Below are 53863 nucleotides of genomic sequence, written 5' to 3' on the forward strand. Positions count from 1 at the left end.
CAAAAAGCTGGTTGAGGAAAATCCGAAGATTTTCCTCAACCAGCTTTCATTTTGGAGACTTATGTCACAGCCCCTTTAAAAGTTATCCATGATGCCCAGAGCAGGCATACTTGATCGTGCTATATCAATGATTAAAGCCGTGCAGTGCAAAAAAAGTGCAAACGTTTTTCTTTTTATAAATCCGTTTTATTCCCTCACCTAGTAAAAAATCCATTTCTAAGCATTCAAAATTATATATTTTCATTGATTAAGCGAACAAACGTTCGTATAATAAAAGCTGAGGTGATAGTTATGGAACAACAACCACTTAATGGAACCCTTGAAAGCGACCCCCGAACTATCAAGCTAAGCCCCCTGCTTCTTTATGTAAAGATACGTGACTCCAAGACAAACGAGCTAATCAATTGTTTGGTACATGCCCACGCTTTGGATTTTCTTTATCGTGCAGAGAAAGGATCAACGGCTGCGCTGTTTGGCCATTATAATAGTAGAAAGCAGTTTGTGATCACCAAATACGCATTCTGCGCTACAACTGTGGCTATAGCATAATGATGAGGTGACATTTAGTGATGCAAATAGAAAATGATGCAAAAGTTATTAATGAGAGAATTGACGCAAGCTTCAAACGGCTCATCAACACCCGTTATCAGATTGATGTGGTTTTTAACCACACCTACACTAGATTTATTGTTTAAAGTGATCGTCAGACTTACAATTAATTCAAAAAACATCTGCGGCTGGTAAAGTCTCCATTATCTAAAGCTGCACGAAAGTTATTCAAAAAATAGTTTTTAGTGTTATTATTGTAATTGTTAATCATTAAATTAAATTTCAACACATTATTGGAGGGACTTCATGTTGTCTTTTGATGAATTGTTAGATGAGACGTGGAAACTTAGAAAAATAACCAACAGAATATCTCGTATAGATAGCGAAAACTTCACCATTAGTATTATCCAATTTATGATGTTACACGAAATGATTTACTTTGAAGATTCCTTTATTACCAGAGATTTTTGCTCCAAATATGATATTAGTAAAACATTTGTCTCAATGCAGACTACTGATTTGCTTAAGAAAGACTTGATTAGCTCTGTTACTTCTAATAAAGATCATAGAATTCATTTTTTAAAACCTACCTTATTAGGGGAAAAAACATATCAAAGCATGATACCCTTTGTGGAATCAGAAATAAAAAGTATTAAGCACGATATAGAAAAACTAATTATTTAACGTTCCACCGCCTACTTTTAGCAATAGTGTAATTAATCTCGCTTTGGAAAATATCCACTATACTATCATATAATCTCAGTTAAAAGGGTACTATGATAGTTAACCTAATAAAATTATCATAAAAATCACTGTGATTTATTTTTAAAAATTGTCTTGAAGGGGTAGTTTTCTAATGAAAATTTGGAGACTTACAGTTATCTTAGAAACAGTGGTCTTTCTGATAGGTGTTATTTTTTTATGGTTTAGAAAAATTGATGGTTCAGGAATTACTAGTTCGAATGGGAACCGGGTTACTTCAATTGGAATTTGGATTTTCTTATTTCTAATTATGTACGTTGGAGATCTCATCTGGATGAACTTCATCAGAAAACAGCATTAAAAAATTCGCAAATTATAAGTTTCAAAATTAAAAACGAATGGCATAAAGGGCCGCTCACCTCAGTAGAGATGAGCGGCCTTAATGTCGATTTTCCTGTTTTACATCTTTCATGATTTTTTATAAACTGCGTAATTAATAAAAAAGACGCCCACCCCGCCAGGAGTGAGCGCCCTTTTCTATCAGATATCGGTCAGCTTCTTTACATATAAATGCAGGTGGTTGACAGATACATATGGAATACTTGGAACTTTATCCTCATCACTTTCTTTTAAAAGCAATTGGCTAAATCCATTGCTCGTGTAAAATTCACGAAGATATGGAATGTTTTTAGCTTCCAAATATAGCATTGTCCCACCAGATGCCATCCAAGCTTTTTTAATTTCTTCATATGATAATGCTAAAAGTTCATTTCCAGTTATAATATGGGAAGATTTGTACTTAAAGTTAACACCTAATTGTCCAAGTAGTATTGAAGAAACTTCGTAATTATCTTGTTCAGTTCTATATCCCATTGGCAATAATTTACGACGTACGCCATTACTTAACTTATTCCAATTCTTTTTAGAAATTGTTAATGGCTTACTAGAAATAGCAAAGTACCCGGCCAATTTCAAGTCGCCCTTAATACTAGTATAAACTAATGTTGTCCGTGATAATCCAACCTTTTCAAATTGAATTGCTTTTTTCTTTAAAAAGCTTTCAACGTCATCATTAATAGATGCAAAGTCATTTAACTGAGTAATGATTTCTCTAGTTTCATAATTATCAAGCAACTGTCTTAGCGAAACAACCTCAAATGACACTAGTGCTGATCATCCGATCTGAATAACGAATCAAATTTTTTATGAAGTTTGTCCTCATCCATTTTGTTGTATCGATTTACTGCTGATTCCACTACAATGTCTACCCGTCGTGAATGCTCAAGCGCGTTAGCTAATGCATGACCATTCTTTTTGTTAAAAGCAAAATCAGTTTGAAAGCTTTTAGTGGCCATACTCATCACCCCCAACAATTTTGAAATAGCTACGTAGTAAAAAATTATTTGTTACTTGACAAATTCAGTATATCATACAAGCATCAAAGATCCATATCTTTTGGTATAACTTAATTAAGTATTTGGATATTTTCCAATAATATTAAGCTATCCTCCTAGAATTGTATGATCACTTTAAAAGTATCAACCACCTTATTCATCATAACATAGTTCCAAAAAAGGCGCCCACCCCTGTTAGGAGTGAGCGCCTTTTCTAAATCAGTAACGTACAGGTACATCTTGTACTGTACTCTTATTTGACAAATTTGTTAATCTTTTTGTTTCCACTGATATAGTATCCGTTAGCCAACTGAATCCGAGTTGTATCTCTGTAATTGGCGATCTTAGCGACATCAAATTCAGTGCCGGCTGGCTGCCAGTCCACAACATGTTTGAGGGCCTTATCTTTGTACCGGTGAGTACCGCGTACAGACTTTACTCGCTTGACACCGCCATCAACAGAATAGTATAAGCGATTAACGTTGGCTTGGTTAGACGTGATGTAATAGCCGTTGGCCAACTGGAACCGGGTAATTTTGCCGTAGTTAATCACTTTGGCAATCGCAAATACTGTGCCGGCCGGGAAGTTGTCTACTTTGTGTTTGAAGGCAATGTCCTTGTAGCGATTAATCGGCGTCCGGGCATAGATCATCTTGGGATTGTATCGGTAGTAGATGGCCTTCTTAGGCTTGATCGTCTTAGTTGTGGTGCCATAGTAGAAGTTTGAGTACATTTGGGACACATCGAAACCACCATAACACCCAGGGAAGTGCATGCTTGACGTCCATTGCCAGCCATTATATCCGGTATAGAGTTTGAACCCTGACGGGTTATAAGGATAGTTAGCCACCCAACCACCACGGCCGGTTGTATTCAAAGGCACTGAATTAATCCAGCTGCCCATCGTATAAACGTCCGTCTTAGGATAGCCCATGCGATGGACTTCGTTGATCCAAGCCTTAACAATTTTAGAGTTCTGATTCCAACCAGAGTTGGTGGTTTCAAAATCAAGTACGATCACACTGTTCTTGCCCAATCCTGCCTTAAGCGCACTCCGCGCCGCCATTTGAGCTTCGGCCTTAGCCCCAGCCACTGTCGTAAATCCGGCAAAGTGATAACCGTTGACGTGTAGACCAGCAGTAATCGCGTTACGAATGCTTGGCTTGGCCGTTTGGTCAGTGAAGTACGTGCCTTCGGATAGCTTAGCTATCATGGCTTTGACGCCATATTTTTTCATTGAGCGCCAATTGGCAACGGTCATGATTCCATTGTTATTGGACGTATCCACAACATCATAATGCGGCATTACTTTGCATCTCCCTCCGTAGTGGCCGTCTTTTCGGGTACATCTAAGGGTGCTGGGTCAGCGGGCACTGTCGCAGCTTGCTTGTCCAGTTGTGCTTGCTTATCAGCGAACGCTTGCTCTGTGTCCGCCAGAGCGGCATTGTATTCAACCTGTTTTGCTTGGGCTTTCGTATCCGTTGTTGTCATCGACTGATATGCCTTTTCAATGGCTGCTGAAATAATTGCCGGTGCCAGACTATCATGACCAAATACTTTCATTTGGCCTGTTACATCAGCAATCGCCTGCTCACGCTTTTCTTCCCCTGGCATTTCATAATTAGTGGCCGCCTTGTTGACAGCACTGAAAGCCAGTGTGTCTAACAGTCCCAATACTTCGCGCTGAGTAGCGGACTTGTTCGCCGCAATCTTGGTCTTCAATGCCGGATTGATCCGGGTAAACCAGCCAACCAAGGCAAAAATTAAGACACCTAAGATACCGGTGTCGTTGAGCAATTTAATAATCTTCGTAAATTCAGACATGCGTTTTCCTCCTAAAGTTCACCGTACCGTTCCCGGTACGCTTGATTCTCACGTTCTAAAGCAGCATTACGTTTTCGTAAGGCTTCATTCTCACTAACCTTTAAGGCAATTTGCAGGTTAAGTTCTTGTTCCATGGCATCTTTCTTAGCCTTCAATCCATTCAGATCATTGTCAAATTGTTTTCGCACATCATCGAGCTCTTTACGAAGGCCATGGTTATCCTCTTTAATTTGCTTAACGATATACTCCTGTATCTCCTGATGATCATGATCAGCCTGGCGTAAATCGGAATGATAGCCATGAATAACAGCCCATACGGTCGTTACAAACGTTCCCAGCGCACCTAAAGCAACTGCCCAGGACTTAATATCCATGCGTGTCCCCCCTAATCAACGTACCGACTAGCAAAAACAGCATGAGTAAGGCGAACACCCACGTTAGGTTAAACCGCACATCAAACAAGCCCCGAACAATGAAAGCCACTGATCAGGCCCCCATTGCTGGTGATAGGGCAACTAGGCCACCATCACGTAACAACCGCCGATTGTGAAAGACGCCAACCAGAATAGCGATGCCACAGACAATTAACCACAATGAAAACCACCAGTCGTCAGCAAAGGCAAAGATTGCATGTTCAGCCGGTGAAGGTGGTGGCGGTGGTGTCACCCGTGGATCATCTAAATAACCTTGATGAAACCAAATATACAAACCGCCTATCATTGAAAATAAGCCAAAACAAAAATGATTCCAATGCGAAAAGGCCCGTTGAACCGGGCCATCTTTAATACGATGCAATTGCTTCACCCCTTTCCCACAAAAAATCCCATCAAAAAAGCACCAACGGCGATTGCTATGCTTGCGGCGTAGTATCGGCGGCGGTGCTGGTTGAGTTTCCCAGGACTTCTTTCACTTGGGGTTGCAGATAGGATGGTACTTCATCAATAGTCCGACCACCGTCCAGAACGTTTGCAGCATAGATAGCAGCTAAAGCTGAAAATTTGAAATTTAACATAATTGATTATCTCCTTATTTGTTTGATTGTAGTTGAGTCAAAGCCGCTTGGGTGTCAGACCGAAACGGGACTGGTACGGCTTCAATAGTCCGTGTGCCATCAATAATTGCTTGCGCATAAATCTGTGCCAATGCAGAGTATTCCATTTCCATCACCTCCTAAGATTCACTTGCTGCCGAACTAGCTGGGGCTGCTGAACTCGTTGCAGTTGAGTCAGCTCCAGTCGTGGTGCTAGCCGGTGATAGTTGTGAAGACAAGTAATCGACAGCTTCCATCAAGCCTTGCTGCGTTAACTCATTGGCTGACTTAAGGCTTTTGTTTTCAGTTTTCAATGACTCAATGTTTTTCGCCTGTTGTTCAATTTGCTTACCCTGCTGATCAATCAATCCTTGCAGGTAGTCGATATCCAAATTGGGTAAGTTACCCGGAGCTGTGACTTCTTGGGAGTCGTCACCCTTGAATGCATACATCCACCAGTATCGCGTGAAGTATTGAACCAAGGTAGTAGGGATATTCACCGCTCGTAAGCCATCTGCTGGATCAAGTACGGGCGCAGTGTCCTTGTCTGGAAACTTGTTATCTGAATCTGATTTTACGTAATAAATTGGCATTTCTTTTCCTCCTAACTTTGTGTATATGAGTTATTAAAAATTACGATACCATTAGTGGTCCAACTATCTGGAACGCTAGAAGTGGCAATCAAAGATGATTTACCAATTTTTAAATCTGCAGTCGTCGATCCGTTAGTATCGTTAAGCCCTACCGTCATATCATTTTTGATAGTCCATGCTTTATTTTGTAATTCTGTTGGAAGTTGCTTAACTATTGTCAGATTAGCATCTGTTTTACCATAATTTCCCCCTACGCGTGCATACCCAGATATATATAGTGTGCCGTCGACAAGTCGATAAAAAGCAGTAGTAGCATCACTATTTACCAATAGTTTCCAAGCACTTGCTTCAAGGCTTTTCAAATCGTCGCGGGTAGCGACTGATTTACCTCCGTTCACAGTGAGCTTGGTGAAGTCAGTAGGTGTAGAAACAACCCCAGTGTTAGGGTTGCGGGCAATCGTATTATTGGCAAGTGCGACATCTTGACCATTCTGCTGGAGTTTTGCGGTAAAGTTGGCATCTTGACCAGTCCGTGCTAAATCAGACGGTAAACTGCTTGCTAGTAGTAGCGGATTGTTGTTGACCGTTGGGGTGGTGTCAAAGTTGTTTGCTCCAGATAGGTGAGCTACTTTGGAATCATCCGCTGGTGTAATTGTTAGCTTATCTTGCTTGGCATTAACTTCCTCAATTCCTGCTACATCGCTAGCAGGTTTACGCATATCCGCCGTGTGCACAACCGTACTATCATTAGCTTTGCCACTAACTTTCGTGTCCGCGTACTCCTTTGCCGACTTGAGTGTTTCAGCGTCACCATCGGAAACATCCTTGGTGGTCGCAATGGCATTGCCTTCACCGTCCACCGCACCCTTTTCCAGCGTGACGGATTCCTTGAAATCCGCCGGCTTGCTACCATCGATGACGGTGGCAGGGATAAGGCTTTTTACATCGTCCGTTTTGACGTAATCGGCCAAGGTCACCTTCAACGCCTCGTTGGTCACTGCACCAGCTGGGTTGATTGATAGGTCGACGTTACTGGATTGACCCACTACAGTTTCCAGATCAATTCCTAAAGCCGACCCCATTGCATCTTGATGGATATAAACGGGATCTTTTAACACGGTGACACTGTACAGCACCTCCTTACCATCGCCATCGACAGCGAACAATCCAACCGAATTCATTTGATAATCATTTGGTGCTTTTGTTTGGTCGATTGCGATATTTACATCCACCGTGCTGTCATTGATGACTGTCACGGTATTAATGTCAGCCGTTTGCTGAACGTTATCCAGCGACGTTAGGACTTGTAGCTCGGTAACCGACTGATTAAAAAGATTAGTGGTACTGATTTCTGCCTTAGTAAATTTGGCCGTTGTTTTATTCGCGATAAGCCGTGCGGCTATTGACTGGGCGGCAGTCGTGAAGATGGTTGTTGCACTTCTTTGCTCATCATTACTTGCCACTATTACCCCTCCTTTGCCTTGATTATTTGTCTAATTTTGGTGACACTAGCTAAGCCAGCTTGTCCTTGCATCGAGATATGGCGGTCCTGCGCGACATTCATTGTTGTATGAATTGTTTGGTGAACCATAGTATAAGAGGCCATATAGAGATTACTTTTGACTGTCGTTTGGAACTGGATCGAAGCTACTCTGGTTGGAGCCGCAACGGATGCCCGGACCTGGTCAAGCAACATTGCTTCCTTCTCCTGTGAGTCAACATAGATTGCCGGAACATTCAAGACCTCAATGGCCATTGGTTCACCAGTTACGTTCCAAAGAGGGCGTACCAAAAATTCGTGTGGGTCCGCAGAGAGAATTGCCGAGACGACATCATAAATCTGGTTGATGGTCCCATCGGTATACCGACGGGCAAGGCGCGCATAAATCATTCGCCGATAGAAATCGTCATCCATCTGTCCTCGATAAACTCCAATGAGGTTGCCTATTCTGTCTAGGAATCCGCCCTCAGCGGTGTCTAGTGACCGCATTTTCAACAGCATATCCAATCGCTTCTCACCAGCACCTATCGGCTGTTCGACCAACTGCATCATCTTCCAATTGTTCGACCCAGTAGACCGATCAAAAGATGGCGGTAAGTCCTTAATTGTTGGATCAATTTGCATTAGTTACCACCTCGATATTGCCCGGAGCATAAGTTGCTGACTCAAAGGTCTCTAGCTGGATATCGGACGCTGCTAAAGTATCAGTTGTGCGCCCAATCTTGATCTCCGCATCAGTCACGCCGACCACTCCATACACTAAAGTGTAGAGATAAGTAAAACGCACCTTATCCCCCATTGTTAGAGAGTTAAGATACGTTTTGATGTTGGTTTTAATTTGGTCAATTCCATCTGTCTCAAATAAGGTACTATCAGTATCAAGCGTGACCGTCATAAAGATTGGCACGCCTGTTGGACGGTCAAAGTGAATCTCTTGCGGGTGCCCGCCACGGTCCAGCACCTTGAACACCGTTGCCCCTACTGTCTGAGTCCCACCAGCAAGAGTATCGCTAATAGCTTGAGCTACATCACCATCGATGCCACCTGCAGCATAGACGTGAATTGATTTTGGCGGGTCACTATTTTCGTCAACCTCATTAGTGTCATTGATGTTGACCTCTACTTGATCGACTCCGGCCACGTTAGCCACTGATGATCTGATTCCGTCACGAGTAGCTCCCGACAATGATTCTTCGAAGACTTTTACCCGGTTCTTAAAAGTCTCATCATCCTCGGTAGTCATACCACCAGTCGCTGCCACCGGATTAGTGACCGAAGTGATCTCTTCAACCGGCATGGTCTGCTTAGTAATCGTACCTGCTGCGACATTCGCATCAGCTGACTCATCCATTGAAACTGCAATGCCAGAGCCGTTGCCATCATCATCCAAAATAACGGCATCTTCGAGCATAAAGGTTTGTCCATCTTCTGTCTCGAACATTTCATCAGCATCAATCACTGTTCCTGCTTTTCCGGTGAAAGTTAAAGACACGTAGGCTGGTTGTGATTTATTTCGGGTTAGTCCTAATAAGGCAACAACCTTATCTAAGGTAATCCCTGTTGCGGTGTCGAAGAACCACGAGTCCCAGACGTTGCCGATGGTTTGCTCGTACTTAGCAAATCGGTGAGCCACGATACGGATAAAACTACCTAAGATAGACTTTTCAGCCGTCCCGATATTAGAACCCATCAGACTACCAGCAAGCTCAAATAGGTCAATTTGAATTGCATCCTCTGGCTCCGCTACATAACCTTGCGGCGTTAGTCCGTACTCAGCATCAGTTTCCGCCATCAATCGTCACCTCCTGTTCTATTTCCTCTTGATCATCTTCAATACCTGTTTGGTTCATATCAACGGTCATTTTCAAATTTACTGACAAAATTCGCGTTTTATGGTCCAAATTAAAAGTGGTATCTGTGATGGCTACCACTCGGGGTTCCTGCTCCAAAATTGCATCCTCAAAATCAGCTTGGGCAAAGGCTTCATTAAAGTCTTCACCGATAAGATTTTCATAGTCCATTCCCAAATCGGGTTCTAGTGGTGCGTCCCCCAGCTGATTACTGATGATGGTGCGAATTCCTTGAGCCAACTCCTCTTTACCAATAACTGTCTGCATCTCGCCATTTTCGATGACTAAATCGCCGTTCTCATCTTGTTTTAAATCTCGTAGTTCCATTAAAACACCGCCTCGATAAAAGCATCGTTCAAGCTATGCAAACGGTCTGAAGCGTTTGAAATATCCCCTGTATCGCCTACATCTGCTTCTGAAACGTCGCGATCAAAGAAGCCCACACTAACGCTGACATCCTTTTTGACATCGTCTCGAGCATGTTTAGGAATTCGTACACTCAGAATCATCCCTCGCTTATCGCCATCAGACGCAAGGTCTTGTGGTTGTACGGTGCAGGTATGATCCGACTCTACCGAAACCACTCGACAAAGTAGGTGGACATGTGTCTCACGCTTTACTTTTCGTGCAAAGAAACGAAAAAATTTTAGTTCTGGTCTTTTGTTTGCCATTACTTCAGCACCCCCGTTGTTAGGAAGGACGACCCATCATAAGCGTGTTCCCCATTATCGACGACCATCGTTCGATTCAAATTCCGGCTCTTAACTTTGATTACGGCGTCTGTCGTAATGCGATGCTGCAGCAGGCAACTAAAGCTCCATGATTCACCATCGTCATCTTCGCTGTAGCTTGGTTCCTCAGTCAGTCCAGTTGTGTTCGACAGCAATAATTCGGCTGGCTTGGTGGCCGTACTATTCTTCTTAGCCCCACCAGCCTTCCGTAAGGCCTTCTCCGCTTTATTCAAAAGCTTCTGTGCATTTTCCCAATCGTCCTTTGCATCTTTAACTTCCTGGGTCCGCTTGGCATAGGAAGCTACCGCGTTCTTGTGGGACTTCAATCCGCCAACCTCACTGATGCGTTGTTGCCAATGAGCTACGGACTTTTTGGCTGCGGCCTTACCGCTCTTGGTCTTGGCTTTATCCAAACGTCCCTGCGCGGCAGTTAAATTCTTCTTGTACTGAGCACGATCCTTTGAGATGGTCGCCGTCGTCGACGACCGATACTTGGCGGCCATCCCTTGCTGGCGCACCTTATTGGTGTAGTGGGTATGAGCCGACCGAACTGCCGCGCGCCGTGTTCGCACGATTTTCTGCAAGTCACTGGCACTGGTGTCATAGACTACACAGTATTTTCCACGCACAATTCGGAGAACAGAACCACACTTCTTAGCGATAGACTCAATCAGTTCCAACGGCTGACCATCAGCTGTATAGCCCTTTTTAAATTTCTTTGGAATCTGTAGCTTGATGGATTTCAGCGGAATACCTGACTTTTTGGCAATCGCCTTGATAACTTGTTCAGCGTCCGACTGTCGCTTAAAGGTGATTGAAACATCTTTCTTTTTTGAGTAGTCGGCGCCCTGGATGAAGGTAAAGCCGAACTGCGAGTCAACCCCGGACCATAGCAGAGGCGGAATTTTGTTGATGTTACCCTCCGTCAGAACTCCAACATCACCTTTATATCCTGCGTAAAGTGTGACGTGCTCTCCTTTTTTAAAAAGAGCCCGTGTCTTCTTAGATAGGTTCATGATGGTCACTGTCGCAACATCTGGTGTGGGCTCGCTAGAAAATGGCACACTAAACTGAATCTCTAGTAAGTGATTCAGCCGATTGATATTTTCAAGCGTCACTTTTTCCTTACCTGTATCCAGAACCAACTTGACTCGCCGATCCACTTGATACTTAGCTGCCATCATCATCACCCCCATCTTCGCCAATTCCAACATAGTCATCGCTACTAAGATCATCTGTTGGGTCAATATCATCGATCATCAAGAACACTGTCCGCCCAAAAGTCTCAGCATTGACGGCTGTGGCTTGTCCGGACTCATCCATTGGTACCAAGTCAACCGCTGGCAGCCGGTCATCATTGACATAGGCCCATAGTCGGTGATTCAACACCAATTTTTCACCCAAAATGATTGGGTTGAGGTCCTCGTCGTATAAATCGACCGTAAAAAAATCACCAACAGCGTTGTAGGACACTCCAAAGTTGAAGGTGATATCTGCTAATTCAATTTCAAAAATTTCCGGCAAATCATCAACATCTATCGGAATATAGTCGCGTTGCGACATCACCACTCACCTCACTTAACCCTAATCCGGACGCCAATTGGTATCTTGCGATCCGGGTACTTGTTCCACTTACGCAACGTTGCAATTGACGTCCCAAAGCTCTGATGGAAACCCCAGTAAGTATCACCGGCCTTAGTCTTACGATAAGTGCCCTTAGTCTGAGCAGACTTGGTACTACCAGTAGGTTTCTTATTACCGTTACTTTTTTTACCCTTCTTTTTGATTCGGGAAGTCTTAGCAAAATGTACAAACTTCAAGCTCATTGTTGCTTCAATTGTCGAAGTGTACTTTTCGCCATGACGGGTTAAGTCCTCAATTTGAAGGTGTTTGTAGTAGACAACAGCACCCTTAAAAACCACTTGTGTGCCATCGAACCGCCACTTATTCAACTTGGACCAAACCTTATTGGCCTTAGCCATCGTATCTTCTTGAATCAAGATTGAAAGGGTGATTGTCTTACTTGTTGGCCGCGAATGATCAGTGATAGGTTCGCCCTTCTCAATCGCATACTGAGTTACCTCTGAAGCAGAATCATCATCCTCAGTCTTAGCGTGAATGCCGATTCGTTGAGACACTTTATTCTTTCCGTATTCGTGCATATATGCACCAAAAAACTCGGAAGTCCCATCCCGAGTTCGCTTGTATACTGGTTTTACCATTACGCTCCTCCTAACAGGTCTTGTAGCTGTTCAAAGCTTTCGCCCATCGCTTCCTTGACCCACTTCATAACTTGTTGCTTCGTGACATTTCCGCTGGCGTCACCAGTTATATTGACATGGATCGTTGGGTGAAAATCAATCTTGGGTTTACTGCTGTGTCGTGAATTTGAAGGAATGGATTGGTTTGCAATCTGCTTCGATTTCTCGTGTGGATAAATGGTCCCAGCTGAGTCTGGCTTGAAGAGTTCTGGCCCCTTCTCACCAACAATTGACCACTCACCAACCTTCGGACGACCACCCTTGGCATACCAACCATGTACTTTTCTGAATGCTAATGCCTTATCAATGCCTCCGTATCGGCCATTAACGTAGCTCTTCATCCACTTCAATTGAGTAATTGGATTGGTCTTCCAATCAGACCCCGCAGATGCCATCTTTGAACCAGGTAGGGCTTGAGGAATACCGTAGGCAGAACTGCTTGGATTATGGATTGTCGGGTTCCATCCAGACTCTGGTGTAATAATTGAGTTGTAAGCAGCAAATTGGCTTGCCGGAATGCCAGCCTGTTCTAACCAATGTTTATGGCTCCCAGAAGGAGCCGCACTTGTTCCATCCGATCCTGAGTCATCATCGACGTGCAAACGTTTAGAAATCCAGGACAACGCTGACTTGCCAATCTCACGCTTGAAGAGCTTTTCAACGCCAGTATCCTTAGACTTACTCTTCTCCACACCAGAGCTCTTGCCATGCATCTTGGTGACATCGTACCAGCCACTAGTAGACAGCATGTTCTTCTTCAGCGGATTTCCTTTAGTAACACCGATATGAACGTGAGAACCAGAGCCTGTACCGACCAGCTTTCCTAGCGTCGCAATACGCTGTCCCGTTTTTATCGTGTCACCAACGCCAACTTTAATATTACCCATGCCACCGAATTCCTGATAAATTTCTTGGAATCCATCATCACTCTTTACAATGATGACTTTACCTAAATCAGAAATTCCAACGCCACCAATTCTCGAAACAGTTCCACCATGAATGGCTCTGATAGCTGATCCCAATGGTCCACTGAAATCAACACCATCATGAGCGGCACCAGCACCATAGTACTGGGCACGAGAGGTTCCAAACCCATCCTTCTTAGTGAGACCAGGTGAGTGGGCCCAGTTGCCACCAGCTCCACTGCCACCATTAATTGCATCATTGATGACATTCCAACCAGCCTTGTACCAATTAGGGCCAACAGAATCCGTTGCCCCCTTGGCCGTAGTGGCCAACCCACGTTTCAGGTCAGACCCCTTAGACTTAGTCGTCTTGTCATCAAAGTCACGTTTCCAAGCAGCGTCTGGGTTCTTATGATTCTTAGAAGCCAGACTGATCAGCTTGTCATCAGACGCACCAGTCCCCTTCTTGAAGTGTGGTAGGTATGGTTTAGCATTCTCAACCTGTGATCCGTTGAAGACTTCATCACCCTTTTTCAGGGGCGTAATGACATCCTTACCAATAGGCTTCAAAAGTTGACTGCCACGGGCCACTAGTTCTTGTCGAGGGCCACTCGTTGCGTCGTTAAGGACAGCCAATTGATCACTAGCGATTGGACCCTTAGACCCAGTTGCATAGTGAATTGGCTTCAAAACAGACTTGTTCCCACCAAACTGTGCCAATGTGGTATCAATGCTACTGATACCCGAATTCATTGATGAAATTGCACCGGCCATTCCGTCATGGGCTTGGCCTTTTAACTTGCCAAAAATGGACCCAAAATCGCTAACTAGGTCCGTTGTGACGCTGTTAAACTGCTTGTGCATTGACTTCAGTGAGGCAACCGTATCATCTTTGACGTCGTCAAACTTCTTGACCGCCTGCTTATGCAGTTTCGTGGTCTCAGATTCCGCATCAGTGCGAGTATCATGCCACAATGAGGCGTTCTTCTTGTTGAGCCGTTTCAGCGATGAAGCAGACTTCTTAGACATGTCACCATAGTTCTTGGTGACTGATTTCGACATCTTTTTAGATTCCGAAATTGAGTCCTTAGAGGTCTTCTTGCTCAGTCCCGGCATAGTGGACCAACTACCGGCTGCAAAGCTGGTTAACTGGGTCGTGCCAGCAGCAAAGTTAGGGAGTCGTTGCCCAAAGGAACCTCGCGACATCTTAGCAACGTCCGCGTGACTGTAGATACGATCACCTGACCGCACCTGCAGAAGCTGTGCACCTCGGTCCCCCACAACACTGAATTTCTTACCGCGTTGCAAGACTTCGGAGCCGTTTTCTCCAACCATTGCCATACCAGTCTTACGGATGGCACCACCAGTAGCTTTTCCAGGAAGTCCCTGATTGACTGTAATCCCGCTACCCATATAAGTTTTCCCAGCTGCCTTGGCTAACTTGTTTCCGGGATTGTAGTTATTCTTGATGGACTTCGTATTAGATACTGGTTTCTGGTGTTTAGCACCAGTAGCAGATGAGTTTTGATTAAGCATAGTTTCAAGATTATTGGACATAACGCCCATAATCCCGTTGATACCACCTGCGGCATCAGCAGCTGCTTGAACTACGGCATCGCGTTGCTTTTCTGCCCAGTGCACCGTTTTCTTGTACTGATCATGTGCCGCACTAGTGGTTTTGTCGTACTGCTTTTGAGCGTAGCCCTTGATTCGCTTATATTCGACAGAGTGGACACCATAAAGCTGCTTGGCTGACTTTAGAGTTTGATCATAACGGTCCTTTGCTGAAGAAACTTGCGCAGTATAAGCTTTTTTTGCGTTAGACTTCGTCAGACGATAGGACTTGGCCGATTGTCTGATTACTGAGTTATATTGTTTGGTTGTTAGCTTGATTGTCCGAGAGTTTAGACTTCTTAGTAGGGATTGTTGCTTCTGATTTCCTTTATCGGTTAGCTTGAGAATATCTGCATTCAGCTTCCGAACCAGTGCAACCCTGTTCTTACCACCGGTACGCTCATCACGTTCAATCGCCGTATAGTCGGCTTTGACAGCCGCCAAGTGCTTTTGATTGTATGACTTTTGTGAATTAAGTGCCTTTTGTGCTGAACCAGCACTAGTTGCACCAATCTTTTCCAAAAAGCTTGCGGCCTTAGTTGATTTAGAAGTCGACTTATCGACATATCCCGATAATGCTGAGTATGCCTTATTGTACTTAGCGCTATTAGACGTAAGCAGTGAAGACTCGTCCGCCTTAATCTTTTTGGTCTGCTTTAGGGAAAAATCAGCTGCAGCATTGGCCCAGTCCTTATTTGCCGAACTGACCAGCTGAGTCGCTGTCTGGGTGGCGGTTCGTGCATCCTTTGGCAAAGAGTCGAAGGGATTGTCCTTCTTAGATTCTTTTCCAGAAGACTTATGCGAGCTGCCACTAGACTTTCCGGAAGGAACATCTTTCCCCGTTAGAAAATTCCAAGCTGCTCCAACCTTGTTACCAATCCATTCATCAGTCCCAATGCCGCCAAGGAACTGGTTCTTAGCGTTTGAACTGATGCCTTTACCCTTAGCCGCTTCGGACATGCCTTTCGACTGCCCGGCGATAGCTGAAGGTAAGTGGTCCGCAATGATTGTGACACCAGCGGTTAAAAGACTAGCCTTGGCTAACCCGCCAACTAGACCCTTCCCCTTAGAAAGTAAGCCTCCACCAGCAGAGGCCCCAGAGGTGGCAGTACTTGCCGCTCCCTCAGATTCTGCTAATGCCGTTGATGACGCCGCTAATGCATCTTGGGAAACGGCTAAGCCTTTAATAAGTTTAGCCGTATTGATGGCAGCGCTCCCCAGCGTCGTGATGACACTAACGACCTTTGCCGCTGGTGCCAGCGCCGCCACCGTGATGGCTGTCCACGTCAACATGGTCTTTTGTGACTTATCGAGTTTGCCGAACTTCTCCAGCAAGCCCCCCATACCAATTGCCAGTTTAGTAATCGACGGAAGGACAGTTTGCGCAAAAGTGATAGCTAAACCCGAGGCTGCCTGTTTGAATTTGTTAATTTGGTTTTGAGCAGACTGCATGTTCTTGGCAGACAGCTTGCCGGTATAGTCATTATTAGCTGAATCCTTGACCTTCTCGTTTAACTTGCCAAGCTGATCAGCATTCTCAGCTAAAATGGCCCCGGCTTGTTGCCCCGTCGCCCCGAACAAATTATGAAATACGGAGGCCTTTTCAGTCGCTCCTAGCTTGGCACTATGCTTTTGAATCAGGCTAAACGTGTCAGCCATAGACTTCATATCACCATTTTTCTTGGTGAAATCTTTGGTTGAAAGTCCCAATTTATCAAGCGCACCTTGTGCTGCTTTTGAAGGCGACTGTAAACTGGTCAGCGTCTTACGTAACCCAGTCCCAGCTTTATCAGCTTCAAGACCGTTGTTAGATAAAATACCGATTGCGCTGGAAGTTTCGGACAGGCTTAATCCAGCTTGCTTAGCACTGACACCAGAATAACTAAGAGCAATCCCCATCGAATGGAAGTCCGTCGCCGTCAAATCGGCGGCATATGCCATCTCATTGGTGACCTTTTTAGTGTTTCGGATCATGCCAGAAGTTGAATTTGCCCGCATCCCAAAGGACTCTAAGGCTGCTGTTGAGTCATGCACAACGTCTGAGAAACTGTCCCCAGAAGCTACAGATGCCTTTAGCATGGACTTCATAGAACCAAGAGACTGCTCAGAGGTGTAACCACGCTTGGTTAGCTCTTGATACCCCTCAGCAATTGACTTTTGGGACTTGCCATACTGGATAGAGTATTTAGCACCATCAGCCTGCATTTGCTTAGTGGCCTTAAGTGAAGTTCTGGCACTCTCACCGCCGGTCGTCAGCAAGTTATTGGTGACCTTATACTCATGCTGAAGCTCAATGGCCTTCTTAGCTCCATAGACAAACGCTGCACCGACACCTAGACTCAATGCCTTGGTCTTATCATAAACACGGTTAGCAGACTCAGACGCCGTCTTCATGGACTTCTGTGCCCGATTGAATCCGTTGAGTTCGTTAGAAGTCTTAGCCATCTGTAGGCCCAGATCATTAACACGCTTTCGCTGTGCCTGATAGGCCTCTGAAGTTGAGCCACTAGCTGTCTTTACACGCTGAAGCTGAGTTACCTCTTTGCCGTACTGAGTCTGTAGGCTCGCGTATGTACCGCGCAGTGATCGAATATGGTCACTGTTGGCAGCATGTGCATGACCTTGGACCTTCAGCATCTCCGTATAGGAAGCGTCAGCCTTTTTGGTTAGCTCAATAGTACGTTGAGAGGATTTAAGAGCCGTCTCGTATTCCTTGACCTGCTCTTTAAGCTTGGCCCTATCTTGCGCAGACTCTCGATCCTGTCGTCCAGAATTGCGTTGGGCCTCGGTATAAGACTTGGTAGCTGATGTAGACTCTCGCTGAGCAGCTGCTGAAGCTCGTTGACTGGCTGAGAAACTGGCACTTGCCGTTGTTGCCGACTTAGTTGCCGTTTCTAGTGTTTTGACGCTACCTTCCGCAGACCGTAGTCCACTATCATCCACTTTCCAGTCGATATCGATTGTCGTGTGCTTGATTGCCATACTTTTTTACCTCGCTATTCTTCTGGGTCCATTCCTTGCATCAACTCAAATTTTTTATCGGCTTGATAGTTAAACATTTCTAGTTCATCAAAGGTCGCCAACTCAACCTCTTCGCGCGTAGCAATCCCCATCTCAACCGGCCACTCATACTGCCGATTATTCCGATAGGCAAGCTCCAATTGCATTCCTTTTCGATTACTTTTGCAACCATTTGCCAAGAAACCGATCAGCTTCGTCCATGACCTCACCATAGCCGTCATGTTCGTCCCAGTAATCCCAATCCGTCTTAGGTTCCACAATTACCGTTTTCATAAGGCCTTCATTGTACGTGGTATTATCAATAACTCCGTTCCCCAGGCGCGCAAAGTCTACGAGGTTATGGGCCTTCTTTAAACCAGGGAAAAAGAACGTGTAGTCTTTGGGGCCATCGTAATCATCAACCGTGATGGTTTCAGTCTTACCCATTCGCTTAAGCGGCATCCGTTCCACTTCATCACGCTTTTGCCGCGCCTTCGCAACCTCACTAGTTGCCTTGGTGTCTTGAGATACAGTCTTTTTTGCTACAGTCATTTGTAATCACCCTTTATATAAATTTTTGGTACAAAAAACGCTCAGGGAGTCGAACCCTAAGCGTCTAGTTTTATTCGTTCATTTCATCGTTGTAGTCAATGCACAAGATTACCCATGCTTTAACGCCGGTCTTGGTCCCCGCACCAAATGATGGTACCTTTTGGATTTTGGCCTGATTTGAGTAAACCCGTTCGTGTGGCGTCGTAACACTCAACGTAAATTCTTTATGAGCATTAGCGAGAGCCATCAACTTAAGGTTTGCTGGTGAACCAGCAGACAAGTTAATCGTGATAGTTCCATGAATATCATTATTTGTACTAAAAACACCCCAGCCTTGAGCATCAACATCATAATCTTCAGAGTTGTTGGCTCGTTCGCCTGAGACCATGTCTCCGGGCTGATATCCATACATGGGTTCACTATCAGCAATGACCTTGACATCAGTTGCATCGTAATTCCATTTAGCCATTATTTATCACCCCTTTAGTATGGAAAATCGAGAGTACCGCCGACCTTCATACCATGCACAGCATCGGCAGGCGTGTAAGACCAGTGAATCCCGTTATATTGACGGTTCTTGATATCCTCAACAGACAGGTCGGCATACTTATCAGCCGTAACTGAATAGTCCGCTGCCTTAGTTGTGGCATTGTAAGCAATAATCCCGTTGGCATAGGCCGTAGAGAGAACCTTCTCAACAACTGCTTGGAGTTGAGCAAATCCAAGATCGTCGAAAGTAATCTTATCTTGCGTGTTCAACAAATCTTGAAGAGATGATTCGATGTTGACCTTGACCCAATCACTGCCGTGTAAGACATCAATCCAGTCTCCTGAAGCTGTCCATCCGTTAGAGCTAACGGCCTTTTTCCCCTTGACTACATAGCAAATACCATGAGCCGCCTCAATTGCTGCATACTCGGGATAAGATAAGTCGTCAGTTTCAACGCCCACTAAATCGCCCTTACCTTTCCACGTCACAGAGCCGACTGTCTGGTTAGCTACTCGACCTAAAAAGGCCACTGGAAAGTTATCCGTCGTGGCCTTATGAATGAGGTTAATGGTCCGCTTATTGGTGTAAGCCTTCGCTGCGTCTGGCGTGGTGAACTCCGCAACTAAGAACTTAAAGTTCTGTTCTTCGATGTAGTTGCTCAGTTCCAACTGATCTGCGTCATTGTCACCGATAACAACGGCGAAATGCCAGACACTAAAGAAGTAAGCAGCAGCGGCCGCAGAAATCCCACCAGTCGTTGACTTCGTGTTAGCATCAGTCGTGGACGCTGTGTAGGTGATCACTTCAATCGTGGTTCCTGCATTTGGTTGTGCGTAGTATGCTGATGCCACCTTATAGATGTCAGTGCCTTCCGCGTAGTCAGCTGCTAAGGCGTCCAAGCTTGAATACACTTGGTCCTTCTGGGTATCACCTTTAATAAAAAGTCCCGGGACCCCTAAGCCAACAGGGATTACCGGGTGGTTGACATCGATCGTAACAGTGATGTCACCAATCTTCGTAGCTACAGTCATTTAGCTACCTCCTTAATTTGTATTGTCTAAGTTAATCTTATCGATGGTTGGAATATCTTCATGGAAGCCATCCACTACTCGAAGGTGTAAATCAAACCCAACGCGCCGTTCATAATTGACGGACTGAAAAACGCTTCGGTTGTCGAAAGAATCAACATCGGCAATGACGATATCGTGATCCGTTCGAAGTTTGCGACGCACGTTATCAGATTTGAGATTCTTAAAGAGCTTCATAGCGAGGTCTTGAGCCTTAATGCCGTTGTCACTACAGCAAGTCATTGAGACCGTCAAATCGAACATCTCGCCGTTATTCATTTGCTCCATGTCCTTGATGTAAGGCGTAGTGATCTTATAAGTGAAGAAAGGGTAAGCCCGCTGTGGGCCAGAAAAGTCATGCTCAACTAAGTCACATCCCACTAAAGACTTAACTTCATCTATTAGAACGTCGGCTAGTTCTCCATACTCAAAAGAACCGTCAGTCATGGTTACTTACCCCCTTCAGGTCGTACTCGTGCACGTCAGAGTAATCCGTATAATCCCGCTCGTGGTCAACAACGTATTTTCGACCGGTTCGCTTGTTTTCAACAACTGTTCCCTCAGGCGCCTCCATCGTTGAATACCAAACGGCATCATAAGACTGCGTTTCCCCACCCGCATTATGCTGAACCTCCATGCTGTACAGTGATGTCTTGGATGGCACCACCAGTGGCTCACTGACCTCAACTGGTGGCGTCTCAGAGTCCTTAACCCAAGTTCCATGCTCTAAGTGACCACCCTCACCATTGGCAGGTAGATACACTAGCAGTGGGATTCCAAATTCCACTAGCATGTCGGCAAACTCTTCATACATCAAACGTTCACCACCTTATATCTCACAGCATCAATAAGATGACCTGTATCTTCCAGTGGTGAGTTAGAACCTTTACGAGCAATAGTTATGGGAGAATTGGCAGGTGATTCAATGGAGCGTATTTTTTGCACGATACTCCGTTGAATGCGATTACCTAAAGATTCCATGATTTTTCTAGCTGTAATACCGCTATCACCCATTCCCAGCTCGATAACTTGATCAACAAGATACTCAACCCAATCATCAACATTTTCGTCAAAGGTAGACCGAATAAAGGATCGCTCTGGGATATGAACTTTCTTAGCCAGATAGAACATTGGGATAAGTCCACCTTTACCATCACTGACAGCAAGAATATTTTTATCCTTAGGTCGAAAAAGTCCCTCAATATCTCGTGCCTTGGCTCCCTTTGGCGCATTCTCGGTGGGAATCGTCAACCATTTGCCGTTTTTCGGTTCAATATCAGCGCCATACTCGTTGGCGGACGCAATCATTTGCATAAACGACCCGTCCTCACCAAATATCCCAACCTGCAACTGTAGATGACTTAACTCTGCCATCTCTCTTTCGACATCTGGGATTCTGTCAAAATCTTCCATCAAATCACCACAATTCTGAGGGGGCCACCATCACCGAACTGGCTCAACAAGTATTTGTACCGGTCGGCCCAAGCGTTGACACCCTTGAAATATTGCTTCTTCAAATCCCCAACTTGCTTCAGAGAAACACGATCATCCTCACGACTGATCAGACTCGCTGCTAGATAACGGCATGCTTGCTCCTGATACTGTGCGGGGAAGCCGCGGTTCTGAACCTCGGTCCAAGCGTCATCAATCGCGAGTTGAATAGTATCATCGCTTACCTTCGATAAATCCGACCGAATCAATCGAACATTCTGGATGGTGCTCTTATCCGCTTCATCCACTTAGACCACCTCTATTCATCTTCTGGGGTCTTCAATTCAGCAATCCGAGCCTTCAACGTGTCCACCATCTTCTTACGACCGGCACCGCGTTGTTCATCGGCTAACCACTTGGTCAGTGTCTCAACCGATACGGTGTCCGCAATCTCAGGCAGTGCTTGGTCAAGGGTCATGTCAGTAACGCTTTGCACGTCCTTGCCACCTTTACCTTCAACAGCAGATAAGGTGCCCTTTTCAATTAAAAAAGCATTCAACTTGTTCGACTTGATAGCCGCGTTGAATGCTTCGGATTGCTTCTTGGTGAGTTGGTTAGAACCGGGGACCAGTTGCACCCCACCAACGTTGTGAATGAATTTACCCTTATTTTTAACTAACATGGCGTCCTCCTTAAATTCCTGACAGCTTAACGATGGCGTACGGCGTCTTGATTACCAGGCCACCGGTCCGTTCATCATAAGGCACAATCGTGTTAGGATAGTGCGCTTCTTGTGGGAACTGCGTGACGTCACGAGGGAGCAAAAAACCGCCAGTCTGTGCCGTGGAATCAAAGATCATCGCACATTCTGAGTTATCCAACCCCTTACCAACTAAAGCAGAGGTTGTTTCGATGGAATTAAACCAGCCGGCGGCCTTGATGACTTCCAGAATGGTACGAGAGTCGTAGTCACTGTAGCGTGAGTTCAAGGACTCATACTGAGCTGGTGCTAAGACTAGCTTCAACCGTGCTTGATTGAACCCTGGAATTACAGTGATTAAGGACTTAGCCTTACGCAAAGTCTCTTGCATCTCTGCCCCAGTAGATTCTGAAAACTTCTTGTCAGCGTTCATTGCCTGAATACCTTCAAGGTTTGTCAGACCAGTGATACCAACCTTTGATTCCCCGTTGAAGATGATGTCATTTTCCTTTTCAGAGATTGCCCGGCGGACCGTTTCAGCTTTATCCGTTTGAAGCGGTTGTCCGGCCATTTGAGCGGCAAATACTTCCTGATACGTGAAGTGAATACCAGCGGCAATGGTGTAGATTGGCTGATAAGATCGCTTAACGTCTTCGTCGACCATTGGCAAATCATCGGCCCCGTTGGCAATAACCTTGGCAGCACCGTGCCGGGTCATCAGGCTGTACCCGTAGGTCTCTGCCCCGGGATTTACCCCCGGAATTGTCGGAAACAGTGACCGACCAATCAATTCTTCTTGTGGTGCCTTAAGCACCGTCTTTTCCATCGCGATTAAGTCGCGATTTTCAATCATCGCTAATTCTTGTGGCATCTACTGTCGCCTCCTTATGGCAAGTTAATTTGAAGTTGGGCCGTTGAGCCCGCAGTGGCGTCGTCGGCAACAAACTTACCCGCCGTCTTAAACGTCCCCACAATCGTGTCAGCGCCTGCGGCTGGCTTGAAGTTCCCAGTCGTTCCGTCAACAGCAGCTGGTTGACCTTCCGTAACATCGGCCGTGATGGCAACGTTGATGGTCCCCTTACGCAAAACAGGAACCATTTGCTTAGCCTTGTACTTAGACGTTTGTGGTGAATCATCCAAGTTATCGACGTAGTCCTTGGCTACTGCAACGCCATAGAACTTACCATCACTAACGGTCGTAACAGCCCCCGAACTCATTTGAACGGCGGCCCCGGCAGCTACTACTCCTGCAGCAACCGCTGAGTCAACTTCTGTATGCCGAATGTCGGCAATCTTGCCCAACCCAATGTTGGGGTCCATGTACATTTGTGGTCGTGGAATTAATCCCATGAGTTATCCCTCCTTTACTTGTAGGCGTTGGCTCGGTCGCCTTTGAGCTTATCTACCGAGTCAGTTTCGTTTTGATTCCCACCTTGGCCACCCAACGTGTGAGTGAACCCTTTCTTATCTGCCAAGGAAACCGCAGAATCGTAGAATGCATTGATATAGTCGTCGGACTTGTCCTTCTCATCGAAGGAATCATTGGTGGTCTTGATAGCAGCTACCTTAACTTCCCGGTCGGTCTTCCCCTTGAAGTCGAAGCTATCACCAACAAAACGAGCTGCGCTAGTCTGAAGTGCAAGCCGTGCGTCAATGCGCTTGTCTAAGGTGTCTTGGTCAAGTTGCTTATCTTGAGCATCCTTAAGCTGAGTCTTCAAGGCATCCCGTTCACCCTTGAGTGAGTCGGCTTCCTTCTTAGAGCTTGCTGCTTCATCATTCGCCCCATTCAATTGCTTCTTTAGCTTTGCAAGTTCAGCCTCTTTAGCGGCCACTTGCTTCTTTAAGTCGTCGTGGGCATCTGCAACATGCTGGTCCACTTCGAACTGTTGGCTATCGATGATTAAATTCGCCATGTGTTTTCCTCCTGTATTTGTATCGCTATCGCCCATAACAAAGGCCGCACTGTCATGGATTGAGATTCCATGACCTGCGCGGCCTCTATCTACGATAGCAATATGATTAATTTTGATATTGCGCTGAGCGGCGTCATACTGGGCTCCGCCGTACTCCCCGGACTCCGTGGGAACATCGGCATTGAAGCCAATAGAAAGTTCCCGCTTACCCGACTTAACCTGAGCAATCATGTCTGGGTCTGTAATGGTCGCCCCAACTACCAGCTTATTGTCCTCAACGTGGGCGTCACTGTCGGTCATCCCTACAGATAATGTCTTGAAGTTCCGCACATCGACACCCACGTTTGGGTGGTCATTAGTCAATGGCTTGTTGTTGGCAGATTCGATGGTCTCCTTAGAAAATACCTCATCCGGAAGCTTTGCCACTTGGGAGACACTTCCACCATTACGCATATACGGGAAGACTCCGGGACGCGTAATCGGAAACTCGCCGTGTAAATAACCTTCAGGCGTCTCAACATACTTGCCAAGCTCAGCACGATCATAAAATTTCATGCAATCACCTCCTATGGCAATTGCAGAACCTTACCGGGCTTAACCGAATAGTCCTTCAAGCCATTAATTTGTACAAGTGTGTCCAGTGAAATACCAGCATCAGTGGCAACCCGCCATAGCTTGTCGCCTTCTTTTAAGGTCACGGTCTTGACCGTACTCTTAGGCTCAGTTGCTGGTGCTGCTGGTGTCGTACTCGAAGCATACATGCTAGTAGCGATTTTAGAGCTAGGTGTTGCAGAGCTTGACGTACTTGCGGCACTAGATGAATTTGTATCTGCCATACTTTCACCTCCCTTCGTTTCGTTATTCTTCTGAGTCATCTAATTCGTCATCAAAAACCGGATCACCAGTACAACGGCACCCATAATCTTCTCCGGGTAGCAAGTCAGCCGTGTCGTAGTTGTAGATAATGCCTTCACGTGCCACATGACTGGCACGTTCACGCTCGTCCATCATTCCACGCCATTGAAAGTGGTTAATTCCAGCTGATTGGTGCCTAGTACGGGTCATCTGACTGTAGATGGTCCCGGACTGGTCCCGGGCAATGAAAGCGGCGCGATTGCGACTCATCTTGCCTTGGTGACGGATTGCTTCCGCCATCTCACCATAAGACTGCCCCTTTGTGACGCCACGGTAGATAATCTGCTCAATCTTCGTCGCATAATCATCGCGGATACCCTTGATGTAACTGGCATTTTCGGCAATCTTACCTTTGACGTAGCCGTCAAGCTGCGCATCCCCTGCGACTGGATTAATTGCCATGATTACCGGCTTACCACTAGGAAGCAACGTTGCATGCTTCACCAACTCGTGAGCCTGAATCTGTGACGACACGTTGGCACGATTACTGGTGTTGATAGCCGACATAAACCGCTCAACCATTTGCTTCGCGTCAGTATCTGTAAAAGAACCAAGAATAAGCTCCTTTAACCGGTCAATTAGGGATTCAACCCAGTCGATCATGTCGTCGTTGTAAAGCGAGTCGTTGACAGTTCCTCGGTCAATTACTGGCTTGACCTCTGACTTAAGCAACAGTAGTGTAGTGCTCTCAACTTGGCCTACAGCCTTACCGACAGTATGTGCGTATGATTTCTCAATTCTTAGTGGATAACGCGTGTGTGGCACTCTCATGGCTAATCACCGCCATGTTCTTTGCGATAAGCCTCAACTACCGCCCGGCGCTCGTCATCACTCATACTGTCCATATCAACGGAACCATCCGGGTCCATGCCACTGGAACCAAAACGTGCCTCTCGAACCTCTTCAGGTCCTTGTACGCCGTTCTGGATGTAAATTTGGTCGGCCTGAGCGTTTGCTAAGCGAATCTGCGAATCGGTTTGCGAATCAACCGACCATAGCGGGTTAAATTCGATGGACCAGTTAACGGTGTCGGGGTCTAGCGATCCGCCGCACTCATCACTGGCTCGCATAAGCAATTTGAGCAAATATTCCAGCTGTGGTCGCATCTTGTTCTCTTGGTCCGAAGCAATGCGGCTATAGTAGTTCATCACATCATACTGTGCCCCAGTCAGTGTCCCGGCCTCTTGGCCTTTAAGAACCGACTTAGGCATGCGGGCCGCGCCGCTAAGGTATTCCCACAAGAAATCAAGTAGGCTGTCAATGCCACCGACGTTGGTTGACTCCTTGGTCAACTCGTCCTTGTCACTAATTAATGCGGTGGACTCAGTTCTAAACTTGGACGAAGCAGCCGCCCCGACCTGCAACAGCTTATCGGGGCTCGTGTCGTCAACCGATGGAGACTTGAAGACTTTGAAAACGTAGTCGTAAAGAATCTCACCAACCGAGTAGAGCCCTGTATCCATCGTCATTAAGATGTCGTAAATGGTCTCCAATAGCGAGACACCTTCCGTTTCATCTTCGAACCGCAGTTCTTGTTGGCGAAGCAAACGCGACTTATCTACCTGCTGTACCCCATAATAATTTGACCCTTGCACGTCAGCGGTTCCGTTGTTGATCTGATAACTTAGAGCTTGCCCGTAAGTTGGTGAGAAGACGTCATCATCGAACTTGGTCTCGTTGACCTTCTTGGAGCTAAACGCCGTAAGAAATGGGATTCGCAACAGTCTGTCCGGGTTCAAAGGGTCCTCAAGTCCATAATTCCAGCTCTCGGTCGTACTGATAGCAATATACCCCGCTCGGTAAAGCCGTGAGTATCGGTAAAGGTCCTTGAATCGTTTCTGAGCATTCAGTTCATTTAATCGTGCCTCATACTTAGCTGCTAGGGCATTGTCGTCCATCTTGATATGCCAGCCATTACGGGTCATATCCTCAGCGGGAATGTCCACGATGTTTCGGGCCATCGAATTACCCCGATACAGTTGCTCCAACTCGTAGTTGCCCAAATGGTGTCCTATCCCCGGTTGCTGCATGCGGAAGGGGTCTGGGTGTCGTGTTCCTGTCGTTGGTGCCTGCTTGGTCTGCATAAAGTCCATAATCAACGGGTTACCATCAAGTCCCACAATATCTTTGCTCATTCACTCACCTCCTTGCTTATACAACGCCGAAGCGCTTCTCTAGTGATTCGTATTGAATAATGTACTTTTCTAGTCCGTATCTAAGTGCATCAATAAAGTGATTATTGGCGTCTACCGGCTTATTCAACCAGTTTCCGTCCTTATCACGGTCAAAAACGTACGTGTTAAACTCTTCAATCGCATGCACACAACTAGGCAGGATATGGATTCGATAGCCCTGCAAGAAGTTGATTCCATAGTCGATTGAATCAGGGCCTTTAATCGACGCATGCATACGCCGCACGCCTTTAGCCTGTAACTCATCAATCAAACGGGGTTCAGCGCAGTCAGCGCCAATGTCTGATTTCAGATAGTGGTTATCGTCCAACCAATCGAAGATGTCCTGTGTCGTCATGGCCTTCTGATACAGCTCTTTAAAAATCCAGATATCCTTGGTCTCACGATTAATAGCAGCTTCAGCAAAGGTCGTGGGGTCATAAGTGAACCCAAAGTCCATTCCATGCCCCACGCCATCCGACTCTGCTACTACCTTATTGACGTCAAAGTCTTCAACAACCCAGTTTTCAAATACAAGTCCCTCAGCAACTCCCCATTTGCCGTCACAGACAATCTGAGCCCGTCTAGGGTTAGTTCGATACAAGTCTAGGTATCTTTGCCTATCTTGCTTATCAAGCCACTCGTTGACCCTAAAGGTAGTCGTTCGAGCAAAGACATCTGGCTTACGTGTCTCCGGGTCAAAGAACATTGGTTTCAACCAATGCCGTTCCGACCAAGGGTTAAAGGTTAGCGTGATTTGCTTGAAGAACTCCTTCTTCCACTTCTCCCGCTTGATTAGCTCGTCAGCTGGGACGTACTGGTGCTCAGCGTAGGGATCATCTAAACTCCCACGGATTGACTCAACGACGGTTTCAAACTTGTCGCTGTTCTCTATCTCGTAGGCTTCTTCAAACCAAGCCCAGCTGAGAATTCCCGTATCCACATCCACTGAGGTGACCTTCAGTGGATCATCTAGTCCACGGAAAATAATCTTCTGGCCGGTAGGTAGGTACGTAATCTCTGGTTTTCCTTCGTTGCATTTGAAAAGGCGACTAACCCCAAGTCGGTTAATCGCCCATTTTAAAACTGTGTAAGTAGAATCGTGATTAGTATTGGAGTAACGGCGAACAACTAAGAGATTTGCCCAAGGGTACTTCATCAGCCTATAGATGAAGTTCAGTGCAGTCGTCCGAGACTTCTTAGATCCACGAGAACCTTTGACCACTCGATAAAAGTGCCGATCACGCCAAAATTCATTGTAGCCATGACCAATCAGGTACTTAATCTTTATCTTCGGCTGCTTAGCTGTCATTACCATCGGCATTCCCTCCAATCTCTTCATCATCTTCCGGTACGTCATCAACGAATGTCGGTAGTGGTAGGTTATCGCGGTCGCTGTCACGCTTAAGCTGAGCAACTTCTGCTTTAGCCTTGTCAACTTGGGCCTCCATCAACGTGATACGCTTGCGGCGGATGTCGTTTTCATCAGCAATCGCTACGAACTGCTTGATCAAATTGCCCAGCGTACCCATTGCCCGGGACTGTGCCGCCATAAAAGTAGCCTGTTTGTCCCATGCATACTGCACGTCATAGGTTGTTCCCATGCCTGAACCAGAAATCTCATCGCTTAGATCATTGTGATCGTTAACGTACATAATTTGCTGTGCCCTGATAATTGCCGTGTACTGCAGCGTGATGTTTTGCCAGATAATATCTGCCGGCGATTGTTGCTCCACAACCTGCAGAATATCGCTGGTATCATCGGGAAGCCATTTAGCGAATAGGCCATGGGTGACCGCGTTCTTGTTGTGAATTGGTGCCGCTCCCCCCGCATTACCGACCGCATACTCATTTTTAGAGGGTGCACCCTTTTTTCCTTTTTTGTGTGCACCCCTTTGCCACCCATGACGTTGACGCCACGACTTAACCGTATTCAAACTTACGTCATATTTGGCCGCAATATCCTTATACTTCATGCCATTTAAGTAATCTTGTTTGGCATCATCAATCTGTGCCATTAGACATCAACCTCACCCCCTGCACCATAGTGTTTGTTTTGTAATTAAACCTGGTTAAGCAAGTCCTTCAATTCGGCACACAATTTTTCCATTGACTCAGTAACCATCTGCTCAATCATCTTTGACCTCTCCATTCGTAACTGTTGCATCAGCAAACAGATTTTTCCGCTTCTCTGAGCTGAGTTTACTTACGTCAGCAAGCTTAGTTGACAATCATGCCATCACTGGAACCAGCTTCGGGCTTAAGCGGGATATAAGCAATCAGTTCTCCGTTGGGCTGACTCACTGTGATGTAATTTGGCAGATCGTCCCACAGCTTGGCTTTCTCTTTGTCGCTCAGCTTCTTTTTCATGCTTGATGCGCTCCTTCCAGCGTTTGTCGTGCTTGAGGTCATGCTCTAGCTGTCCCAAACAATGGATTTCAACGGCGCTAGCATAGCCGAATTTTGAATTTATCATTTTGGCCATGCCGGCCACCTCCTAATCAGTTACTTCCAACACAGATATCACTTCACTACTTTCAACAGCAACTCATCCTTTCGCTTTCCAGCCGTTATGAATGAGTGCTTTTTGCCCAAATTAAAAGCCACCTCGGTATGAGGTAGCTTTGTGTATTCCGAAATATAAATATTTTTAGCTGGACATTCCATTAACCATTCCCAGAAAGCATCGTGGTCAAATCCACCGTATTGCTTTCCCGATTTGTAATAAGGCGGGTCCAAATAAACAATATCATCTTCTTGAATCGTCAGATCACGATAATCACGTGAACTATATTCCAGCCGCTCTAGTTGCTGCAGCTGTTGAAGTTGTTCAAGTTGATCCAATTCAGCTAGGTACTGGAGACGCTGAACGTTTTGCAGGTTTTGTAGCAAATCACTCCTAGAACTAATGCCCATTCTATCTCGACGCCATTTGTGGAACCATGAGTATGTTTCCATAATTCCAGCTTCTCCACGATACTTATCGAACATTTCATCATAAATCGTTCCAGTGTCGCCATAAAACAACGCCCTAGTCATCATTAGCTTCAGTTCTTCATTTTTGCGGCCCCACAAGTAACTATTCATGTCATTACCAAACGAGTAGCAAATCAATACCAGTGTACGCTCAATTGAATCAGGGCGTTTATCCCGCCAATCTAAGAATTGCTGACGATTGACGCAGACATACTTTTTCAAATCAATGCTATTACCTGTAATCAGTTCTTTTAGAAGCTGGACAACTGAGGAACGAATGTCGTTATAAACGATCCTGTTCCACTTTGAAGCTGCTGATGCGGTAAGCGAGATGCTACCCCCCCCACCAAACGCATCAATTAGTCTATTCCCAGGCGGTAATAGATCAATGATTTGTTCTGCCTTCTGCCCCTTGTTCCCAACGTAGGGCAGTCCACGCTTCCATTTATCTTTTGCTTTCATCTTGGCTATATTTTCCTTTCGATTGTAAGTTAAAAGCGCCATGCTTCTCAGCACGACGCTCACGTTTATTCTTATCAGCCAACCAACGTTCTAAGTCACGACAGCAATGGTTCTCTGCTGGGCTAACGTAGCCATACTCAGTGTGTCGCATGTATCCACACCCCCAACACAATAATGATCAGCACCATCAGCAGGCCGAATATTAAGTTGTCCCGTTGATAGTTTCTCATTGCCATTCCTCCAAACTAAAAGGCCGCCTCGTTTGAGACGACCGTGTATGTGATTGGTGTGGAATCGAACCACACACGGAATTCAAACCGCCCTCTTCTGGCAGGCCACCACCAGTTACAATCACAATATGGGCGCTATAGCCTTGGATGAACGGGAGAGTCCATCTCCTTTTAGTTATTTGCCCAATACGTGCAACGGGAGTCGAACCTCACTCACCCAACGGCTGAACACATGGTGTTTCCGACAAAATATGTGCATGCTTCAGTCTCATGTTAAACTACCCAGCATTTTCCCAATCCGCTTCATTCCAATCTGTAATGATAATCTCAGTAACTTTGTCACGGTTAGGGCCACCCAATGTGTACTTACAATAATACGGACGTGGAGTGAGAAACATCTCTTTCCATTTCTCTTCAGCATGTAGATCCTTAGAGATCCTCAATCGGTAACTTATCCCAACTTCAATATCCCTAACTGAGGATGAAATAACTTCAATTCGGCCTGTATTGGTTTCAAAATTCCCAGAGACGATTTTCCCTCGAATTTCAACTTCATCGTTGGACGTAAACGTTGCTGATCCAAACGTTGCTTTGTCCTCAACGTCCAGAGTGATCTTTTCTGTTTTCTTTTCAGATGTATCGGTGCCATTCGTCAAATCAATTGACGAAACTTTTTTTCCATCAACTTGCTGAGTTAAATTTTCCAAAGGCCCCTGTAACTGCTCAGCAATTTTTGGAAGATCTTCCGGTACAGTAATAATAACCGTTCCACCATCAGTGGCACTAATATTGACACCAGACTTACTTGTCTGCTTAACTTGCACGCTTTTTCCCTCCTTTTCCGCTTTTAACTTTGTTCTCAAAAATTTCGTTGAATCCTTAATTATTTCCCACACAAATTCTTTGTTCTCTGCAACAAAACCAATCGTGGGTAAAATTACATCTCGATAATTTATTTGTAAATCAGACCACAATGAACCTTTACGCCAAGCCATTAGGTTAATACTTACATTATCGGCATCATTATCGGTAAAACGCGCCCGATCGTAGGCCGCTAAATAAGTCTTTTTCACTAAATTCTCAACACTTTGCAGCGATGTAATGACAGCTTCAAGCTCATAACCCGTTTCAGCATTTAATGCGGTTCCTGAAACTCTAACTGACAATTTCGAGGCACCTGTGTATTTATTTTCTGGCATATTTTTCTCCTCCAAACTAATCAAAGCATAACAAAACCCCAGCATTACTGCTAGGGTTAGTTGGAGGTAATCTTGTGGCCGGTTCATCATTCCACCACATGCACGCAGCGGGAGTCGAACCCGCGTCAGGCAATTACTGTCCGCTCTGCCATTGAGCTATGCGTGTGTTTCTTAATTCTTTCGATGATACAAGAATAATCCCATAATGCGCCTAATGCCTGCTGTCTTACTGCATAAAAACTGCACTCAAACTGCATCAAAACTGCTTTTTTTAAAAATATGGAGGTCGTCCAACATATAGCAATCGGCAAACTGTAATAGTGCTTTTGGCTTCCAAACGTGGAAATAGCTGGACTCAGAAAATCCTAAGTCCATAAAGCACATGGTATCTGATAGTTCTTGTAGATATAGTTCATCTAGGATATTCTGGCAATCTTTATCACAGTGTTTAATTGCTTGGATTGTCCGTTTGACGACCTCTTCAGCATATAGCCGCCGTACAATTCTTGAATCTGTCGCATTACCTGATGGCTGAGACTTTGGCATTCCATCATAACTAGGTGATTTTAAGTCGCTCATTGACTGTCCACTGATACGGACCATCTTAGGCAATACTACGGACAAAAAGTGTGTCACGTTTTGCAAAGTTGCTCCAACATCTACCTCTGGGAAGAGACTTCCCATGTTCATATTGTCAAAATCTAATTCAGCCAACCCTTTCAGCCCCTATCAATGGTATAATTAATTTGTTGACCATTGAGTAAGAACGAATTGGGTGAGGGCTGTTGCGTCAGCCCTTTTTTGCTATCTAAAATGGCCGTGTAAGCTCGTGTAGCACGTTATTAAACTCAGCATTGCTCAGCATACCCAAAGCAATGTAAACTTCCTTAGGCACGCTGTGATCACTTAATTTTGATTGGAATGCAGCTAGTCCCATCAGTACATCATCTTTTGGTACCAATGATTCCAAATATCTAAGCAACATACGCTGGTTCCCATTCATTGCGTCGCGTGTTTTATCCATATTCTCACCTCTACATAAAATTGCTCAGCTTGGTAAAGTGATTTAGCACTTGGCTAGTCCCATATCGATAATTTCCAACAATACTTCATTTCGCTCTTTAATACTCAAGTGGTTCATGGCAATACGCTCTGGCTCCGACAATTTGTGATAGTGCCGTTCGCACCACGTCAATGTGCGACCTAAATCATACTGATGGTCTTCAAAGCTACGGAGAACGAATCGTCGAAAGACTTTTTGTCCAACTGTCAATTGTGATTACCTCCGCCTAACAGATCAGGAATCTTCTCAAATGGGACAATAGTTTGGATAGCCGTATTCGCAAATTCAAATGTCGAACCATCACTAGTACGGTAGACTCTTTCCACTTTTTCTAAATTGATCCAAACTAAGCCGCCATCAATATCCGTAACTCTAATCCACTTAACTCCTCTGCTGTAGTTAAACATTGGCTGCCTCCCGTAGCTTCACTCGCATGCAGCGCACCCAATCTTTGTCGCGTCCCATAGCACTAGCAATTCCTTTATTGTTAGGCCAATCCATGTGATCGAGGTTGTATTTCAGCTGTGCTAATTCATCTGGCGTGGCTTGGTAATCCAATTCGTCACGTCTTCGCATTCTGCCACGTAATTTCTGGATATATTGAGGTGTCCTGGACCGTTCTTGTGAAATATATTTGTTGGTGAATCCGTGTAAAATCATGTGGCGTAGGATCTTGTTTTCTGCCGTGTGTCCTTCCTCAGTTTGACCGCGGATTTCTTTTTTAACATTTTCCGGCCACTTATCTGGATCATCACCATAATTGGCGTAAGCAGCTCTAATTTCAGCTGCCATTTTCTTGTTTAGTGACATAACTTTTACTCCTTATCAACAATTTTGAACGTGATTTCTCCTGATTTTTTAATCATTTTTGTTTACCTTCCTTAGCCTCAGCTTGGTGTTCCCGCGCGTGTTCCGCCATACGACGCTTCTTCTTGCGCATGGTGGACTTTTTCGTGTGCTTCCGTTGCTTACTCATCAAATACCTCCTCACTTTCTCTGTGAGTTTTCACAATCGCCCACAGTATTTCCGCTGCGGTTCGTTCTCGATGCAGTCCAACTCTCATGCGGTCAATCTTAGGTACTAACCGTTTCCAGCTCTTGTCGGGGCAAAGGATCATATCGACTCTTTCCGGAATAGCTTGCTGCTCCACCAGCTGCTGGGCCAGTTCGGGCAAACACACCAGAAAATTTTTATCACCGTAGAAGGTCAGCCCATGTCCAGATGTGAAATCTGCCATACTCGACTTGACCTCATAGAACTCAAATTGTCCTAATTCCACTGCTACCGCCTCCGGGGCACCCAATTTCGAATGGAACCCAACGAAGTCTACCCGCTTTTTGCCGCCATCGAAGTTTACCTCAGGTGACCAGTACATGTTTTGTGAATCAAGCCGTTTCTCAACCAATTGGCTGAGTTTCGCTGTGATATCAGGCCGTTTGCTCATGATTGTCCTCCTTAGCCTTAAGCCACTTGGTACGCGTGATGGCGTGCCAATCTTCATAAGGAATCGGCAGCCCTTCACCAGGCACCCGGTCCCACTCAGGCAGCCGCCACCAGATTGTGTGACTATCACTTGTAACGATTACATAGGCTCCGTCTACCGGTAACGGCTCGCTTTCAGCTGTTTCCTGTACCGTTCCAGGTAGCCAACAGTAACCCTCATCAGACAGTAGCTGCATTAACTCGCGGTACTGTCGCTTACCTTTAACCATGTAAGACTTCATCTTTTGATTACCTCCACATGCCAGCCATTGATGACTGGCTTTTTCTGTTGCCACAAGGCTGCCTTCACCTTCCATGTAGGTGTATGCCCCAGATAGTGGGTCCTCGCCCATGAAAGTTGACACTCGTGACAGCCCATGCTGCTCGTCAATCTAACTCGCAAAGTGATCACTTGAGTCGGGGTCGCGGTACAAGTTTTCCATCCCCAAGAAGTCGGCGATGTCAGCCAGCAGCTCGAAGTTCTCATCCCGTAACTCATCGAAACTAAGGCTGCGAATCTTACCGCCACTATCGATGTCAAATGGCTCACTTTTCTTGTTGTTCAGGTCCATCAGCTTGGCTAATGCCAGGCGTACATTTTCAGGTTTCATTTTTTGTCCTCCGTTCGATTTAGTCCCCGCTGCACAATCATCAGCGCCTCTTCAGGGCTGCGGGCCACTCCGTAGATGACCGGGTCCATAGCAACTTCCTTCGCAAAATACTCTTGTGCCGGGCGCCGCTTCCCCTTATCAGTCTTGACTTCGATGAAAAACATCTTGCCATCTGACTTGCGGTATCCGCATAGGTCCGGGAAACCCTTCTCAGGGCCAGCGCTAAAGAACCGTCCGTCTTTCATGGGTACCCTACCGACGTTGATACGCCATACCTGACATCCATTTATCGACAGCATAGCGATGATTTGCGTCTGAATGACATGTTCTGGACCCGGTCCACGCTTTTTGTGCTTGAGTGGCTTGACTATTTCCTTATCACCATCAGGGCTATAGCTTCGTCCTTGTGGAATACCACCACTAGGATACTTAATCATGTGGCGCCTCCTTGCGTTCATAGCTCTTTTCTAGCTGATAGAGGACTAACTCGACAGCTCCCCATTCCAGCTGACCACGAACACGACTATGCTTTTCTAAGCTTGGTCCATACCAGACATCGGTTCCACGATTACTTTGCTCCTGCAGGAGCTTATGTGCCTCTTCAAAAGTCATCTCTAGGCCTCCTGAGCAACTGGCAAGTCGCTGCCCATTTGCTTGATGACTGCCAGCGTCGCGGTAGATGGCACCCAGTCGCTGATGTAGTCCGACACGTCGTCGAAGTATCCCTCACGAATTTGTGTCCGTGTCTTGACGTGAGCCACCTCACAGACACCCCTGTTGATGTCACGGAACAGTTTTGAACGTTGCGAGTTACTCAGTACTAGGTTGTGCATCCCCATGTAATCGCGTACCGCACGGTTGATACGACGTCCCAACCAGTTATACTCGCCAGGATCCAGCTTTTGATTCTTCTCTAGGTCAGTTAGACGGCTTTCAACGTGATCCACACGTTGATTGGTATCCTCGTTACCCTGCAGCAGTAACTTAATCTGTTCACGCGGCGTCACTGGTAACTTGTTCGTTGATTCCTGTTTAGCTAACTGCTTTTCAGCTGAGATAAAGTACCGTCGTGCTTGCTGGCCTTTCTCAGTCCGTTGAATCATGGCGAGCTCTTTAGCCATGTCTAAAGTCATCGCATATTCGATGCGAGGCCGGCCACCATGGCTTTTCGCCGAAATTGGCGTAAAGTCTTCACCTTGGGTAAAACCGTAGTCAGTCATATCTTTGAACCAGTTAGAGAAATCCTTGCCAACTTCCAAGAAGTCGTGGAGTCCTCGAGCGTTAACCGCGACGTTGTCGCTAGTGGTGCCTGTGATTAAATCTCGTAAACTTGTCATACTATGCCTCCTGCTTTTTATTTCGTTGCCGAAGTTTCTGAATCCGCGAATCTAACTCCGCCTGTTGCTCAGCACTAAGCTTCTTAGCTGGTGCCTTGGGCTGACCACTATCCCGTTGTGCCCAGTCCGGCAAGGTCTCCTTGGCGTGCGCTGGCTTAGTGTTCGAGCGGCGACCATTAGCCATACGCTGGTCGTGTTCCTCAGCCGCCTTCTTGGCCTGCTCAAGCGTGGTGATGTTACGCTGCTGCCATCCATCGATAACTGCACGCAGGTATTTAAGCGCTCCACGCGACTGAACATCGTGCTCTCCAGCAATCTGGATAGCGTAGTCGATGATGTCAGGTGACAGTTGCTCAAGCCACCCGTTAAGCTCTGGTAAGGCGATGGCATTTGGAAATCCCCAGAGGGCCGTCCACTTGTCGAACACGTTCGAGCGAGCAACCACGTCATCATCTACATCTTTTTGTTTAGTCTTGTTTAGTTTAGTTAATGCTCTACTACTGCCTATAGAGGTGTCTCTACTACTGTCTCCCCAGTTGTCTGTGTGATTGTCTATACTATTTGTAGGCAGTTGTTCATACAGCTTAGGAAGATGGTAAATTGCAGCTTGATTACCTGTTCGAGATTTCCAATCGATGTACCCCTTCTGCTGAAGAAGATTACGTGCTTTATAGAAGTTGGCTTCTTTAATTCCAGATTTTTGGCATAACACTGATGAGGCTACCGTGAACGTTTCAGACCATGCGGTCTTATTGTTTATGGACATTAGTGAGTACCATAAAGCAATTTCCGATGATTTGAGGGGTTCGACTTCGAGCCGATCATAGAATGCCTTTATCTGAACCAAATAATTCAATTTGCCACCTCCTTACGCCGCCCACCCACCGCTTATAATCTATTTACTTCTTACCGTTGACGGCATTGAAGATATCTTGCTGCTCCTGACTAGTCAAATCAGTATTTTCGCTATCTGACTTTTTGGTATGCTTGACAGGCGTGGGCTTGTCTTCTGATTTAGCACCATCGCTGTCATCACTTGTGGCATCATCCGTAATGTCTAACCGGTCTTCTACTAACTGACCATCATCTGACAGCTCTTGCGGCTTCTCGTCCTTGCTGACAGCGTTTTGCATTTCGATAGATAAGATACCCCAGCGGCCTAGCATGCTCCGTAGAACAGTTTTAGTAGCCATTGCATCGTAGTGGTCACGCCATACACCAGCAAGTGCTCGCTTGTCCTTGGCCTTATTATTGGCGATTCGATGAGCTTCAACCTGATCACGCGTCCAGTAAACAGTCTTGGTGAAACCGTTCAGTAGTTCAAAGTAGCCAGCGTAACCAACGACTTTATCTGATGTCTGCTTAGAAAAGTCATACTTGAGTTCTTCTGCCAGCGGGTCCCATGAGATAAAGGCGCCTTCGGGAATTGGAGCAACGTTCAGCTTGTGATACTGACCTGAGCGTTGCGCCAGTTGAATATATCCCTTATACCCGATGATGAGTTGTGCCTTTTTCTCGTAGTGTCCCGTTTCTTTATTCTTGGCTTTAAATGGGACGATATAGGCATACCCAAGATTGGGGTCAATAGGAAGGTCCAACGTTGCGGCGACCATTGCACTCGTCATGATAGACATTGGTTGAGCATCCGCTAGGTATCCGTTGGAATTGACGACGTTAAGAACCGAACTAACGAAACCTGAAGACTTATCTTTCAAGACGTTTTGAAACTTGGCTTGAATCGTCGGTGATTCAAGTAGAACCTTGATTGATGCATTCTTAGCATTAACTTTTTGAGGCTGAGTGTTTAAAGCCTGGTTTAAAGTATTGTTAGTAGCCATTCTTATCTCTCCTTAATCCGCAACACGCGGTTGCCGCGCTTGTTCATCCGATTGGTCACAACGAAGTTAGTCGATGTACCAACCTCGGTCGCAAGCATTGCCGCTCGGACCTTGTTTTCAGTAGTTTTGATGTCGTTGGTGTAGGTTTTAAGCCCTTCTTTGAGCTGTTCACGTTGAGTAAGTAGCTTGTCCAAATCATCGTCTAAGATGACTGGTTGGCCCTCAGTCTCGTGATGAAGCTTATTTAAGACGTTGGTAGTTGAATCGGAACCATCAATCTCTGGCGGAATGCCTTGGATGATATGCTTCTCCCACCAGTCAATAAGTTGCTGACGCATAGTAGCAATTAATTGGTCGTCCCGGTCAATTCGCTTAGTCAAGAAGTGGTGACCGCCAATTAACGTGGCAAAGTAGCAGTAAGGACGATTAAGAACCATCATGTAATGTTGAACTTGTAGCAGGTAAGCGGGTGGAACTTCGTCGTCCGTCCACTCTGAAGACTTGAACTCCATAGCTGTTTTGATTTCCAAGAATCCGGGTTCGCCAACGATATCCCGATCGATGTCTGCCCGAAGGAAGTCATACTCAGGGTCAACAAACGTTTTGTTTTGACGGTGTACCTTCTTGCCGGTTTGGCGCTGAAACTCCTGAGCTAAGATAGGTTCCATGATGTTTCCCCAATGAGTAAACTCGTTTCCAGTATCATCGATAGGCAATCGACCAGTCTTATCAGCCCATACTTCATATGGAGACCGCCAGCTGTTGAATCCTAGGATAGCTGAGGCATCAGAACCGCCGATGCCTTTGCGGCGATGTTCCAACCACTGGTAACGATTCATTTTGTAGGTCATCTCGACCTTGGGACGTGGTCTTTCTTTTACTTGGTCCATTATTTTTCCTCCTCAAGCTCTGGCTGCCAAGCAACCAGCTTGTCATTGATACTATAAAGCCGGTCAATTTCTTCATCGTCCAGCCGATTGTCTTCGGCTAACCGCTGAACCTCTTGAAAAAGTTCGGATTTAATATCCGCCAGCTCTGATAGGTTAGAAACGCCAATTGGCTTTGGCATAAAAGTTCCTGGCACATTTGTCATCATGTCCATGAGATTACCTCCGATTTTCGTAGGGCCGTGCTTACGACTTGCTTTTTAACACGTTTCATAAAGCCTTCATCCGTGTCGATGCGTTGGATGCTTGGGTCTGGCTGGTTAATTCGTGTGACAGCTTGCTGACCAAACTTACGGTCATACATGTACGAGGTACCTCCTAAAGCCATTGCCATACGCCACCTTTCGGAGTAGAATTAACGCTAAAGAAGTATGAGAGATACTTTTTATCTTCGAGTTCTGACGGCCAGGTCAGGGCTCTTTTTTTATGCCAAATTTTCATTTTTTGTCCTCCAATCCAAAATAGTCATTACGCCAAGACTTCCAGCCACCGACCGTCTCAACGTGTTTACGGAAGCGGTAACCGGCGTAGAAAAGGCCTACAATACTGCCGATCCACGTGGCTGCTTCACCAAAATAGAAGCACCAAAAATCGTAAATGCTTTGCAAAATCATTTTTCTTCCTCCTTACCACGGTAATTCTTCCCAGTGACGATCTAAGAAATCTGCCATGGGACCAGCCTTGAACAGCCAACGTGAGCCTTTTCCTGTAGCCTCATGAATCTCATGTCGGTCAATCATGTCTTGAATTTCGCGTGAATAATGGGGATTGTATAAAACGTTGTCCTTAATCCAGTCCGTTGACTTTTTCCCGGCCCATTCACGTAAATCCTGCATGGTCCAAGTTCGACCTGTAAGTGCCTGACTGCGAAGACTATCAAGTTCATCCCGTTCAACTAGCTCTAAGCTATCTGGTACCACCGCCCGAGCCTTAAATTCAATTACCTGTGGTGCTTTCATCTTGTCACCCTCCTACTCGTGCATTGGCTTCGTCAAAAACTTGATGGATATCGATTCCAGCATATTCTGCTTTGGCTACAATATCGGTGTTTTCAGACATGATCTCTTCGGCATACTCTTTGAAATAATCTCGTATGAGTAAGATTTGCTGTGACGACCGAGCTTCCGGTTTAGTCGTCATGGCCTGGTCGAACGCTTCTTCTAACGCACGCCGGTCGTCCTCTTCTTTGCGTTGCTGGAAGAGTGTTGCCATAACATCGTCATAACGTTTGCTGCTCTTCAAGAAAGAAAGAACACCGTAATCCTTACGGGCGCCAGAGAATGCCAACAAGATACTATGCAGCGCGTGTGCCAACCCAGCTCGCATCCCCTTGTCGCTAGTACGCTGCCCATTCGCTAAACGGGTCAGTTGACCATCGGAGATATGAACTTTTTGAGCGACGTCCCTACGCACCACTCCTGCCAGATCCAAAGTTAATTGTTCGGCAAATTTATTCTGCATGCTGTCACTTCCTTCTAACTGTCAATTTGATGTAAGGCATTTGACAGCCATAATCGTTATACTTAAGCCATAGCTTCAAAGACTTGGTCAGCTGTCTCATTAGCAATTTGTGCCTTAGCAACCACAACTAAGTTTTCTAATAGCTGATCGTTATCAGCTGTTAGTTCTTCAATGAACTTAGCTGGATGATTTGACGTGCCAGCTACCATTTCAATTTTTTCTTGCCGTGTCATTTTGACACCTCCTATTAGTTTGATGAGTAGTTTCCAATCACAAGAATTAGTAATCCTGCTGCTAGAACTTGGAGCATAGTGTCACCCCCGTTCTTTGGAAAAAATAATATTAGTCACCTCTTTTGGTACAATTAGTGCGTAAGGAGGTGATAATCATGGAAAAAGCAGAATTTGAAGAGCGCTTCAACAAAATTGTTAAAACTGCCTTGGACGACCAGAATACTGAAAAGTTTGTATCAACAATTGGAGATTCCGTAACCGAAATCATTAACAATAATTCGGATAGTAATCTCATAGCATCAAAGATCGCCACTAAAGTTAGCAGCAGCTTTCAAGTATCCACTCTTCGAGCAGTTCATAACCTTCTAGAAGAGTTCTTAGTTGACGACACATCAGCTAAGTAATTCTTTCTCTACGCTTCTCATGCTTTGCCGGATGTCATTTTTGACTATTTTGGACAATTCATCCGATGACAATGACGTTTCGTGACGCTCTTGGTTACTAGCGATAACCTTGAGCGTTTTATTTAAGCTACGAAGTTCTGTAAGAACTGCACTTTGGAATTCTTCTTTCTTCATCAGCTCACCTCCTCAGGCTACCGATATCACTCACCTTCTCTGGTACAATTGATACTTGAAGGAGGTGATAAATTATGAAACTTAATCATGAATGTGTCAGAGATTTGCTCTTACTATTAGAACTCGTTCCTTATGACGGCGGCTCGGAATCGGACTTGCAGCAAGTAATTGAATCCTCTAATATCTCTGATCTTTTTGACCTAGATACGTTTTACTATACTTTTATCGAACTGATAGATGGTGGCTTCGTTGATGGCAGAAAGTATCAACAGATGCCTGATGCTTATGCCTTTACGAAGATTACGTACAAAGGTCATGAATTTCTCGACAATATCCGAGATAACACGAATTGGGAGGAAACCAAATCTACAATTGCTTCTAAGATGGGTTCTGCTTCATTAAACATTTTTAGCTCAGTTGCAGCTAAGCTAATTGAAAACAAATTCGGTCTTTAGCTTTTTAATTTAATTTCTACACCGTCCACTAGTGCAAACAGATTATCCTTTGCTAGTGGATATTTTTGTTCAATTCGTTTCATCTCACTATCAGTAAAGGTAACTGCGGCAAACAAATTATCATCAACAGAGACATTTACCAAGTGATTAAAACCACCTGACTTGTAAAAATGAATCACTTCATGTTTCTTCATCAGCTCACCTCCTCAGGCTTTTTGATACTATTTGTATCAAAATTAAGCAAAAATATATCAGGAAATAGGATTGCTAAATCCTTTTCAAAGAAATTAGCATATTTAACAGCTAATTTAGCGCTCGGATTCGTTGCACCGTTTTCAATTTTTCTAACTGTTATTTCAGCAATACCAAGTTCGTTAGCAAGTTCTTCCTGAGTAAGACAAGCTTCTACACGAGAACTTTTTAGACATTTTCGAATCATTTTTTTCGCCTCAATTCCGATACATAACGTATCAACAATCATAATGATACACGATACATTACGTATCGTCAATAGAAAAAAGGTACTTTTTGTATCTTTTATTGAACCAGATACTTTTTGTATCTATAATGATACGTATAATATCAATTAAGGAGGACTATTAATGGCTTCTTCTACTTTTGGAACTCGTTTGAAGTACTTGCGCAATCAACTCGATCGAACGCAAGATGATGTAGCAAAAGCTATTGGAACTAGTAGGGCTGCATATTCTCATTTGGAAAATGGACGCAACGAGCCCGACAACACAATGCTTATAAAGCTAGCTAACTACTATGGAGTAACAACTGACTATCTTTTAGGTCACAAAGTTGACCTCGGTGATGTGCCCGTTGCCGCCCATATTGATGGCGATCTAGCTGATTTAACCGAAGAAGAACGCCAAGAAATAAGAGACTATATTGAGTTCAAAAAGGCGCAGTACAAAAAGCGTCATGAAAAGGACTGAGTTTATTGAATAGACTTGAAACCTTAATGGCGCAATATTCGGAAATTGCTTTTAGCTTCAAGAGGTTACCAGTGCGCCTGAGCGGCCTGGCAATCGGTGATGAGGTCGCCCTTAACGAAAGAAAAACACCCGACCAACTATGTCAATGGATACTAGAGGAAATTGGTCATGTTGAAACTTCGGTTGGCGACATTACCGATTATAGATCGTTAGAGAATATGAAACAGGAACGACGGGCTCGTGTTTGGGGATTTACTCACTTGCTGACACGGGCTGACATGGACCGTTTACGTCGCGAATATGCGTGTGAGGAGTCCGACTATCCAGCGGCCGATGATGTTGGCGTTGAACTGCCATACCTGCATGAAGTTGGTCTTGCATATGGACTGCACTACAAACATGTTTTAGATTGAAGGGACTACGAGATGTCAATAAGGGATATTTTTCGAATATCTGAATTCAAAAAACAGATCATTCATTTAAAAGAAGCTAACGAAGCTTTATCAAAGAACAACTTAGAACTGGAACAGTCAAAAAAAGAAATGCTTATGAATAGCACCCACTTAAAGTCACAAATTCAGACAGCTCTTCAGAAAAATAAAGAGCTGTCTGAAAAGGCCAGCCTCAAGCTATCTCTTCACGAAGCTGAACCAATAAAACTTGATAAAATTATAACTCTAAAAACTGCAAAGCTGTCTAAATTATCTGAAGGCGAAAAAAAGTTGCAATCTACCTTCCAAAAAATCATTGCAACAAATAAGTCCGAAGTTAAGGAGCTTAAAAATGAGATTGGTCAGCTAATTGATCAAAAAGAAAATATTCGGGCAGATATTAGCGACCTTGAGCCTGATTTAGAAATGAGTTCGTACGGCTTATACAGGCCACAATACGATTTTTCAACGTCGTTAGAATACAAAGACACGCTTATAAATTTGCGTGAGCAACAGAAGGCTATGATTAAAGATAAGACAGCGGTTACTTATAATCCGAATTGGATAGTCAACGATAGCAAAGCCGAAGGCAGAAAAATGACTCGAAATAGCATAAAGTCCATTCTTAGAAGTTTTAATAACGAATGCACTGAGGCTATTAATAAAGCAACCTATTCTAACTACGATAGAATAAGTAGGCGTATCACGAGATCGTTTGAACAACACAATAAGATGTACAGCGTTGATGACGTCGCTATAAAGATTGATTATCTTAACTTGAAGCTAGATGAATTGAACCTTGCTTTTGCTTATCGCCAGAAATCCCAGGAAGAAAAAGAAATTTTACGTGAGCAACGTGCCCAAGAGCGTGAAGAAAAAGCATTGCAACGCGAAATTGCTTCAAAACGTAAGAAAATCGACAAAGAAATCAAACATTATACTCAAGCAATTCAAGAACTAGAAGAAAAGTCTAAAGAAGAACCCTCTAACCAAAACTTGCTTGCAGAAATTCAAAAGCTTAAAAACGAACTAGAAGCACAGCAGAACCAAAAGACTGAAGTTGACTACCGCGAGCAGCATGCAACTGCCGGGTATGTCTACATTATCTCCAATATCGGATCGTTTGGTAGAAACATTTTTAAAATTGGTGTGACACGTCGATTAGAACCTATGGACAGGATTAATGAACTAAGCAGCGCGTCAGTCCCTTTTAAGTTCGATGTGCACGCTTTAATTTTCAGTGAAGATGCTTACAAATTAGAATCGGAACTTCATAACAAATTCACAGGTAATCGTGTCAATAAAGTAAACAACAGAAAAGAATATTTCTCTATAACCATCGGAGAGGTAGAGAACGAGCTTAAAAAATATAAAGATATGACAGTTGACTTCAGAGAAAAGCCTGAAGCGAATGAGTATCGTGAAACCCTAGCATTAGAAAATAGTATTGGCAATGCTACGCACGGTTAAAGCATTGTTTAATTACTGTGTCCACACCCGATGACGTTAAAAGCTGACTACATACCACGGGAGGAAATTATGAAGGAACATAGGATCCTATCTCTTATAGTTACAACAATTGCTTTCGTTTCTGTATCAGCAGTAAGCTTGACTGCTCATGCAGCATCTACCTCACCATCTAGTCTTCGTGGCTATTATATAGGTGATAATCACCTTTTATGGGTAACCAAGAAGTCACTACATGAAGGAGCTCCACAGGCCGATGTGTATTCGTACCATATTCGTAGCGTCTCAAAAAGTGGTAATACTTATAAATTCCGAACTAGTTTCACATTAGGAAATACAATTTATCCGACCATTAAAATTAGAAAAACGGGCTACCATAAGGTGCGTTTAGTTGGTATGGCATCGATGCACAAAGTTACAAAAGCGCACTACTACCGCTACGCTAACGGGGGCTACTAATTTATGAAAAATCGAAATATCATTACTGCATTTCTGGTACTTTTCTCACTAATTATAGTATTTGCAACTAGTGATAGTGCTTCTGCTTCATCTATTCCAACCGGTCATGAACGCTGGGTAACTCTCACTCGTAATGTGAAAGTTTACAAATCATCTAACAATCCCAATGTCTGACAGCTATTCTGTCAGTACCTATACTGCCATTGTTACAAAATCTATCCGAATCTATCAGTACACTAAGGGTACCATGTATACGCCATCTCATCGCGTTCGTAGTTTTAAGCTTCACCGTGGCCAAATTATCCACATAAAAAATGGAACCTATACGAATTGGAAAGTATATGGTCGCAAATACGTAAACAAGCATTATGAAACTGGTAGTAACCGTTTTAAAGGATGATTCACGAGCTACTAGTTTAGATTAATCAAATACATCTATCGGGAGGAAATTATGAAAAAAATCTGGATCACCCTCGTTTCAGCAATTGCTTTAACCATGTTTATCAGTACCTCAGCAAATGCCAGTCACTATAAACGTGCGTATGTCACTCGCAACATTACCGTATATAAATTCATCCGAGGTGATTGCTATGCAACTAATCGCCTGGGTCATCATCTAAAATTACATTATGGAAAAACTATCCATGTTGCGCCCTTCTATCACATGGGAAAGGACGGCTATTTCTTGAAAGTAAACGGCCACGGATCAAAACTATATTATGCACGAACGAACAGTTCTAAATGGTTTACACGATATTAACAGCTTCTGTCTGGTGACTCCCCTCGGTTCGATTCCGGGAGAAGCATTGTCCCAAAAATAGTGACATTAAAAGATAAATATGTGCTTAGGCCCTTTCAGGGCTTTTCTTTAATCGTCACAAAGAACACACGTTTGTTTGGAGGAGTGAAAATGGCAAGTATTACCAAGCGCTACGGTAAATGGCAAATACGCGTATCCTATAAGGATAAGGACGGAAAGTATAAAACTGCTAATCAAGGCGGCCTAGCCACCAAAAAAGCCGCCCAATTACTGGCGGCAGATTGGGAAGGAAAAATATCACGAGGAGAGCCTTTAAAGGGTGAAAAAGCGTCTCACCTCTTCTCAGAGTACTTTCTGAAGTGGTTCCGGGATTTCAAATTGGCTAAGGTCTCCCCTCGGACCCAAAACCGATACATGATCACTTACCGTGAACTCAAAAAATACTTCAAGACCACAAAAATCGAAAAGGTAACTCGACGTGACTATCAGAAATTCATGACCACTTACGGCAAGAAACATGCCCGGGATACCGTCCACAAAGTTAACACCTTAATACGGGCTTGTGTTAAAAATGCCATCTATGAAGAACTAATCGTCAAGGACTTTACCGATGGAATTGAGCTAGTATGGGACGACAGTCGCACCCACAGGATTGACTACCTGAACATGAAAGAGACTCAGATACTGACCGCAGCCATCTTAGAGAATCCCAGTCACAATTTCACCTCACGTTCCATGATTCTAACAGCGATACTCACTGGAATGCGACTGGGAGAGATTCAGGGATTACAGTGGAAAGATATAAATTTGAACTTCAAGGCAATTTCTGTCAACCACGCCTGGAACGAATCCACCAAAAAGCAGATTCCCACTAAGACAGCATCGTCCGTCCGAGTGATTCGGATCAATCAGCAACTTACTAACGTTTTAAAAGATATGCAGGAACACAAGCGCGATGAATACGTCTTTACTAATCAATACGGGACCATTCCAACATCTAATGCGGTGAATCAGACACTGAGAAGGCTCCTAAGTGATCTTGATATTGCCCGAAATGGCTTTCACTTTCATTCCCTTAGACACACTCATGTGGCCTATTTACTCGCTGAGGGTGTCGACATTTATGCTATCTCTAAGCGACTTGGACATTCTGACCTCGGGACCACCACTCGAATCTACTCATACCTCATCGACGAGTATCGTGCAAAAACTGATAATGAAATTGAAATTGCTCTCGACAAAATCACGAGTCTAAAGGATTACACCGCACAGGACAGTGCAAAAAAAGTGTAAAGAAAAATCATTTTCCTATGTTTTTCTATGGATACGAAAAAAAGAGGAATCCCTTTAAACGCTGATTTAACGGGATTCCTCTTTATCTAAAACTTTCTAATTGTTTCAATAATGCCCCGAGCAGGATTCGAACCTGTACTTGATCACTCAAACAGCGACCTGAACGCTGCGCGTCTGCCAGTTCCGCCATCGGGGCAACTCAACAACAAATAATATATTACACTAAAGTTGTATAAAAGGGAACCCCTTTATTCAACTTTTTTTGATTTTGGAAATTTTACGGCGGTGCCATAGGCGTGAACGACCAAAAACTTCGGGGCCACGTTCATGCGGACGACCTCGGTATTGAAGCGGACTTCGATCAGCCCATCAGCATCCGCGTCCTGCGCCTGCTGCATTAATTTTTGCTTGGCCTCATCGAATAATTTATCAAATAATGAAAATTCATCCGGTTTTTCCGACCGGAGCATGGTGCTCGTCGTCGCCGTTAAGATTCCTTGAATCGCGTGCGCCCGGTTGAGCCCACCAGTTGTCATAAACAATTTTGTTTCCCCCTTATTTTCTAGCCTGAATGTGTTGGCGGCCCCACCACACGAGACCAGCACCTAGCACGACGCCCAGACAGTTGGTCAGCACGTCATTGATGTCGACCCACCGGCCCAGGCTCACCAGCCAATTGCCTATGGCCTGCCCCGTTTCCAGGGTCAATCCAGTCGCCAAACCTGCCAACAGCCACTGAGGCCAACGCAGGCGCGGCCAGTTCACGCCCAGCAACATCCCCTGGGGCATCGTCATGATGATATTTAGCCAAAAGGACGTGTCCATGCTGGCCCGCTCGAACGGCCGTAGAACCCAGATGCCGCCAGCAATCCAGTGCGTGGTCACCTGACCCACCGTGTCGCTGCCAAATGAAAACGCCACGGGCGTCCAGGTCAGTGTCGCCAGGCCCCAACACCCCAGCCATCAAAGCAACCGCCGGTAGTGGTGCTGCGCCGCGGCATGCCAACTGAGGACCAGCAAAATGAGACTCACAATTATGTAGGGTATCCAACGTCCCATTGACCAGGCCTCCTCAATAATCCCAGTATACCGGGTCACTGCGGCGGGAACAATGGGTATCCCCCATTTCGTCTCAAAATTTGGCCAAAACAAAACCACCAACGGTCAATCCTACCGCCGGTGGCCTTATATTACCGTCCCCATCAGGATTAGGAACAAGTCTAAAATATCACAGTTAACTGTTAGTGGCGTTACTCAGACCTATTTCACGGCCGTTTAACCGTTTATCTAACTTACCAGTAGCTGATTCGTTGTGCCCGTCCACCAAAAAGCACCGGCTAAGTGGCCAGTGCTTTTATTTGAAAGCGATACCATTCTTAACTATAGAGGCTTACCCACGTTTTCTTAACTTGAGCCCGGCGAGACCCAGCGCACCAATCAAGGTGGCAATACCGGCTAAGACGTAGTTCCCATTGGTTTCATTCGTTTGTGGTAAGACGGTCTTGTTGGCCTGCTTGTCAGTGGCTGGCGTGGCCGTTGGGGTAACCGTGGCCGCTTGACCACTGGCTTTGAGACTCGTTACTGGTGCTTGCTTCTGACTAGCGGCTTGCTTGGTCCCCTGTTTCGTACCCGTCAGCGTATCGGCTGCGCCACCCTTGGTGGTCTTGCCCGTCGCCTTATCAGCTGGCGTTGTGTCGTCAATCGTGGCGCCATCCCCACCGGTCTTGACGGTGCCATCACTCGTGTAGGTGAAGGTGATCGTCTGGCCGTCCGCCGTATAGGTCCCGGTGGCGGTCGCGTTGCCAGTGACTTTGTAGCCGGCGATGCTTGGGGCGTCGATGTTGAAGGTGTCTCCGATGTTGCCAGTCTTGACGTCGTTGCCAATAATCGTTCCATTTTCATCGACACTGATGATTGTCAGCGTCCCAGTCTTAGTATCTGGATCTGGGGTGTTAGGCGTGACTGGGGTCACCGTGGTCGTCATGTTGTTGGTGACAGAGAAGTTGACCCAGGAACTGTAATCGCTCCCGTCACCCCCGTCTAACACAACTTTGATGACATAGTTACCATTTTTAGCCGCCTTGTTGGCAACTAGCAGGAAACCATTCGGGTTGTTTGGGTCGGCCTTAACGGTAAACCAAGCTGAGGCATCCGTTTGGCTTTGGGCCCATTCGTTATGATTCGTGATGCCATCCGTGCTATCAACAGAGTAAACCGCTAACGCACCGTTGCTGAATTTACCAGGAAGCATCTTAATCGAATCCACCGTTTCACCAGTGGTAAAGTTCATGAAATTCGTGAAGGTCCCTTCCGTCGGGTCGAAACTGTTATTGCCATTCGTTAAAATATGGTGCGCATTCGTTAATGTTTGACCAGAGCCAACAACAAAGTCTCCCGACTGATAAGATCCTGGAATAATCCCAGTGCCAATTTGATTCATCGAATACTCTAGACCAGTCAGTGTGCTGGTGTTTGGTAAGACGCCTGTAAATTTATTGTTAGAAACCCGCAAGCTCGTGACGGACCAGTTCGACACGTCAGGTAACTGCCCGCTTAACTGATTATTATTGACGTTTAATTCCCAAACATTTTGTAAATAAGAGATATCCGGCAGGTTACCAGTCATTTGGTTGTCAGACAGATCCACCATATACAGTTCTGGGTAAGCTGTCAGGTCAGGAAAACCGCCGTTCAGATTCAAATCGCACAAGGTCAGGTATTGTAACTGGGGATTGTTCGCCAGGTATGTCTGTAGAACTGTATCTGCCGAAATGTTCCAATCCGTTTTCACATCATTTATGTTAAACAATTCAAATGATCTTAGATTTGGGGCAAAAGAGAAATCAATCATACTATCTAATGGCAATTCCGCATTACTCAGCTTGAACGTCCGCAAGTTTGTGAAGTACTGTAACCCCTCCAGATTCTTGATAGGTGCTGGGTTAGAGTACTCTTCCATGGTATTGACCCCATACTTCATCCAATCACCATCAAATCCAGCGTATTGGTACAGGTTCGCAGAGTTCACGATACCTCTTGCACCATAATATTGTTGATCAATTGATGTAATCAGTAAGGTCCGCAAGTTTGCATCCGGCATCCACTCAGAAGCATCCTTCCCCAAAATATCATTGAAGTCCGGTGCCCGGAAAACAGGAACCGCTGTCAGGTTCTTCGGTCCGTTTGAAATAGTTGCGACAGCCGCCCGGGCCATCATCATCCGTCCCTGTGGTACAACAACTTGTTTTGGTGCGACTGGGTCAACTTGAACAGAATTTGTAGTAACTTTTTGATCAGACGTCTTCACAACCTTATCTGGTTCAGTCGTTTCCGAATCAGTCACCGTTGTCCCAGGTGTCTTAACGTCCTGATCCCCAGCAGCAGGCTTCTCCTGTTCCGATTGTCCATTAGTTTCTTCACCCGCCTTGACGTCATCCTTTACATCAGGATCGGACACTTTTACGTCATCGTCGGAACCGCTTTCATCTTTGACATCATCGTCATTCGCCGGTTCTTGAGCAACTGGCTTGTCACCCGCTGGTTCCTCGTTTTGCTTCTCAGGAGTCGTCACGTCGCCCGCTGGCGTTGGCGTTTCCGCCGCTGGTGTCTCAACCACTTGACTCGCAGCTGGTTCAGCTTCTGGCGTTGTCGCTGCTTGCGCCGTACCAACGTTGGCCCCCGCCAAGCCCAAACCGACAGCAACAACTGTGATACATGCGTAAATCCACTGTTTGCCTGCCTTATAAGCCTTGTAATGTTCCTTAGCTTCACCGATCACTGCGCGTTTCATGATTCGCGACCTCCTTATGGTTTCTGCTTCTCAGCAGTTGTCCTTCCCTAGTAAGCACATCTCATACCTGAATCCTCGAACAGAATCCGCATACTGTTCTGGTTATCTACCCCATTGCTTTGAGAAAGGTGCCAAACCATTTCCTCACATATCCGCTAATGTGGATAAATAACTCTACACCCACATTGTAACGTATCCTACGTAAATATCAAGGTAAATCGTATAGGGGAAAAACTAATATTGTCGCGTTTCATTCTCAACATAAACTAGCAGTTATATTCAATCAAACTATCAGCTGATAACCGTTTTACATTGTGATTATTTATCATCACATCATCCCCAGCTAATCACGCTTACATTTTGTAATTTCACTAATTTTACTTTCCTTTTACAGATTCTCTGCTATACTTAGCGATAGAGTTTTTTCGATTAACTAACTTAGTTTTTCATTTAAGAAACGTGTCACTTTTTCCAATTCGTTACCATGACGATTGCCTCCCTGCCAAACGAAAATTTTGGATTCACCCCAACGATTGCGGTCGGCAATCCCCAAAGTTATCAGGAATCCCTAATAACTGCTGGTCATGCGCCAGACATTTACTAACAGCAAAAACTTATTTCATCAATAATCATTGAACTTACCAGTAGATATGCTATATAATTGTTTAGGCGTTACGTTATTACCAACCTGGGGCAAGTTACCTAACTTTCTCTGGTTGATAATACCAACAATTGACTTAAATGAGAGGTCGATTACTTGCACGCGGCAATTTAATTGTATACAATACTCTGGAAAGTAATTGAAAGGAGGCCTGTGCCATGCCGAAAGTTACCCCAATTCTACTGGATGAACAGCTGTGTTTCTCCATTTATGCTGCCAGCAAGAAGTTCAACCATTTTTACCAAAGTGCCTTGGCACCCTTTGGTTTAACTTATCCACAATACATCGCAATGCTGGTGTTGTGGGAAGATGCACCGCTCACCGTCCATCAACTAGGTGAGCGCCTCGAGCTGGATAGTGGGACGTTAACGCCCCTCCTCAAGCGATTGGAAAAGCAGGGCTGGGTCGAACGGGTCCGGAGTCGGACTGACGAACGTCAAGTCCTCATCCACCTTACCGAAATGGCCGAAGAAAAGCGTGACGAAGTCTATGCACGTATCGGTCAGTGCCAAACGTTGCTGGGCATGTCCAACGACGAAATTGATAGCATGATGAGCGAACTGGTCACCGTCAAGAGTCAACTCGATACGGTCAGTCAAGAGCGCAAGATTGCTAAGCAAGTGGATAAACAAGCTTAACCGAATCCGATCATCCTCCCATGAGGTTGACCGGATTTTTTCTTTAGCACCAAAAAAAGCCGTCCCCGTCAACGAAGCAAGTAGCTTCGCAACAGGAACGGCTTTAATTTTACGTTGACTTAATCCGTCTAGTGCAACGACAATAACATGGCCCCTACCGCAATCAGGTTATTGAACCCGTGCAGGATGATGGTGCTCTGCAGCTTACCGGTTCGTTTATAAACGTAGGCAAACGTCCCACCCATGACCGCGTAAATCAACCAGCTAATGGGGTTACTGCTCATGTGCACGATGGAAAAGGCCACCCCACTGACCACGATGGGAATCCAAAACATGTTGGCGGGGAAACAGCCATCGACCAACAGGCCCCGGAAGGTCACCTCTTCAATGATGGGACTCGCCAGAACAGCCGTCAAACTCAGCAGAACCAGCGTCCACGGTCCCTGATTCATGAAGGACGCAATCGCTTGGTTGTTAGCCGTGCTGGTTTGATGATAGAACAGGTTGTTAAGCAATCCCAAGAGCACCTGAGCGACAATCACGAAGACGTAGCCCCGCACCATCAACCACCAATCCTTTGCCACCAACCGCTGGTATTTAACCGGATGAACCCGGTGGTAGACCCACAGGCCCAAGGTGATGACTGCCGCGAACCCAACCAGGTAAACGACCGACCACAACAGGCGCACGGCTACCGTTCCGTTGCCCAAGAAAATCAGTGGTAATTGTACGATATTTAAAATAATGACGAGTAGGATCACCCACAGCCAAACCGTGAAACTACCCACTTTTAGCGTTTTTTCTGACACGTAAAACCATCCTCTCACTTTTGTTGATTCGCCTAACTAACTGGGTAATCGGCCGTGGCCTACCACAAAGCGTTGTCCGCAACCGTTAGCCAACCAATTTAGCAAAATATTTATATTTTAATGGCAATTTTCTGAGGAATGCGCTACTATAGAGTTGCGGGTAAGTTTGGATTTACCTTACTTACGCGTGAGGCTTCTGTCCTCATTCAACAGACAGATTTCATTTTACTCCCCCAAAGTAGATGAAATTTTTTACAACATAATCCCCCAATTATGTTGTAACCTTACTCTTTGGCCATTGCGACTTATCGTAATGGTCTTTTTTTGACCAAATTTCTCGTTGACCGCGCCTTGCCGGCCGAGAAAAATGGACTGGAACGCTGGGGGCAGGACGTCCGGAGCCAAAGTACGGTCTCCGAACTCGCTTTGAGCCTCTGAGAAACGAGTCTCAAAGTCGCCATTTTCTGAGAGAAACTCTCAGAAAATCCCCCGGCTGAGTCCATTTTTCTCGACCTATCGGCTTACACAGCGGAAATCTGGTCAAT

At 45.3% G+C, this 53863-nt stretch carries 73 protein-coding genes and 2 tRNA genes; 10 read left to right on the forward strand and 65 right to left on the reverse strand.

All coding sequences use genetic code 11. The features are described 5' to 3' along the window. Window positions 1–855: 855 nt before the first annotated feature. Together JUF13_RS10555 and JUF13_RS14605 are read left to right on the forward strand one after the other, a co-directional pair. The gene (locus tag JUF13_RS10555) at window positions 856–1233 is read left to right on the forward strand and encodes a MarR family transcriptional regulator (RefSeq protein ID WP_203639661.1); all 378 of its coding nucleotides are present in this window, start codon (window positions 856–858) and stop codon (window positions 1231–1233) included. Window positions 1234–1405: 172 nt separating this feature from the next. Continuing rightward, window positions 1406–1612 (forward strand): DUF3923 family protein, encoded by a 207-nt coding sequence (locus JUF13_RS14605; RefSeq protein ID WP_367182364.1) that lies wholly within the window; start codon window positions 1406–1408, stop codon window positions 1610–1612. Window positions 1613–1791: 179 nt separating this feature from the next. Here the strand turns inward: JUF13_RS14605 and JUF13_RS10565 are convergent, their stop codons facing one another. The 57 genes from JUF13_RS10565 to JUF13_RS10835 form a co-directional block, all read right to left on the reverse strand. Beyond that, on the reverse strand, window positions 1792–2415 hold the full coding sequence (locus JUF13_RS10565) for a GNAT family acetyltransferase (RefSeq protein ID WP_203639662.1): 624 nt from the start codon (window positions 2413–2415) through the stop codon (window positions 1792–1794). Window positions 2416–2898: 483 nt separating this feature from the next. Further along, complete coding sequence (locus JUF13_RS10570) at window positions 2899–3951, reverse strand: GH25 family lysozyme (RefSeq protein WP_203639663.1); 1053 nt, start codon at window positions 3949–3951, stop codon at window positions 2899–2901. Further along, window positions 3951–4469 (reverse strand): phage holin family protein, encoded by a 519-nt coding sequence (locus JUF13_RS10575; RefSeq protein ID WP_203639664.1) that lies wholly within the window; start codon window positions 4467–4469, stop codon window positions 3951–3953. Before JUF13_RS10575 ends, JUF13_RS10570 begins: the two co-directional genes overlap by 1 nt. Before the next feature lie 11 nt (window positions 4470–4480). Further along, a complete protein-coding gene (locus JUF13_RS10580; protein WP_203639665.1) occupies window positions 4481–4843 on the reverse strand; it encodes a hypothetical protein in 363 nt (120 codons plus the stop codon). A gap of 112 nt (window positions 4844–4955) precedes the next feature. Beyond that, a complete protein-coding gene (locus JUF13_RS10585; RefSeq protein ID WP_203639666.1) occupies window positions 4956–5273 on the reverse strand; it encodes a hypothetical protein in 318 nt (105 codons plus the stop codon). 46 nt (window positions 5274–5319) lie between these two features. Continuing rightward, window positions 5320–5481: a hypothetical protein gene (locus JUF13_RS10590; protein ID WP_087612786.1), complete on the reverse strand. Its 162-nt coding sequence runs from the start codon at window positions 5479–5481 to the stop codon at window positions 5320–5322. A 14-nt stretch (window positions 5482–5495) separates the two neighbouring features. Next, window positions 5496–5627, reverse strand: coding sequence for a CD1375 family protein (locus JUF13_RS14515; protein WP_251948884.1), 132 nt, complete (start codon window positions 5625–5627; stop codon window positions 5496–5498). Window positions 5628–5639: 12 nt separating this feature from the next. Then, window positions 5640–6092 (reverse strand): hypothetical protein, encoded by a 453-nt coding sequence (locus JUF13_RS10595; RefSeq protein ID WP_203639667.1) that lies wholly within the window; start codon window positions 6090–6092, stop codon window positions 5640–5642. A gap of 11 nt (window positions 6093–6103) precedes the next feature. After that, window positions 6104–7555: a hypothetical protein gene (locus tag JUF13_RS10600; protein ID WP_203639693.1), complete on the reverse strand. Its 1452-nt coding sequence runs from the start codon at window positions 7553–7555 to the stop codon at window positions 6104–6106. A 2-nt stretch (window positions 7556–7557) separates the two neighbouring features. Beyond that, the gene (locus JUF13_RS10605; RefSeq protein ID WP_203639668.1) at window positions 7558–8217 is read right to left on the reverse strand and encodes a hypothetical protein; all 660 of its coding nucleotides are present in this window, start codon (window positions 8215–8217) and stop codon (window positions 7558–7560) included. Then, window positions 8207–9385 (reverse strand): baseplate J/gp47 family protein, encoded by a 1179-nt coding sequence (locus JUF13_RS10610; protein WP_203639669.1) that lies wholly within the window; start codon window positions 9383–9385, stop codon window positions 8207–8209. The genes JUF13_RS10605 and JUF13_RS10610 overlap by 11 nt, the downstream gene beginning before the upstream one ends. Beyond that, entirely contained in the window at window positions 9372–9770 is a 399-nt protein-coding gene (locus JUF13_RS10615; RefSeq protein ID WP_125766092.1) for a contractile injection system sheath initiator, read from the reverse strand. Before JUF13_RS10615 ends, JUF13_RS10610 begins: the two co-directional genes overlap by 14 nt. Next, window positions 9770–10114 carry a hypothetical protein gene (locus JUF13_RS10620; protein ID WP_043022744.1) on the reverse strand — a complete coding sequence of 115 codons (345 nt, stop codon included), beginning with the start codon at window positions 10112–10114 and terminating at the stop codon, window positions 9770–9772. The genes JUF13_RS10615 and JUF13_RS10620 overlap by 1 nt, the downstream gene beginning before the upstream one ends. Further along, complete coding sequence (locus JUF13_RS10625) at window positions 10114–11355, reverse strand: hypothetical protein (RefSeq protein ID WP_203639670.1); 1242 nt, start codon at window positions 11353–11355, stop codon at window positions 10114–10116. The genes JUF13_RS10620 and JUF13_RS10625 overlap by 1 nt, the downstream gene beginning before the upstream one ends. Next, window positions 11345–11737: a phage baseplate plug family protein gene (locus tag JUF13_RS10630; RefSeq protein WP_041815494.1), complete on the reverse strand. Its 393-nt coding sequence runs from the start codon at window positions 11735–11737 to the stop codon at window positions 11345–11347. The genes JUF13_RS10625 and JUF13_RS10630 overlap by 11 nt, the downstream gene beginning before the upstream one ends. 11 nt (window positions 11738–11748) lie before the next feature. Then, window positions 11749–12396, reverse strand: coding sequence for a LysM peptidoglycan-binding domain-containing protein (locus tag JUF13_RS10635; RefSeq protein ID WP_125766090.1), 648 nt, complete (start codon window positions 12394–12396; stop codon window positions 11749–11751). Then, window positions 12396–17936, reverse strand: a complete 5541-nt coding sequence (locus JUF13_RS10640; protein WP_203639671.1) for a phage tail tape measure protein — start codon at window positions 17934–17936, stop codon at window positions 12396–12398. The genes JUF13_RS10635 and JUF13_RS10640 overlap by 1 nt, the downstream gene beginning before the upstream one ends. A 14-nt stretch (window positions 17937–17950) precedes the next feature. Further along, a complete protein-coding gene (locus JUF13_RS10645; RefSeq protein WP_164511404.1) occupies window positions 17951–18115 on the reverse strand; it encodes a hypothetical protein in 165 nt (54 codons plus the stop codon). Between the two features lie 16 nt (window positions 18116–18131). Then, window positions 18132–18506, reverse strand: a complete 375-nt coding sequence (locus JUF13_RS10650) for a hypothetical protein (RefSeq protein WP_125766088.1) — start codon at window positions 18504–18506, stop codon at window positions 18132–18134. A 70-nt stretch (window positions 18507–18576) separates the two neighbouring features. After that, entirely contained in the window at window positions 18577–18975 is a 399-nt protein-coding gene (locus tag JUF13_RS10655) for a hypothetical protein (protein WP_042750524.1), read from the reverse strand. 14 nt (window positions 18976–18989) lie between these two features. After that, complete coding sequence (locus JUF13_RS10660; protein ID WP_203639672.1) at window positions 18990–20027, reverse strand: DUF3383 family protein; 1038 nt, start codon at window positions 20025–20027, stop codon at window positions 18990–18992. A gap of 12 nt (window positions 20028–20039) precedes the next feature. Beyond that, window positions 20040–20510 carry a phage neck terminator protein gene (locus tag JUF13_RS10665; protein ID WP_203639673.1) on the reverse strand — a complete coding sequence of 157 codons (471 nt, stop codon included), beginning with the start codon at window positions 20508–20510 and terminating at the stop codon, window positions 20040–20042. After that, a complete protein-coding gene (locus JUF13_RS10670; RefSeq protein ID WP_203639674.1) occupies window positions 20503–20877 on the reverse strand; it encodes a hypothetical protein in 375 nt (124 codons plus the stop codon). The genes JUF13_RS10665 and JUF13_RS10670 overlap by 8 nt, the downstream gene beginning before the upstream one ends. Further along, window positions 20877–21476, reverse strand: a complete 600-nt coding sequence (locus JUF13_RS10675; protein ID WP_225364047.1) for a hypothetical protein — start codon at window positions 21474–21476, stop codon at window positions 20877–20879. The genes JUF13_RS10670 and JUF13_RS10675 overlap by 1 nt, the downstream gene beginning before the upstream one ends. Further along, window positions 21476–21802: a DUF4054 domain-containing protein gene (locus tag JUF13_RS10680; RefSeq protein ID WP_125766083.1), complete on the reverse strand. Its 327-nt coding sequence runs from the start codon at window positions 21800–21802 to the stop codon at window positions 21476–21478. Before JUF13_RS10680 ends, JUF13_RS10675 begins: the two co-directional genes overlap by 1 nt. Window positions 21803–21813: 11 nt before the next feature. Then, the gene (locus JUF13_RS10685) at window positions 21814–22176 is read right to left on the reverse strand and encodes a hypothetical protein (RefSeq protein ID WP_015474101.1); all 363 of its coding nucleotides are present in this window, start codon (window positions 22174–22176) and stop codon (window positions 21814–21816) included. 10 nt (window positions 22177–22186) lie between these two features. Continuing rightward, on the reverse strand, window positions 22187–23065 hold the full coding sequence (locus tag JUF13_RS10690; RefSeq protein WP_125766082.1) for a DUF2184 domain-containing protein: 879 nt from the start codon (window positions 23063–23065) through the stop codon (window positions 22187–22189). A 14-nt stretch (window positions 23066–23079) separates the two neighbouring features. After that, complete coding sequence (locus JUF13_RS10695) at window positions 23080–23544, reverse strand: structural cement protein Gp24 (protein WP_042750533.1); 465 nt, start codon at window positions 23542–23544, stop codon at window positions 23080–23082. Between the two features lie 14 nt (window positions 23545–23558). Further along, window positions 23559–24662, reverse strand: a complete 1104-nt coding sequence (locus JUF13_RS10700) for a DUF2213 domain-containing protein (protein ID WP_203639675.1) — start codon at window positions 24660–24662, stop codon at window positions 23559–23561. Window positions 24663–24673: 11 nt separating this feature from the next. Continuing rightward, window positions 24674–24943, reverse strand: coding sequence for a LysM peptidoglycan-binding domain-containing protein (locus JUF13_RS10705; protein ID WP_203639676.1), 270 nt, complete (start codon window positions 24941–24943; stop codon window positions 24674–24676). A 22-nt stretch (window positions 24944–24965) separates the two neighbouring features. Further along, complete coding sequence (locus JUF13_RS10710) at window positions 24966–25694, reverse strand: phage head morphogenesis protein (RefSeq protein ID WP_203639677.1); 729 nt, start codon at window positions 25692–25694, stop codon at window positions 24966–24968. A gap of 101 nt (window positions 25695–25795) precedes the next feature. Further along, on the reverse strand, window positions 25796–27157 hold the full coding sequence (locus JUF13_RS10715) for an anti-CBASS protein Acb1 family protein (protein ID WP_125766078.1): 1362 nt from the start codon (window positions 27155–27157) through the stop codon (window positions 25796–25798). A 16-nt stretch (window positions 27158–27173) separates the two neighbouring features. Beyond that, the gene (locus tag JUF13_RS10720; protein WP_203639678.1) at window positions 27174–28511 is read right to left on the reverse strand and encodes a PBSX family phage terminase large subunit; all 1338 of its coding nucleotides are present in this window, start codon (window positions 28509–28511) and stop codon (window positions 27174–27176) included. Beyond that, window positions 28495–29211, reverse strand: coding sequence for a phage terminase small subunit (terS, locus tag JUF13_RS10725; protein ID WP_203639679.1), 717 nt, complete (start codon window positions 29209–29211; stop codon window positions 28495–28497). The genes JUF13_RS10720 and terS overlap by 17 nt, the downstream gene beginning before the upstream one ends. A gap of 202 nt (window positions 29212–29413) precedes the next feature. After that, window positions 29414–29563: a hypothetical protein gene (locus tag JUF13_RS10730; RefSeq protein WP_203639680.1), complete on the reverse strand. Its 150-nt coding sequence runs from the start codon at window positions 29561–29563 to the stop codon at window positions 29414–29416. Window positions 29564–29716: 153 nt separating this feature from the next. Continuing rightward, window positions 29717–30631 (reverse strand): DNA adenine methylase, encoded by a 915-nt coding sequence (locus JUF13_RS10735; RefSeq protein ID WP_203639681.1) that lies wholly within the window; start codon window positions 30629–30631, stop codon window positions 29717–29719. 508 nt (window positions 30632–31139) lie between these two features. After that, window positions 31140–32060: a hypothetical protein gene (locus tag JUF13_RS10740; protein ID WP_203639682.1), complete on the reverse strand. Its 921-nt coding sequence runs from the start codon at window positions 32058–32060 to the stop codon at window positions 31140–31142. Between the two features lie 99 nt (window positions 32061–32159). Beyond that, window positions 32160–32225, reverse strand: a tRNA-OTHER gene (locus JUF13_RS10745). Window positions 32226–32306: 81 nt separating this feature from the next. Continuing rightward, window positions 32307–32774, reverse strand: coding sequence for an ArpU family phage packaging/lysis transcriptional regulator (locus JUF13_RS10750; RefSeq protein WP_097545830.1), 468 nt, complete (start codon window positions 32772–32774; stop codon window positions 32307–32309). A gap of 94 nt (window positions 32775–32868) precedes the next feature. Beyond that, window positions 32869–33084 (reverse strand): hypothetical protein, encoded by a 216-nt coding sequence (locus JUF13_RS10755; RefSeq protein WP_203639683.1) that lies wholly within the window; start codon window positions 33082–33084, stop codon window positions 32869–32871. A 245-nt stretch (window positions 33085–33329) separates the two neighbouring features. Then, the gene (locus tag JUF13_RS10760; protein ID WP_203639684.1) at window positions 33330–33530 is read right to left on the reverse strand and encodes a hypothetical protein; all 201 of its coding nucleotides are present in this window, start codon (window positions 33528–33530) and stop codon (window positions 33330–33332) included. Further along, on the reverse strand, window positions 33523–33933 hold the full coding sequence (locus JUF13_RS10765) for a hypothetical protein (RefSeq protein WP_203639685.1): 411 nt from the start codon (window positions 33931–33933) through the stop codon (window positions 33523–33525). Before JUF13_RS10765 ends, JUF13_RS10760 begins: the two co-directional genes overlap by 8 nt. A gap of 158 nt (window positions 33934–34091) precedes the next feature. Then, window positions 34092–34568 (reverse strand): hypothetical protein, encoded by a 477-nt coding sequence (locus JUF13_RS10770; RefSeq protein WP_125766070.1) that lies wholly within the window; start codon window positions 34566–34568, stop codon window positions 34092–34094. After that, entirely contained in the window at window positions 34552–34848 is a 297-nt protein-coding gene (locus JUF13_RS10775; RefSeq protein ID WP_125766069.1) for a hypothetical protein, read from the reverse strand. The genes JUF13_RS10770 and JUF13_RS10775 overlap by 17 nt, the downstream gene beginning before the upstream one ends. Window positions 34849–34998: 150 nt before the next feature. Continuing rightward, window positions 34999–35217 carry a hypothetical protein gene (locus JUF13_RS10780; RefSeq protein WP_125766068.1) on the reverse strand — a complete coding sequence of 73 codons (219 nt, stop codon included), beginning with the start codon at window positions 35215–35217 and terminating at the stop codon, window positions 34999–35001. Beyond that, the gene (locus JUF13_RS10785) at window positions 35214–35654 is read right to left on the reverse strand and encodes a VRR-NUC domain-containing protein (protein WP_308439874.1); all 441 of its coding nucleotides are present in this window, start codon (window positions 35652–35654) and stop codon (window positions 35214–35216) included. The genes JUF13_RS10780 and JUF13_RS10785 overlap by 4 nt, the downstream gene beginning before the upstream one ends. Beyond that, on the reverse strand, window positions 35647–35829 hold the full coding sequence (locus tag JUF13_RS10790) for a hypothetical protein (RefSeq protein ID WP_125766067.1): 183 nt from the start codon (window positions 35827–35829) through the stop codon (window positions 35647–35649). The genes JUF13_RS10785 and JUF13_RS10790 overlap by 8 nt, the downstream gene beginning before the upstream one ends. A 2-nt stretch (window positions 35830–35831) precedes the next feature. Continuing rightward, on the reverse strand, window positions 35832–36554 hold the full coding sequence (locus JUF13_RS10795) for an antA/AntB antirepressor family protein (protein ID WP_125766066.1): 723 nt from the start codon (window positions 36552–36554) through the stop codon (window positions 35832–35834). A 1-nt stretch (window position 36555) separates the two neighbouring features. After that, on the reverse strand, window positions 36556–37410 hold the full coding sequence (locus JUF13_RS10800) for a DnaD domain protein (protein ID WP_125766065.1): 855 nt from the start codon (window positions 37408–37410) through the stop codon (window positions 36556–36558). A gap of 43 nt (window positions 37411–37453) precedes the next feature. Beyond that, window positions 37454–38392, reverse strand: a complete 939-nt coding sequence (locus JUF13_RS10805; protein ID WP_125766064.1) for a recombinase RecT — start codon at window positions 38390–38392, stop codon at window positions 37454–37456. A 2-nt stretch (window positions 38393–38394) separates the two neighbouring features. Continuing rightward, a complete protein-coding gene (locus JUF13_RS10810) occupies window positions 38395–39282 on the reverse strand; it encodes a YqaJ viral recombinase family nuclease (RefSeq protein ID WP_125766063.1) in 888 nt (295 codons plus the stop codon). Further along, a complete protein-coding gene (locus JUF13_RS10815) occupies window positions 39282–39494 on the reverse strand; it encodes a hypothetical protein (protein ID WP_125766062.1) in 213 nt (70 codons plus the stop codon). Before JUF13_RS10815 ends, JUF13_RS10810 begins: the two co-directional genes overlap by 1 nt. 163 nt (window positions 39495–39657) lie before the next feature. After that, window positions 39658–39780, reverse strand: coding sequence for a hypothetical protein (locus tag JUF13_RS14520; protein WP_263853640.1), 123 nt, complete (start codon window positions 39778–39780; stop codon window positions 39658–39660). Then, the gene (locus JUF13_RS10820; RefSeq protein ID WP_159074711.1) at window positions 39777–39953 is read right to left on the reverse strand and encodes a hypothetical protein; all 177 of its coding nucleotides are present in this window, start codon (window positions 39951–39953) and stop codon (window positions 39777–39779) included. The genes JUF13_RS14520 and JUF13_RS10820 overlap by 4 nt, the downstream gene beginning before the upstream one ends. Before the next feature lie 12 nt (window positions 39954–39965). Beyond that, a complete protein-coding gene (locus JUF13_RS10825; RefSeq protein WP_086231639.1) occupies window positions 39966–40298 on the reverse strand; it encodes a DUF771 domain-containing protein in 333 nt (110 codons plus the stop codon). A gap of 4 nt (window positions 40299–40302) precedes the next feature. Next, on the reverse strand, window positions 40303–40800 hold the full coding sequence (locus JUF13_RS10830) for a transcriptional regulator (protein WP_203639686.1): 498 nt from the start codon (window positions 40798–40800) through the stop codon (window positions 40303–40305). Between the two features lie 62 nt (window positions 40801–40862). Beyond that, window positions 40863–41033 (reverse strand): hypothetical protein, encoded by a 171-nt coding sequence (locus JUF13_RS10835; protein WP_164511402.1) that lies wholly within the window; start codon window positions 41031–41033, stop codon window positions 40863–40865. Window positions 41034–41188: 155 nt separating this feature from the next. Between JUF13_RS10835 and JUF13_RS10840 the strand changes: the two genes are divergently transcribed. After that, on the forward strand, window positions 41189–41437 hold the full coding sequence (locus JUF13_RS10840; protein ID WP_086231641.1) for a hypothetical protein: 249 nt from the start codon (window positions 41189–41191) through the stop codon (window positions 41435–41437). Here JUF13_RS10840 and JUF13_RS10845 read toward each other — a convergent pair. Then, window positions 41426–41611: a hypothetical protein gene (locus JUF13_RS10845; RefSeq protein WP_125766060.1), complete on the reverse strand. Its 186-nt coding sequence runs from the start codon at window positions 41609–41611 to the stop codon at window positions 41426–41428. The genes JUF13_RS10840 and JUF13_RS10845 overlap by 12 nt on opposite strands. A gap of 74 nt (window positions 41612–41685) precedes the next feature. Here JUF13_RS10845 and JUF13_RS10850 point away from each other — a divergent pair, with 74 nt between their 5' ends. Beyond that, window positions 41686–42066: a DUF2513 domain-containing protein gene (locus JUF13_RS10850; RefSeq protein ID WP_125692866.1), complete on the forward strand. Its 381-nt coding sequence runs from the start codon at window positions 41686–41688 to the stop codon at window positions 42064–42066. Here JUF13_RS10850 and JUF13_RS10855 read toward each other — a convergent pair. Both JUF13_RS10855 and JUF13_RS10860 read right to left on the reverse strand, forming a co-directional pair. Beyond that, a complete protein-coding gene (locus JUF13_RS10855; protein WP_041815519.1) occupies window positions 42063–42260 on the reverse strand; it encodes a hypothetical protein in 198 nt (65 codons plus the stop codon). The genes JUF13_RS10850 and JUF13_RS10855 overlap by 4 nt on opposite strands. Next, window positions 42260–42547, reverse strand: coding sequence for a helix-turn-helix transcriptional regulator (locus JUF13_RS10860; RefSeq protein ID WP_263853639.1), 288 nt, complete (start codon window positions 42545–42547; stop codon window positions 42260–42262). Before JUF13_RS10860 ends, JUF13_RS10855 begins: the two co-directional genes overlap by 1 nt. A gap of 121 nt (window positions 42548–42668) precedes the next feature. On the opposite strand from JUF13_RS10860, the gene JUF13_RS10865 reads away from it, so the two are divergent. The 5 genes from JUF13_RS10865 (at window position 42669) to JUF13_RS10885 (ending at window position 47420) form a co-directional block, all read left to right on the forward strand. Next, window positions 42669–43010 carry a helix-turn-helix domain-containing protein gene (locus JUF13_RS10865; RefSeq protein WP_043022771.1) on the forward strand — a complete coding sequence of 114 codons (342 nt, stop codon included), beginning with the start codon at window positions 42669–42671 and terminating at the stop codon, window positions 43008–43010. Window positions 43011–43015: 5 nt separating this feature from the next. Continuing rightward, window positions 43016–43423, forward strand: a complete 408-nt coding sequence (locus JUF13_RS10870) for an ImmA/IrrE family metallo-endopeptidase (protein WP_164511401.1) — start codon at window positions 43016–43018, stop codon at window positions 43421–43423. Window positions 43424–43435: 12 nt separating this feature from the next. After that, window positions 43436–44911, forward strand: coding sequence for an SNIPE associated domain-containing protein (locus JUF13_RS10875; protein ID WP_125766058.1), 1476 nt, complete (start codon window positions 43436–43438; stop codon window positions 44909–44911). Window positions 44912–44980: 69 nt separating this feature from the next. Beyond that, entirely contained in the window at window positions 44981–45367 is a 387-nt protein-coding gene (locus tag JUF13_RS10880; RefSeq protein ID WP_125766057.1) for a hypothetical protein, read from the forward strand. A gap of 910 nt (window positions 45368–46277) precedes the next feature. Next, window positions 46278–47420 carry a tyrosine-type recombinase/integrase gene (locus tag JUF13_RS10885; RefSeq protein WP_203639687.1) on the forward strand — a complete coding sequence of 381 codons (1143 nt, stop codon included), beginning with the start codon at window positions 46278–46280 and terminating at the stop codon, window positions 47418–47420. 112 nt (window positions 47421–47532) lie between these two features. Here the strand turns inward: JUF13_RS10885 and JUF13_RS10890 are convergent. The 4 genes from JUF13_RS10890 to JUF13_RS10905 all read right to left on the reverse strand — a co-directional run bounded on the left by JUF13_RS10890 (window position 47533) and on the right by JUF13_RS10905 (window position 51210). After that, window positions 47533–47616: transfer RNA gene (locus JUF13_RS10890), tRNA-Leu, on the reverse strand. A gap of 52 nt (window positions 47617–47668) precedes the next feature. Further along, window positions 47669–47956 carry a heavy metal-binding domain-containing protein gene (locus tag JUF13_RS10895; protein WP_373300840.1) on the reverse strand — a complete coding sequence of 96 codons (288 nt, stop codon included), beginning with the start codon at window positions 47954–47956 and terminating at the stop codon, window positions 47669–47671. A 19-nt stretch (window positions 47957–47975) separates the two neighbouring features. Then, on the reverse strand, window positions 47976–48341 hold the full coding sequence (locus JUF13_RS10900; RefSeq protein WP_236002695.1) for a VanZ family protein: 366 nt from the start codon (window positions 48339–48341) through the stop codon (window positions 47976–47978). 469 nt (window positions 48342–48810) lie between these two features. Next, complete coding sequence (locus JUF13_RS10905) at window positions 48811–51210, reverse strand: MucBP domain-containing protein (protein WP_203639688.1); 2400 nt, start codon at window positions 51208–51210, stop codon at window positions 48811–48813. Window positions 51211–52029: 819 nt separating this feature from the next. Here JUF13_RS10905 and JUF13_RS10910 point away from each other — a divergent pair. After that, the gene (locus JUF13_RS10910) at window positions 52030–52509 is read left to right on the forward strand and encodes a MarR family winged helix-turn-helix transcriptional regulator (protein WP_125766193.1); all 480 of its coding nucleotides are present in this window, start codon (window positions 52030–52032) and stop codon (window positions 52507–52509) included. Window positions 52510–52637: 128 nt separating this feature from the next. Here JUF13_RS10910 and JUF13_RS10915 read toward each other — a convergent pair whose 3' ends face one another. Beyond that, window positions 52638–53318 carry a type II CAAX endopeptidase family protein gene (locus JUF13_RS10915; RefSeq protein ID WP_203639689.1) on the reverse strand — a complete coding sequence of 227 codons (681 nt, stop codon included), beginning with the start codon at window positions 53316–53318 and terminating at the stop codon, window positions 52638–52640. Between the last annotated feature and the right edge of the window lie 545 nt (window positions 53319–53863).

The organism is Levilactobacillus wangkuiensis, from assembly GCF_016861605.1.
GTDB lineage: Bacteria > Bacillota > Bacilli > Lactobacillales > Lactobacillaceae > Levilactobacillus > Levilactobacillus wangkuiensis.

Bases quoted from the DNA above. Each gene is read 5' to 3' on its own strand.
- JUF13_RS10860 (WP_263853639.1), bottom strand. From the start codon at position 42,547: ATGATTGTTGATACGTTATGTATCGGAATTGAGGCGAAAAAAATGATT.
- JUF13_RS10805 (WP_125766064.1), bottom strand. From the start codon at position 38,392: ATGGCTACTAACAATACTTTAAACCAGGCTTTAAACACTCAGCCTCAA.
- JUF13_RS10675 (WP_225364047.1), bottom strand. From the start codon at position 21,476: ATGGAAGATTTTGACAGAATCCCAGATGTCGAAAGAGAGATGGCAGAG.
- JUF13_RS10580 (WP_203639665.1), bottom strand. From the start codon at position 4,843: ATGGATATTAAGTCCTGGGCAGTTGCTTTAGGTGCGCTGGGAACGTTT.
- JUF13_RS10705 (WP_203639676.1), bottom strand. From the start codon at position 24,943: ATGGCAGATACAAATTCATCTAGTGCCGCAAGTACGTCAAGCTCTGCA.
- JUF13_RS10840 (WP_086231641.1), top strand. From the start codon at position 41,189: ATGGAAAAAGCAGAATTTGAAGAGCGCTTCAACAAAATTGTTAAAACT.
- JUF13_RS10830 (WP_203639686.1), bottom strand. From the start codon at position 40,800: ATGCAGAATAAATTTGCCGAACAATTAACTTTGGATCTGGCAGGAGTG.
- JUF13_RS10810 (WP_125766063.1), bottom strand. From the start codon at position 39,282: ATGGACCAAGTAAAAGAAAGACCACGTCCCAAGGTCGAGATGACCTAC.
- JUF13_RS10715 (WP_125766078.1), bottom strand. From the start codon at position 27,157: ATGAGCAAAGATATTGTGGGACTTGATGGTAACCCGTTGATTATGGAC.
- JUF13_RS10790 (WP_125766067.1), bottom strand. From the start codon at position 35,829: ATGACTTTTGAAGAGGCACATAAGCTCCTGCAGGAGCAAAGTAATCGT.
- JUF13_RS10655 (WP_042750524.1), bottom strand. From the start codon at position 18,975: ATGGCTAAATGGAATTACGATGCAACTGATGTCAAGGTCATTGCTGAT.
- JUF13_RS10630 (WP_041815494.1), bottom strand. From the start codon at position 11,737: ATGTCGCAACGCGACTATATTCCGATAGATGTTGATGATTTGCCGGAA.
- JUF13_RS10820 (WP_159074711.1), bottom strand. From the start codon at position 39,953: ATGATTTTGCAAAGCATTTACGATTTTTGGTGCTTCTATTTTGGTGAA.
- JUF13_RS10775 (WP_125766069.1), bottom strand. From the start codon at position 34,848: ATGAAGTCTTACATGGTTAAAGGTAAGCGACAGTACCGCGAGTTAATG.
- JUF13_RS14520 (WP_263853640.1), bottom strand. From the start codon at position 39,780: ATGAAAATTTGGCATAAAAAAAGAGCCCTGACCTGGCCGTCAGAACTC.
- JUF13_RS10885 (WP_203639687.1), top strand. From the start codon at position 46,278: ATGGCAAGTATTACCAAGCGCTACGGTAAATGGCAAATACGCGTATCC.
- JUF13_RS10695 (WP_042750533.1), bottom strand. From the start codon at position 23,544: ATGGGATTAATTCCACGACCACAAATGTACATGGACCCCAACATTGGG.
- JUF13_RS10765 (WP_203639685.1), bottom strand. From the start codon at position 33,933: ATGTCACTAAACAAGAAAATGGCAGCTGAAATTAGAGCTGCTTACGCC.
- JUF13_RS10845 (WP_125766060.1), bottom strand. From the start codon at position 41,611: ATGAAGAAAGAAGAATTCCAAAGTGCAGTTCTTACAGAACTTCGTAGC.
- JUF13_RS10625 (WP_203639670.1), bottom strand. From the start codon at position 11,355: ATGGCAGCTAAGTATCAAGTGGATCGGCGAGTCAAGTTGGTTCTGGAT.
- JUF13_RS10620 (WP_043022744.1), bottom strand. From the start codon at position 10,114: ATGGCAAACAAAAGACCAGAACTAAAATTTTTTCGTTTCTTTGCACGA.
- JUF13_RS10575 (WP_203639664.1), bottom strand. From the start codon at position 4,469: ATGTCTGAATTTACGAAGATTATTAAATTGCTCAACGACACCGGTATC.
- JUF13_RS10650 (WP_125766088.1), bottom strand. From the start codon at position 18,506: ATGACTGTAGCAAAAAAGACTGTATCTCAAGACACCAAGGCAACTAGT.
- JUF13_RS14515 (WP_251948884.1), bottom strand. From the start codon at position 5,627: ATGGAATACTCTGCATTGGCACAGATTTATGCGCAAGCAATTATTGAT.
- JUF13_RS10760 (WP_203639684.1), bottom strand. From the start codon at position 33,530: ATGTTTAACTACAGCAGAGGAGTTAAGTGGATTAGAGTTACGGATATT.
- JUF13_RS10740 (WP_203639682.1), bottom strand. From the start codon at position 32,060: ATGCCAGAAAATAAATACACAGGTGCCTCGAAATTGTCAGTTAGAGTT.
- JUF13_RS10795 (WP_125766066.1), bottom strand. From the start codon at position 36,554: ATGACAAGTTTACGAGATTTAATCACAGGCACCACTAGCGACAACGTC.
- JUF13_RS10880 (WP_125766057.1), top strand. From the start codon at position 44,981: ATGAAGGAACATAGGATCCTATCTCTTATAGTTACAACAATTGCTTTC.
- JUF13_RS10590 (WP_087612786.1), bottom strand. From the start codon at position 5,481: ATGTTAAATTTCAAATTTTCAGCTTTAGCTGCTATCTATGCTGCAAAC.
- JUF13_RS10855 (WP_041815519.1), bottom strand. From the start codon at position 42,260: ATGAAGAAACATGAAGTGATTCATTTTTACAAGTCAGGTGGTTTTAAT.
- JUF13_RS10825 (WP_086231639.1), bottom strand. From the start codon at position 40,298: ATGAAAGCACCACAGGTAATTGAATTTAAGGCTCGGGCGGTGGTACCA.
- JUF13_RS10720 (WP_203639678.1), bottom strand. From the start codon at position 28,511: ATGGTAATGACAGCTAAGCAGCCGAAGATAAAGATTAAGTACCTGATT.
- JUF13_RS10570 (WP_203639663.1), bottom strand. From the start codon at position 3,951: ATGCCGCATTATGATGTTGTGGATACGTCCAATAACAATGGAATCATG.
- JUF13_RS10850 (WP_125692866.1), top strand. From the start codon at position 41,686: ATGAAACTTAATCATGAATGTGTCAGAGATTTGCTCTTACTATTAGAA.
- JUF13_RS10905 (WP_203639688.1), bottom strand. From the start codon at position 51,210: ATGAAACGCGCAGTGATCGGTGAAGCTAAGGAACATTACAAGGCTTAT.
- JUF13_RS10665 (WP_203639673.1), bottom strand. From the start codon at position 20,510: ATGACTGACGGTTCTTTTGAGTATGGAGAACTAGCCGACGTTCTAATA.
- JUF13_RS10785 (WP_308439874.1), bottom strand. From the start codon at position 35,654: ATGATTAAGTATCCTAGTGGTGGTATTCCACAAGGACGAAGCTATAGC.
- JUF13_RS10595 (WP_203639667.1), bottom strand. From the start codon at position 6,092: ATGCCAATTTATTACGTAAAATCAGATTCAGATAACAAGTTTCCAGAC.
- JUF13_RS10555 (WP_203639661.1), top strand. From the start codon at position 856: ATGTTGTCTTTTGATGAATTGTTAGATGAGACGTGGAAACTTAGAAAA.
- JUF13_RS10735 (WP_203639681.1), bottom strand. From the start codon at position 30,631: ATGAAAGCAAAAGATAAATGGAAGCGTGGACTGCCCTACGTTGGGAAC.
- JUF13_RS10670 (WP_203639674.1), bottom strand. From the start codon at position 20,877: ATGTATGAAGAGTTTGCCGACATGCTAGTGGAATTTGGAATCCCACTG.
- JUF13_RS10815 (WP_125766062.1), bottom strand. From the start codon at position 39,494: ATGGACATGATGACAAATGTGCCAGGAACTTTTATGCCAAAGCCAATT.
- JUF13_RS10895 (WP_373300840.1), bottom strand. From the start codon at position 47,956: ATGACAACTGGTGGGCTCAACCGGGCGCACGCGATTCAAGGAATCTTA.
- JUF13_RS10755 (WP_203639683.1), bottom strand. From the start codon at position 33,084: ATGGATAAAACACGCGACGCAATGAATGGGAACCAGCGTATGTTGCTT.
- JUF13_RS10730 (WP_203639680.1), bottom strand. From the start codon at position 29,563: ATGAAAAAGAAGCTGAGCGACAAAGAGAAAGCCAAGCTGTGGGACGAT.
- JUF13_RS10780 (WP_125766068.1), bottom strand. From the start codon at position 35,217: ATGAAACCTGAAAATGTACGCCTGGCATTAGCCAAGCTGATGGACCTG.
- JUF13_RS10835 (WP_164511402.1), bottom strand. From the start codon at position 41,033: ATGACACGGCAAGAAAAAATTGAAATGGTAGCTGGCACGTCAAATCAT.
- JUF13_RS10660 (WP_203639672.1), bottom strand. From the start codon at position 20,027: ATGACTGTAGCTACGAAGATTGGTGACATCACTGTTACGATCGATGTC.
- JUF13_RS10615 (WP_125766092.1), bottom strand. From the start codon at position 9,770: ATGGAACTACGAGATTTAAAACAAGATGAGAACGGCGATTTAGTCATC.
- JUF13_RS10770 (WP_125766070.1), bottom strand. From the start codon at position 34,568: ATGAGCAAACGGCCTGATATCACAGCGAAACTCAGCCAATTGGTTGAG.
- JUF13_RS10910 (WP_125766193.1), top strand. From the start codon at position 52,030: ATGCCGAAAGTTACCCCAATTCTACTGGATGAACAGCTGTGTTTCTCC.
- JUF13_RS10685 (WP_015474101.1), bottom strand. From the start codon at position 22,176: ATGTTAGTTAAAAATAAGGGTAAATTCATTCACAACGTTGGTGGGGTG.
- JUF13_RS10640 (WP_203639671.1), bottom strand. From the start codon at position 17,936: ATGGCAATCAAGCACACGACAATCGATATCGACTGGAAAGTGGATGAT.
- JUF13_RS10865 (WP_043022771.1), top strand. From the start codon at position 42,669: ATGGCTTCTTCTACTTTTGGAACTCGTTTGAAGTACTTGCGCAATCAA.
- JUF13_RS10690 (WP_125766082.1), bottom strand. From the start codon at position 23,065: ATGCCACAAGAATTAGCGATGATTGAAAATCGCGACTTAATCGCGATG.
- JUF13_RS10700 (WP_203639675.1), bottom strand. From the start codon at position 24,662: ATGAAATTTTATGATCGTGCTGAGCTTGGCAAGTATGTTGAGACGCCT.
- JUF13_RS10875 (WP_125766058.1), top strand. From the start codon at position 43,436: ATGTCAATAAGGGATATTTTTCGAATATCTGAATTCAAAAAACAGATC.
- JUF13_RS10610 (WP_203639669.1), bottom strand. From the start codon at position 9,385: ATGGCGGAAACTGATGCTGAGTACGGACTAACGCCGCAAGGTTATGTA.
- JUF13_RS10635 (WP_125766090.1), bottom strand. From the start codon at position 12,396: ATGGTAAAACCAGTATACAAGCGAACTCGGGATGGGACTTCCGAGTTT.
- terS (WP_203639679.1), bottom strand. From the start codon at position 29,211: ATGGCACAGATTGATGATGCCAAACAAGATTACTTAAATGGCATGAAG.
- JUF13_RS14605 (WP_367182364.1), top strand. From the start codon at position 1,406: ATGAAAATTTGGAGACTTACAGTTATCTTAGAAACAGTGGTCTTTCTG.
- JUF13_RS10605 (WP_203639668.1), bottom strand. From the start codon at position 8,217: ATGCAAATTGATCCAACAATTAAGGACTTACCGCCATCTTTTGATCGG.